This window comes from Bacteroidota bacterium (assembly GCA_030706745.1).
Taxonomy (GTDB): domain Bacteria; phylum Bacteroidota; class Ignavibacteria; order Palsa-1295; family Palsa-1295; genus PALSA-1295.
Genome location: JAUZNX010000012.1, coordinates 57,672 through 102,713, shown reverse-complemented (window position 1 = coordinate 102,713; position 45,042 = coordinate 57,672). Strand labels below are relative to the sequence as shown.

The 45,042-nt window shown below is 55.0% G+C and carries 31 protein-coding genes; 18 read left to right on the top strand and 13 right to left on the bottom strand.

What is annotated here, in order from left to right; translation table 11 throughout:
• From Q8902_12835 to Q8902_12825, 3 genes are all read right to left on the bottom strand, one after another.
• Positions 1-387: hypothetical protein (locus tag Q8902_12835; protein ID MDP4200442.1), on the bottom strand; the 387-nt coding region annotated here is incomplete at its 3' end.
• Positions 388-786: 399 nt separating this feature from the next.
• Positions 787-1,329 (bottom strand): hypothetical protein, encoded by a 543-nt coding sequence (locus Q8902_12830; GenBank protein MDP4200441.1) that lies wholly within the window; start codon positions 1,327-1,329, stop codon positions 787-789.
• A 121-nt stretch (positions 1,330-1,450) separates the two neighbouring features.
• Positions 1,451-2,248, bottom strand: a complete 798-nt coding sequence (locus Q8902_12825) for an enoyl-CoA hydratase-related protein (protein ID MDP4200440.1) — start codon at positions 2,246-2,248, stop codon at positions 1,451-1,453.
• Positions 2,249-2,433: 185 nt separating this feature from the next.
• Between Q8902_12825 and Q8902_12820 the strand changes: the two genes are divergently transcribed.
• Positions 2,434-3,162, top strand: coding sequence for an outer membrane beta-barrel protein (locus tag Q8902_12820; protein ID MDP4200439.1), 729 nt, complete (start codon positions 2,434-2,436; stop codon positions 3,160-3,162).
• Positions 3,163-3,262: 100 nt separating this feature from the next.
• On the opposite strand, the gene Q8902_12815 is transcribed toward Q8902_12820, so the two are convergent.
• The 3 genes from Q8902_12815 to Q8902_12805 form a co-directional block, all read right to left on the bottom strand.
• Positions 3,263-5,005, bottom strand: coding sequence for a M3 family oligoendopeptidase (locus Q8902_12815; GenBank protein MDP4200438.1), 1,743 nt, complete (start codon positions 5,003-5,005; stop codon positions 3,263-3,265).
• Positions 5,006-5,096: 91 nt separating this feature from the next.
• Entirely contained in the window at positions 5,097-5,609 is a 513-nt protein-coding gene (msrB, locus tag Q8902_12810; protein MDP4200437.1) for a peptide-methionine (R)-S-oxide reductase MsrB, read from the bottom strand.
• 47 nt (positions 5,610-5,656) lie between these two features.
• Positions 5,657-10,435 (bottom strand): choice-of-anchor D domain-containing protein, encoded by a 4,779-nt coding sequence (locus Q8902_12805; GenBank protein MDP4200436.1) that lies wholly within the window; start codon positions 10,433-10,435, stop codon positions 5,657-5,659.
• Between the two features lie 596 nt (positions 10,436-11,031).
• Between Q8902_12805 and recA the strand changes: the two genes are divergently transcribed.
• From recA to Q8902_12750, 11 genes are all read left to right on the top strand, one after another.
• The gene (recA, locus tag Q8902_12800; GenBank protein MDP4200435.1) at positions 11,032-12,108 is read left to right on the top strand and encodes a recombinase RecA; all 1,077 of its coding nucleotides are present in this window, start codon (positions 11,032-11,034) and stop codon (positions 12,106-12,108) included.
• A 206-nt stretch (positions 12,109-12,314) separates the two neighbouring features.
• Positions 12,315-12,560 (top strand): hypothetical protein, encoded by a 246-nt coding sequence (locus tag Q8902_12795; GenBank protein MDP4200434.1) that lies wholly within the window; start codon positions 12,315-12,317, stop codon positions 12,558-12,560.
• An 86-nt stretch (positions 12,561-12,646) separates the two neighbouring features.
• Positions 12,647-13,084, top strand: a complete 438-nt coding sequence (locus Q8902_12790) for a hypothetical protein (protein ID MDP4200433.1) — start codon at positions 12,647-12,649, stop codon at positions 13,082-13,084.
• A gap of 93 nt (positions 13,085-13,177) precedes the next feature.
• Positions 13,178-13,444, top strand: a complete 267-nt coding sequence (locus Q8902_12785; protein MDP4200432.1) for a DUF6364 family protein — start codon at positions 13,178-13,180, stop codon at positions 13,442-13,444.
• The gene (locus Q8902_12780; protein MDP4200431.1) at positions 13,441-13,827 is read left to right on the top strand and encodes a type II toxin-antitoxin system VapC family toxin; all 387 of its coding nucleotides are present in this window, start codon (positions 13,441-13,443) and stop codon (positions 13,825-13,827) included. The genes Q8902_12785 and Q8902_12780 overlap by 4 nt, the downstream gene beginning before the upstream one ends.
• A gap of 11 nt (positions 13,828-13,838) precedes the next feature.
• Positions 13,839-14,507: a RecX family transcriptional regulator gene (locus Q8902_12775; GenBank protein MDP4200430.1), complete on the top strand. Its 669-nt coding sequence runs from the start codon at positions 13,839-13,841 to the stop codon at positions 14,505-14,507.
• A gap of 39 nt (positions 14,508-14,546) precedes the next feature.
• Positions 14,547-15,548, top strand: a complete 1,002-nt coding sequence (locus Q8902_12770; protein ID MDP4200429.1) for a hypothetical protein — start codon at positions 14,547-14,549, stop codon at positions 15,546-15,548.
• The gene (locus Q8902_12765; protein MDP4200428.1) at positions 15,535-17,328 is read left to right on the top strand and encodes a DEDD exonuclease domain-containing protein; all 1,794 of its coding nucleotides are present in this window, start codon (positions 15,535-15,537) and stop codon (positions 17,326-17,328) included. The genes Q8902_12770 and Q8902_12765 overlap by 14 nt, the downstream gene beginning before the upstream one ends.
• Positions 17,329-17,503: 175 nt before the next feature.
• Positions 17,504-18,202: an alpha/beta fold hydrolase gene (locus Q8902_12760; protein ID MDP4200427.1), complete on the top strand. Its 699-nt coding sequence runs from the start codon at positions 17,504-17,506 to the stop codon at positions 18,200-18,202.
• Between the two features lie 111 nt (positions 18,203-18,313).
• The gene (locus tag Q8902_12755) at positions 18,314-18,931 is read left to right on the top strand and encodes a sigma-70 family RNA polymerase sigma factor (protein ID MDP4200426.1); all 618 of its coding nucleotides are present in this window, start codon (positions 18,314-18,316) and stop codon (positions 18,929-18,931) included.
• The gene (locus tag Q8902_12750) at positions 18,928-21,237 is read left to right on the top strand and encodes a T9SS type A sorting domain-containing protein (protein ID MDP4200425.1); all 2,310 of its coding nucleotides are present in this window, start codon (positions 18,928-18,930) and stop codon (positions 21,235-21,237) included. The genes Q8902_12755 and Q8902_12750 overlap by 4 nt, the downstream gene beginning before the upstream one ends.
• 53 nt (positions 21,238-21,290) lie before the next feature.
• Here Q8902_12750 and Q8902_12745 read toward each other — a convergent pair whose 3' ends face one another.
• Positions 21,291-21,665 carry a hypothetical protein gene (locus Q8902_12745; protein MDP4200424.1) on the bottom strand — a complete coding sequence of 125 codons (375 nt, stop codon included), beginning with the start codon at positions 21,663-21,665 and terminating at the stop codon, positions 21,291-21,293.
• 231 nt (positions 21,666-21,896) lie between these two features.
• Between Q8902_12745 and Q8902_12740 the strand changes: the two genes are divergently transcribed.
• The gene (locus Q8902_12740; protein MDP4200423.1) at positions 21,897-23,084 is read left to right on the top strand and encodes an amidohydrolase; all 1,188 of its coding nucleotides are present in this window, start codon (positions 21,897-21,899) and stop codon (positions 23,082-23,084) included.
• A gap of 33 nt (positions 23,085-23,117) precedes the next feature.
• Here the strand turns inward: Q8902_12740 and Q8902_12735 are convergent, their stop codons facing one another.
• Positions 23,118-26,492 carry a glycosyltransferase gene (locus Q8902_12735; protein ID MDP4200422.1) on the bottom strand — a complete coding sequence of 1,125 codons (3,375 nt, stop codon included), beginning with the start codon at positions 26,490-26,492 and terminating at the stop codon, positions 23,118-23,120.
• A gap of 132 nt (positions 26,493-26,624) precedes the next feature.
• Between Q8902_12735 and Q8902_12730 the strand changes: the two genes are divergently transcribed.
• Positions 26,625-27,326 carry a porin family protein gene (locus Q8902_12730; protein MDP4200421.1) on the top strand — a complete coding sequence of 234 codons (702 nt, stop codon included), beginning with the start codon at positions 26,625-26,627 and terminating at the stop codon, positions 27,324-27,326.
• A gap of 7 nt (positions 27,327-27,333) precedes the next feature.
• A complete protein-coding gene (locus tag Q8902_12725) occupies positions 27,334-28,041 on the top strand; it encodes a porin family protein (protein ID MDP4200420.1) in 708 nt (235 codons plus the stop codon).
• Between the two features lie 44 nt (positions 28,042-28,085).
• Here Q8902_12725 and Q8902_12720 read toward each other — a convergent pair whose 3' ends face one another.
• Complete coding sequence (locus Q8902_12720) at positions 28,086-31,709, bottom strand: hypothetical protein (GenBank protein ID MDP4200419.1); 3,624 nt, start codon at positions 31,707-31,709, stop codon at positions 28,086-28,088.
• Between the two features lie 274 nt (positions 31,710-31,983).
• Between Q8902_12720 and Q8902_12715 the strand changes: the two genes are divergently transcribed.
• A complete protein-coding gene (locus Q8902_12715) occupies positions 31,984-33,324 on the top strand; it encodes a glycosyltransferase family 4 protein (GenBank protein MDP4200418.1) in 1,341 nt (446 codons plus the stop codon).
• 12 nt (positions 33,325-33,336) lie between these two features.
• On the opposite strand, the gene Q8902_12710 is transcribed toward Q8902_12715, so the two are convergent.
• The 4 genes from Q8902_12710 to Q8902_12695 form a co-directional block, all read right to left on the bottom strand.
• Positions 33,337-34,521, bottom strand: coding sequence for an acetylornithine transaminase (locus Q8902_12710; GenBank protein ID MDP4200417.1), 1,185 nt, complete (start codon positions 34,519-34,521; stop codon positions 33,337-33,339).
• Positions 34,522-34,625: 104 nt separating this feature from the next.
• On the bottom strand, positions 34,626-36,224 hold the full coding sequence (lysS, locus tag Q8902_12705; GenBank protein MDP4200416.1) for a lysine--tRNA ligase: 1,599 nt from the start codon (positions 36,222-36,224) through the stop codon (positions 34,626-34,628).
• A 51-nt stretch (positions 36,225-36,275) separates the two neighbouring features.
• Positions 36,276-37,211, bottom strand: a complete 936-nt coding sequence (locus tag Q8902_12700) for a vWA domain-containing protein (protein ID MDP4200415.1) — start codon at positions 37,209-37,211, stop codon at positions 36,276-36,278.
• Positions 37,212-37,229: 18 nt separating this feature from the next.
• Positions 37,230-38,504 (bottom strand): peptidoglycan DD-metalloendopeptidase family protein, encoded by a 1,275-nt coding sequence (locus Q8902_12695; protein MDP4200414.1) that lies wholly within the window; start codon positions 38,502-38,504, stop codon positions 37,230-37,232.
• Positions 38,505-38,623: 119 nt separating this feature from the next.
• Here Q8902_12695 and Q8902_12690 point away from each other — a divergent pair, with 119 nt between their 5' ends.
• Together Q8902_12690 and Q8902_12685 are read left to right on the top strand one after the other, a co-directional pair.
• On the top strand, positions 38,624-42,082 hold the full coding sequence (locus Q8902_12690) for a hypothetical protein (GenBank protein MDP4200413.1): 3,459 nt from the start codon (positions 38,624-38,626) through the stop codon (positions 42,080-42,082).
• Positions 42,083-43,204: 1,122 nt separating this feature from the next.
• A complete protein-coding gene (locus Q8902_12685) occupies positions 43,205-44,917 on the top strand; it encodes a T9SS type A sorting domain-containing protein (protein ID MDP4200412.1) in 1,713 nt (570 codons plus the stop codon).
• The last annotated feature ends 125 nt before the right edge of the window (positions 44,918-45,042 follow it).

Sequence of the window (45,042 nt, the reverse complement as noted above, 5' to 3'; positions counted from 1 at the left end):
TCCATCAATAATCCAGAAGTCATTATCGTTGAACCCGAAGATTGAAGCTCCACTCAATGCTCCGGGCGCATGGCCGTTGAGCGTTTCCCGGTTCCACGAAGTCCCATTGAACCGATGGAGGTCGCCATTCAAAGCGAGAATGTCATTCGGCCCAAAGACCCAGCACCCGGTCATATTGCTCTCGCCGTTCACGTTTGTGAACTCAGTCCACGTGAAGTTGTGTGAGGTGGTATCGTTAGAATGTGAGGTTGAATCGTGGTGGCACGTGTCGCAGCATGTATCACACTTCGGCGGGTTCGGCGGATTCGTAGCCTGATGGGTGCAGGAGCTTATCGCTCCAAGCAACAACAACGACACAGCCATGAATGGGAGGATTCGATTGAGCATACGCTACCTGCGCGTCTGAACGTTGACCGGCCCACTGTTAAATCCGGGTGGCGTCGATCAGCCGTAGGGACGTGCCGCGCACGTCCTGACCGCGGGTGTTACCTGAATCTTACCGTTATTCCGACGACAGGACGTGCGCGGCACGTCCCTACGGTTGGCCTGCGTCTTTCCAGTATTCCGAAGACAGGACGTGCGCGGCACGTCCCTACGGTTGGCCTGCGTCTTTCCGGTATTCCGAGACAGGACGTGCGCGGCACGTCCCTACGGTTGGCCTGCGTCTTTCCGGTATTCCGAAGACAGGACGTGCGCGGCACGTCCCTACGGTTGGCCTGCGTCTTTCCGGTATTCCGAGACAGGACGTGCGCGGCACGTCCCTACAGGCAGGACTTCTCGGCTGCCCTAAATCTTATACCGGAATCCAATGGCGCCGTCGTAATCGAGATCGAAGATATGACTCGCGGCAACGACCGGGCCGCCTTCGACAAAGAACTGGAACGGGGAAAGTGCGCGAGCGTAATTCAATCCAAAGATCGCGCGACCGCCAAAGCCGAATTTATTGTCTTCGAGATTTGCAAAGCTCTCGAGCTTCGGCTCTTTGCTATAGAATATTCTGATTCCCTTCGCGAATGCGACGGCCAATCCGGGACCCGCATACGTATTCAGGACACTCGAGTGGAAAGTGTTGAACTTCCAGACATAATCGACCTGTAGCCGCGGCGAGCCGAAGTAATCAGGTCCAAACCCAACATCGAGTGCTGTCACGGGCGTGGTGCGGTATTGCATCGTGGCTCCGAGCGGATCGCCGAACACCATACCGAGGCTCATGTTCTTCACATTGGCTTCCTGCGCCAGTGTGCGGCCACCAATACCCAACGAACAACACACCATCACAGCGACAAATACAACGCACTTGCAATGACTGAACGAGTCTGATTTCATCATGTAAAATAAGAACCCCATGGATGATTCTAAATCACATCCGGAAGCGGAATATTCAATTACGAATATGTCATGAGAACATAGGAAGAACTCTCCTCTCGCTTGCGGGAGGGGAGGCAGTGTCTTATCTCCCCGTATATTCCGGCTTGCGTTTATCAGCAAACGCTTTGACCGCGTTCGCGTAGTCCTCGGTGCGGCCGGCAGCTTCCTGCATAAAGACCTCATAGTCGAGCGCGTCATCCAGCGAGACGGCAGCGGCGCGGTCCATCATGTGCTTGATATAGCCGTAGGCTTTGGTCGGGCCGGTCGCGAATCGCTCAGCGATCTTCAGCGTCTCGCGCTCCAAATCGGCGGCCGGTACAACTTGATTCGCCAGACTCAACTCGAGCGCTTTTTGCGCCGGCACATCATCGCCAAGTGCGGCGAGTTCGAATGCTTTGGCCACGCCCAGCATCTTGACAAGAAACCAGCTCGACCCGGAATCGGGCACAAGCCCGATGCGGACGAACACCTCGATCAACTTGGCGTTATCGGCCATGATCCGATAATCGCAGGCCAGCGCCAGCGATGCCCCGGCGCCCGCCGCGACACCATTGATCGACGCAATGATTGGCTTCGGCAGCTTGCGCATTGCGCGGATAAGCGGATTATACCGTCGTTCGAGCGAATCGCGAAGCGATCGCTTGCCAGTACCATTGGCACTGTTCCCTGTCGGTGCATCCTTCAGGTCCTGCCCCGAACAAAAGGCTTTACCGGCACCGGTCAGAATAACGACGCGGACGGCATCATTCTTCGCCGCTTCTTTGAATGCGTCCTGCAAATCGGTTGTCAACTGCTCATTGAAGGCATTATAGACTTCCGGGCGGTTCAGCGTGATCGTGAAAATGCCCGAATCGAGCTTAGTGAGGATTGTCTCGGCCATAAAAATGCAGAAGGATCGGAAATGTGATAGAGCTGCTACGGTAGTGTTATAAACAGGTGAACACGAATTCAGATCGGCTGGTTGTCCGGGAACGAACTGTTGTCCCGGCACACAAGTTGGTCTTCATGGGGTCGGGTGTGGTCGGTCAAGAAAGTTTAGGATTGTTTGCCGGGAAGGAGATAGCAATGAAAGCGAATAGGAAAATAGCAGGTAGGGTTTTGGGTCTTGTAATGATGGCAGCCATGCTGGCAATTATGCTGGCCGGCCCACTGGCGGCCCCATTGCGCGCGCAGACGCCCATGGGCAGCACACCCGCGAGTCCAAAAGCGGATACGGCCATTATTTTTCAGCCATCGCAGCCGCTCATCCGGAGCGCGATGCAGCAGGCACGCGACCTCCCAAACAACTGGGGCTTTAATGCTTCGTTCAGCGATTATGGATTCGGCGGGGGACTCTTCCTCGGCCATACGTTTGGCCCGAACGTAAGCGCAGAGCTTTCCGCGGAAATCAGCACTGCTTCCGGCACCCGCGAGTTCGATCTCATCAGTCTCAACAAGGTCAATCGCATCTTTGTTATTCCCATCATGGCAAGTATGCAGTACCGGCTCTTCCGCGATGGACTCAGCGATAATCTCCGGCCATACGTCACGGCCGGCGCGGGACCCGTCGTCGCGATGACTACTCCGTATGCCGAAGATTTTTTCATGGCGTTTGCCGATCAGACCTCGAAGATCGTACCGGGAGGATTTGTCGGAATCGGCGCGAAATTCGGCACCGACCCCAAGAGCACGCTGGGTGCGAGCTTACGTTACTTCATCATACCATATCCTGGTGGCATCGAGAGTACGACCACGGAATCGCTCCCGAATCTTAGTGGGCTGTTCCTCTCGGTCAGCTACGGAATGAATTTCTGATCGAGTATCGGCTCGATCGCTAGTGAACGAAAGCCACCTAAAAGGAGAAGCCCGCTACAAAGCGGGCTTCCGTGCATAAACGAAGTTTCAGCGGTGTTACTCAGGCTGCGACTCCGGCCTTGGATTGCGGCGACATATCCAATGTCTTCGCGGCAAACGCCATCAGATCGCGCATCGTATTCGGATCGAACGGTGAGCGGAGACCCGCTTCCTTGAAGGTCGTCAGCACACTCTTCGTCCCGCCCTTCACACAGATCTTGATGTAGGTATCGAGCGCCTTGTCGTGGTTCTCGGCATTCATCATGCCCAGTTGCATCGCTCCAGTCTGCGCGATGGCATAATCAATGTAGTAGAACGGCGTCTGGAAGATATGTGCCTGTGCATACCAGCGGGCATACTTCATCGCTTCGATGCCGGTGTAATCCATGCCCTGCGTGTACTTGTCCGAAATTTCACTCCAGGCCGCGTCGCGCTCGGCCAAGGTCACATTCGGATGCTCGTAGACCCAGTGCTGGAATTCATCGACGACGCAGATATAACACATCAGCGAAACGACATCGTAGAGATGCTTCCGCTCGAATTTCCGCGCGTTATCGGGACTGAAGAACTGTGTCATCTCCGGCATGCTGAGAAACTCCATGCCCATCGAGTGTACCTCTGCCATATCGCTGGTCGGCCATTGCAGGTCGACCGCTTCGATCGGTTGGCTCTCCCACGCCTGGAATGCATGGCCCATCTCGTGCATGAGCGTCGAGACATCATCTTCATCGCCCGTCGAGTTACAGAAGATCGCTACGCGGCCTTCATCCGGGAACGAGGTGCAGAATGCACCCGCGCGCTTCTCGCGGCGATTTTCAAGATCGATCAGCCCTTCCTTGCGCATCCGCGTGAAGTGCTTGGCCAGACGTGGCGAGATCGCCTCGAAGACGTTCTGTGCCTTGTCAAGCTGCGAATCGACCGGCGCGATGCCAGTCGGGAGTGTCAACTCCGGATGGTAGCCGGCATCCCACGGCTTGAGTTGTGCCGGTTTGCCATTGGCATGCTCACCAAGAATGGCAGCGTGCTGCTCGCGCAGACGCTTTGCCAGCGGGACGGCATAAGCCAGAACCGAATCGCGAAAGGCTTTGGCCTCTGCCGGACCGTAATCCGTGCGGCGCATCAACTCGTAGCCTAACGGAATGTAATTCTTGTGACCCAGATTGCGACCTTCCTGATCGCGCGCATGGACTAATTGATCGAAGATCGTGCCGAGCGCATCATGATGGTCCAAAAACCATTGGCGATACGCGAAGAATGCTGCCTTGCGTGTGGCCGGATCGGATTCGCTCTGCATGTTGCGCGCAACCGGCAGCGTGACTTTCTTGCCGAGCACTTCGACTTCACCGGCAGCAACGATCTTGTCGTACTGATCGGCCAAGTCGCGCTCGCGAATGCGCAAGTCGGAATTGATCGGTGCCATCGGCTCGACCTGCGTCATGAGCGCCTCGATGAGGTACGGTCCGAAGTGTTTGCCGATCGCATCGCGGTGCCGGCTCTTCAGTGTAAAATCGAGCATGATCGAGCCGCCCTTTTCGTAGGCAGGCATCAGGTGCTCGCGGACATACTTATCGGCCTCGTCCCACTTCGGATCATTCATGTGGGCCGCATGCTGATAACTGGTCCGGCTGGCCTCGCCACTGACGTAGGCGCTCAGGGCATTCCAATCTCCGTAGAGCTCGATCCATGCCTTGGGATCGCTCGATGCTTCCGCAGCATCAACGCGAGCGAGTAATTTTGCATACTCGGCATCGACAAATTCTTTGGTCAGACGCTCCGGGCGGTTCGGGTAGTATTTGTAGGTCATAACGAGTTAGGAATAGTATCTACGAGCCGGCCGCTCATAGAAGAGCACAAGAATTAGAATCGGCCTGAAACAAAGCCCGCGCACGGAAAAGTTACCGCGCCTCGAACCGGAGCGCGACCGAATTCATGCAATACCTCAGGCCGGTCGGTTTCGGGCCGTCATCGAAGACGTGACCCAGGTGTCCGCCGCACCTCGAGCAGAGCACGTCCGTCCGCACCATTCCGAAGGAGTTGTCGCTCTTCTCGAGGACTCTGTTCGGCTCGATCGGTGCCCAGAAGCTCGGCCAGCCTGTGCCGGACTCGAACTTCGTTGCCGAGCTGAACAGCGGATTGCCACACGCCGCGCAGACAAAAATCCCGGATCGGTGCTCGTCGAGCAGAGGACCGGTGAACGCCTGCTCGGTGCCCTCGTGGCGCAGGACATCATACGAGGCGGGCGATAACACAGTCTTCCACTGTGCATCGCTTTTTGTCACACGCTCCGTGGCTGGTGGATACGACGACAAATCGAAGTGTGTCGGGTTTCCATTGGCCGCGCTCGTGTGCTGCTGCGCGCACGAGGGCATCGCCAAAATCAGAACAAGCAGTATGAAGATGGATCTCATATTGACTCCGTAACCTCGCCATTGATGAGGCGCGACGAACAAAAAAACTATTTCACAACAAGCATCATCTTTTCATCTCGCAGGACGCGCTGGCCATCGGACCAGGTCGTCACGCAGCGGTAGGCTCCGCTTGGCAGCGAGGATGCATCGATCGGAACGGTCGTCTCGCCAACGGCGACGTCGGCATCGAATGGCAACAAGACCGGTGCACCGATCGAATTATAGATACGCAAGGTCACGTGACCTGTTACGCCGACGTTCAGCCGCACCGTCGCACGGTCCGCAACGGGGTTCGGAGCATTCTGAATGACAGTGAGAGGGACGGCCCCGAGACTGATCCGTTCCGTCGTGTCGCATTGCTGAATTACAATCGCACCGTCCTGTTTCGAAGCAAGCGTTGCGGCCGACGTTCCAAACGTCGCGCTTTGAATCCGCACGGGCGCGACATTCGCCGTCGGCATTAGAATTTCAAACGGCAACTCCGCGACAACCGCCTTACCCGTGAGTGGTGTCGGGAAGGTGGCCGTGATTTGATGATCGCCAAGCGAATAGGCGCTGTCCCTGTATAGGACACTCGAAAGCGGGCTGGGCGGGGTTGTGTGCACAGGTGTCACCTGCGATTTCAGGTCGAGCTGTATCGGATCGAACGTCACGCGGAAGGTCAGGCCAGTGATCGCGGCCTTGGTCACATCGTTGAGCGTCCGCACCGGAACGTTGACGATCTGTCCCGGCCGTCCAAAAATCGTATCGATCGCCAGCACGACAGGGACAAACGTTGCGCGTCCAATGCCGATCAGCGGGATCCGCATTTTTGTCGAGATCCAGGAGACGGAGCCATTCACAAGATGATCGATCAGCAATTCCGCGGTGTCGGGGCCAACACGCGTTGGCTTGAATGTCACACAAATTGTATCGATCGCGCCATTGGAAATCGAGTAACCTTGACGGTTGCGGACTGCCGTTCCGGGCGTCAGCGAAAAGACTGAATCTGGCGCTGGAGTCAGATCGACGGCCGCGACGACACTATCGATCGGAATACACGAATTGTTCGTCACCCGAAAGCACATCTCGAGGCTATCACCGATAGAGACGGTGTCGAAATTCAAGGCGGGGTCCAGCGCGAGAAATGCCGGAGGTTCGGTCGTATGGACGACATACCGGACCGTGGCCACATGGCCGTCATTGGTCGAGATCATGATCGTACCCGAGGACGGACCGGTTTGCGAGGACGTAAATGAAATAATGATCGAGTTGGTCGAGCCAACTTCGAGCGAATCCGGAACGCGCAAGAATGTGAGCGAGCCCGCCGGGCTATCGACGGCAGTAATCCCATGAACGGTGGCCGACCCATGATTGAACAAATTCAACGACCGCGTCACCGTCTGTCCGAACGCCAGACAGCCGAAATCGATCACGGTCGTATCCAGATAGAGATTGCCTTCGATACCGTGGCCGGTGAGGACAAATGTCGCTCGTGCCCCCGGACCGATGGTATCGAGATAGTCGATTTGCGTGAGCACACCGGTATCCTGCGGGCAAAATCGAAGCGTGATCGTAGCGCTCTGCCCGGGTGCAAGCAGCACCGGCTCGGGACCCAGATAGAAGAATGGAGGTTGAAAATTTGTCTTGCCCGTGAGGCGAAGGGTGTCGGTCCCGATGTTCCGGACTGCAACGGCCGTGTCCCGGCACGCACCGACGAGGACCTTGCCAAAGTCGATTGCATTTGGCATCTGCAAATAGCCGAGTCCGGTGAATGCTTTCAGCAGCACGAAGCCATTCGAAGCACTCGAATGGATCGTGTCCGCGCTCAGCAGCGACCCGGAATCCGTGGCACAATATCGAATGATTAGACGTGCGCTATCGCCGGCATGCAGGACAAATGGGATTGCCAGCGATACAAACGTGAAGTGCGGATCGCCAAATGTTTCGTTTGTGATCGTCAGATCGCCATTGCCGGTATTATGGATCAAAAAGCTCGTGTCCTTGCAAGCGTCTTTCTCCACAGTGCCAAAATCGACGAGCGGCGGCAGCGAGAGAATGCCAAGCTTCGGTGGGACCTTCACAATGATACCACTGGTGTGCGACATCACAGCGGGCGGCCGATCCAGATATGCGCCGCTCGCTGGTGTCTCGCCTTGCACGGCCACGGCATACAATTCGGAGTCTCCGGGAACAGTGGAGATCGGCAGCGGCGCGGTCGTCCACTTCGCGGTGTGACTTGCCGGATCATTGGCGAGCACAGCGGGTATCGTTTGCCAGCTTGTGCTGCTGGACCACGCATAATAGACCGTCACCGGCTTCGGACTTGCGGGCACGCCATCGAATTGTGAGGAATAGCCCGTGACCGTGAACGAGTCGGCGGTCATCGTCACTCGCTGGATCGTCGGGCCAACATAGTCCTTCGCCGGATTAAAGTATCCGATGTTGCCGGTTGCCGTAGAAGTTGCAAGATAACCGTTGATACGGAGACGGCCAAGTCCACCAGAACCACCACTCAAGGAGCCGGAGCCACCCTGCGCGCCACTGACATTGATTGTCGAAGCTCCATTGGAATAAATCAGGATCGAGTCTCTGCTCGAGAGCATAACAGCACCACCAGATCCGCCTCCGCCGCCAGCAGCGGACTGAAAGGGGCCGGTCACGCCATCGGAGCCCTTTCCACCAGAGGCTTGAACGCCGCTCCCACTATTGTCGATCGTAAACTCTCCGAATGTCGTAAGGTCAACCGCGCCACCGCCACCTCCACCGCAGCCACCCTGGACAGCGATGCCCACCCTATTTCCAGAGCCGCCACCAGAGCCGCCGGCAAAAGGAACGAGCATACTATTACCAACAGATTGGCCGCTGTTGTCGCCTGTCCCTTGTCCGGCTGTGCCGGCTGTAGCGAACCCGCCACCACCACCGCCATAACTGGGCTTGCTGATTCCGGTCCCGGCATCTCCACCACCGCTGCCGCCGCCATAGCCGCCCAATGGACTCTGCGCGGAACCCACGCCTTTGGCGCCGCTCACGCCGAATGGATGTCCGGTACCGCCGCCACCGCCCTCATCCGAATTACTAATACCGGGATCGCCCGTGCCACCGGGCACTCCATTGAGACCCGCGCCGCCATCCGAGTTCGTGGCAACCGCGCCAGTACTTGTTCCACCCAACGCTGGCCCTTCACCACCGCCGCCTGTGAAGCCATCGCCACCCTCTCCAGGCGCACCGCTTCCGCCGCCGCCGCCTCCGGGACCACCAGCACCTCCGCCAGTTCCAGTCACACCGCCATGTCCGCTCACATCGAGCGTGGCGCTCTCCAGGCGGATCGGACCCATCGAAAGAATGTGCGTCGGTAAGTATGACGGATTACCACCGGTATTGATGTTCCGTGTTGAGACCGTATACGTCCCATTTTGAAGGATCATCGAATCCACAATAAACGTGTGCGTTTCCGTGCGGTTGCCAAGTCCACCCTCACCCAAAACACCACCGCCTGTGACAGCTCCGAAATGCTGCGGTGGAATGATTGAAAAACCGAATTGCGAACTGAGATTGCCGGGGTCACCATTCTGCGCGACCTGAAGCTGGACCGCACTGTTACCAGGGCCTGGCTCGATCAGGATCATCTGCTGAATACACCGGCCGTCCCAACTGAGGATCGCGGGACCGAGCCGGACTTGCTTACGATCATTCGGATTAACCAACCGCACGAGGCTATCCGGCGGAAAAATCGTACCGTCGGTCCCAAAGTAATTCGCGGGCGAGTTGTATGGCGCCAAAATCTCGACCGCGACACACATGCCCGGCGCGCCGGCATCAGGGGTGATGTAGGAGACGGTTGGGGGTGGAGGAGGCGGAGGAGCAATCTGAATTCGCCAGACTGTGTCATCTATTGGCCCTGCAAAAAGGTATCCATCTTTGGCAGCGAGGGCGAAAGCCTGCATATACCCAGAGACAGGCAAACCTGAGCTGAAATTTGTCCAGTGTGCACCATTATCGCTTGATCGAAATACACCCGAACTGGACATGGGGAAATTGGCTACGAAAAGGTCGGTGTCGTTTGCAGCAAGCCCTGCGGCGTAGAGGGAGGCACCTGCCGGTAGGCCCGAGTTGATAGAAAACCAACTATATCCGTTATCGGATGTACGGAATACACCCATCGAACCCTCGGATGCGAAGAGGTTGCTACCAATAGATGCAAAGGAAACAACCAGCCCACCAGGCAAGCCGGCATTTATCCAGCTTGTACCATTGTCGCTCGATCGGAATAAAGAACCGCTTGGATTTCCTGTCGCATTTGTTGCGGCGAACAAGTACGAATCTTTGACATAGAGCGTTATGCATCGAGAACCGTTTCCCGGCCCGACAGCAGTCCAGCTTTTGCCATTATCACTCGAGCGAATGACCAGACCGTCAGTTGAATCGGCACCAGCGAAAATACTTCCACCCACCACAACGAGTCCGGCCGAGCAGTAGCACCTGCTTGTATGCGCTCGCGTCCAGACGAGACTCCAGCTTGTTCCATTGTCGGTCGAACGGTAGACGCCTGTGTCCGTCGCCGCAAAAAGCGAAGTTCCGTTGAGAGCAAGTGCGACAACTCCCATCCCCTTAGGGATACCGACATCCGCACATGACCAACTCGCACCGTTGTCGGTTGTTAAACCGACTGAGCACGCACCATAGCCGCTAATTCTTTCCCCACCGAGGAGATTCGTGCCATTTACCACAAAGCAATTCGCGGCAACATTGCCATTCGTTGGCACCCACTGTTGCGCACGCGCATTCCCCGCGCCCGAAAGCGCGAGTGCGACAAGCAATGCAAAACGGAAGAGATTGCGCGTCATAGCAGGTGCCTGAAGAACAGGCCAAACGCGGGAGGTGGTTCGGCGATATTGGTGGGGGTTAATGGCATTAACCCGTCCGGACACACGGGCAATTGTAAGCGTTAACGGCGTTAATCCCGTCAGAGATGCAGGCGATCGTATGGGTTAACGGCGTTAACCCGATTGGATATGGCAGGCACACACATCGTTATAAAATAATATCCTTCCGGCGAATAATCGTGACCCTTCAATCGTGGATTTCGCCGTGTTGGATAGTTCTCGGACATACCTCATGTGCGATAGGTGATCGAAAACGGGTTAATGCCATTAACCCCTACAAAAATAGATTATTAATACAGCAGCGTAGGGGCTAATGGCATTAGCCCATTTTGATTTGCCGATGTGTTCTCGGTTGATGCAATTAACCCCTGCAAAAATAGACAAAAACAATTTTCAAACCTGGTTTTAGGGTAGGGGCTAATGGCATTAGCCCATTTTGACAACCTTCGGTGCCGTTAGCGGCACTGAACGGCCTCCGATTCTTTTCGTATATTGTATCAAAGTTGATGGGCACCTATGCCCGCTCCATTCGCTTCTAAAAAAGAAAATTTACGACGATGCAAGATACCGCAACCAGAGACTCCCGCAGAAAAGCACTTTCCATCGCGATGGAAGCGATTGAGAAAAATCACGGTAAGGGATCGGTCATGCGCTTAGGCGATCAGCCCCACGTGAAGGTCGATGTGATCCCGACCGGCTCGCTCTCGATCGATGCCGCCATCGGCATCGGCGGCGTGCCCCGTGGCCGCGTCATCGAGATTTTTGGCCCGGAATCCTCCGGCAAGACAACGCTTTGCCTGCACATCATTGCCGAGGCGCAAAAGCGCGGCGGCAACGCGGCGTTCATCGATGCCGAGCACGCGCTCGACGTTGGTTACTCGAAGCGCCTCGGTGTGAACACCGAGGAGTTGATCCTCTCGCAGCCCGAGTTCGGCGAGCAGGCGCTGGATATTCTGGAGCAACTCGTCCGCAGCGCGGCGCTCGATGTCATAGTGGTGGATTCTGTTGCGGCTCTGACGCCGCGCGCCGAGATCGAAGGCGAAATGGGCGATGCACAGATGGGTTCGCACGCGCGGTTGATGTCGCAGGCGATGCGCAAGATCACGGCCGTCATCGGCAAGTCCGGCACGACGGTTATTTTCACGAACCAGCTTCGGTCCAAGATCGGCGTGCTCTATGGCAATCCCGAAACAACGACCGGCGGCAACGCACTCAAGTTTTACGCATCGGTGCGTTTGGACATCCGCCGCCGCGATGTCATCAAGGACGGCACGGAGATTATCGGCAACCGCGTGCGCGTCAAAGTCGTGAAGAACAAACTTGCGCCGCCCTTCCGCGAAGTCGAGTTCGACGTGCTTTACAACGAAGGGATTTCGAAGATGGGCGACATGATCGATGTCGGCATCGAGAACGACATCATCCAGAAGTCCGGCTCGTGGTTCTCGTTCGGTGGCGAGCGCATCGGTCAGGGCCGCGAGTCGGTCAAGACCTTCCTGAAAGAGAATCCCGATTCATTCGCTTTGGTCGAGACTGCGGTGCGCAAAAAGCTTGGCATCGAGATCGAAGTCGCCGGTCCAATCACGAACGGCGCTGTCGCGGCAGGCGGGGTGATCGAGGAGAAGAAGAGGAAGTAGGAACTGAGATTTATGGGATGAAGGGGATTTTTGGGATAGGTCTGAAATCGGTTCGAGTCATTATCCTTCTGTGCAGCGCACTGGCAATGTCTTCCTGCGCTGGCACCACGCCGAAGTATGGCCCTAACCGAAGCTATCCTGTTGGAATCGAGGGGTACTCGTATACCTATGGTTACTTTGATGTTCCTCTTGATTCCAACAGTTACGTGATAACTTTTTCAGATCCTTTTTCCACGGATGAAGCGAATCGCTTGGCCGAGTATCGTGCCGCGGAGCTTACTAATCAGCATGGCTTCGATTACTTCATCTTGAACAAATCGAGAGTCGACGAAAGTACAGCTACCAAGATCATTCGCATGTATAAGGGTGCTGCACCCAGCGGTAACCCATTGGCATACAATGCAAAGGCGATACTGAAAGTGATGCCCCAAACGATCGAGCGGAGCAATTAGGTGTGGCTAATTGGACGGAACCCGAGTTCTGGATCAAACTATTCTTGTCATAGCCAATCCACATTCATCAATCGTCGCAATCATCCATGACCCACAAGCGCCTATTCTTCCGCAGTCAAACGCTGGCGCCGATTCTTGCCGCGATGTTCCTCGCCGCTTGCTCGGCACGCACGCTCTACGTCCCCGATCCGGAGCCAGGGCTGGGACACTACGGCTACAGCGAACTGCCGATCGACTCGACCCGCTACGAGGTCACCTTTACCGGCAATTACGATACGCCCACGCAAACCGTCGATCAATATGCGCTGTACCGTTCGGCCGAGTTGACGGTCGGCCACGGATACGATTATTTTATCGTCGAACATACTCGGCATTGGTCGATGCATTATCACCACAAAGTCGAACTGGTGACGACATACAAAATGCGGATGTATCACGGCAGCAGGCCGGACAAGAATTCAAACGCGTACGACGCCCGATCCATGCTGTCCGCCATGGGTCCGACAATCCAGCGCGGAAGTTAAGCGGTAGCTTAAGCGATAGCTGCGTGGAAGCGAAATCACCTAGATCCGGCGCCAAAAGAACGATGAATTTCCGGTCTGCGTTAAACTTTTCATATGAAGACCCTGCAAATTCCATTCGTTGACGATTCGCTGATTGAAAAGCTGAAGCGAATCGCTGATCGCGAGCGTAGTTCGGTCAGCGACGTAATCCGGCGCTATCTCGAACAGATGGTGGCAAGCCATGAACCTCCTGCGAATGGGGCGACAAACAAAAATGCCATCCTTGCATCGACGAGGGGAACTTGGAGCGCCAGTCAATACTCAGAATTCGACCAAAACACAGCGCCCTTCCGAGAGATTGATCCTTCACTCTGGCAATGAGCGCATTGCTCATCGACACGAACGCATACGCTGCCCACTTCAGAGGTGATGCACGCATTACAGCGTTGTTCGAGCAGGCAGAATTACTGGTGTTTCCATTCGTTGTTGTTGCCGAACTGCTATCGGGCTTCAAGCTTGGCTCTCGCGAAGCGGAGAATCGCAAGAGTCTGTTCGCTCTTCTCGATTCAAGCGATACGAGTATTCTCTATCCCGATGACGAGACGAGCGAATACTATGCAAGCATTTTTGCGGAATTGAGATCAAAGGGTTTGCCAATACCTACGAACGATCTCTGGATTGCGGCCCTGGCCCTGCAGCGCAACTTGCCACTATGCACGTTGGATAAGCATTTTTCGATGATCGGCGATCTTTTGATCGTTTAGGTTACCCCACGATGGAAGGCAAGATCACATCGATCCAACGTCAGAAAAACGACTCGGCTCGCGCGTCGATCTTTCTGGACGAGGCATTTGCCTTCGGTGTGTGCGATCAGACCGTCGAGGAGTTTCGCCTCCGCAAAGGCGATTACATCGACCGTGAGCTCTTCGAGAAGATCTCGGAATTCGATTATTTCATCAGTGCCAAGCGGATTGCGATCGCGTATCTGAATTACCGCGCTCGTAGCGAGAAGGAAATCCGCGACCGGCTCAGTAAAGAGGATATACCGACAGCCATCACGGATCGTGTTCTCGATTTTTTGCGAGAGCAGCATTTGGTGAACGATGAGCACTGGTCGCGGGCATTCGTAAATGATAAATTGGTCCGCAAGCCGGTCTCCTCGCGGCAGCTTGCGTTTGGGCTGGCCCAAAAAGGTGTTGGCAAGGAGGTCATCGCGGAGACGCTTGCTGAACTCAATGCACGCGAGAGCGATGAAGACCGCGCTCAGCAGGCCGCGGAGAAGCGCTGGCCACGCATCCTGAAGGCCGAAGCCGATCCGCGGAAGAGAAAGCAGAAGTTGTACACGTTTTTGGCTGGCCGGGGGTTCTCCTTCGAGACAATCGAAACAGTTTATGCTAAGATCAGAGGGGACGAAGTGGATAGGACAGGTGAAGGGGATGATTGATCCATTCATCATTCATCATTCGACATTCATCATTGCCTTGTGACCCTCGCCCGATCCATCATCGTCTTTTTCGTCGCGCTGGTCTTCTCCGCGCTGCTCTGGGCATACGTGCGGCTCTCGGCGGCGTATGAATCGGATGTCGATCTGCCGGTCAAGCTCATACCACCGAAAGGCTACGCGCTTGCCAGTGGTCTGCCGCAGACTTTGCACACTCGGCTTCGCGGTGCGGGATGGCAGATTATGACGATGAACTTCACAAAGAACTCCGATTTCACATTCGATCTCTCAGAGCGAGTAGTCGGCGGAAGTGGCGGCTCTCTCTTGCTCAAAGGCGATGAGATTGCCAATGCCGCCGTCCTGCCAAGCGAATTGCGCGTTCTCAAAGTCGAGCCGGATTCTCTTCGGCTCGACTTTGACCGGCTGGTTGCCAAGCGGCTGCCTGTAGAAGCTCGAATCGACGTGCGTCCCAGTCGAGGATATGTAGTCGGGAAGACCACCATCACTCCTTCCTATGTTCTCGTAAATGGCGCGCCATCGGTGCTGGATTCCCTTCGCTGGCTTTCAACGCAGTCCGTTGAAGTCCTCGGTGCGAAAGAACCGGTCGATCGCGTCGTGCAACTTTCGGATAGCCTTGCAAATTTCATATCGGTCGTGAATGCTCCAAAGATTTCGATCCACGTTGAGGTCGAAGCGGTTGCCGAACGAACGCTCGCAGGCGTAGCGGTCACCGTAGAAGCATTACCTCCGGATTACGAGCTGGTCCTCATCCCGAACATGATGAGCGTCACCGTTCGGGGCGGGGTCAATGAGTTGGCCAAATTGCAGACGTCTTCGATCCGCGCCCGCGTCGTGTATGATCCTCGGATGGTCGATACGGCACACACGCTGGTACCACTCGTCGAAACGCCGAACGGCATCACCTATCTGGCCTCGGATCCACAATCGCTCCGGTTCATCGTCCGCAAGAAGAATTTACAACTCTCGAAGGCGGCAGGCATGGATCATCAATCGAGCATGGGAGGTACGCATGCTGCTCCATGAGGCATCATTCGTGGTCGTCGATGTGGAGACGACCGGTCTTTCCGCCGAGCGCGACCGGATCACCGAGATTGCGATGGTGCGCTTCGAAGCCGGTGCGATCACGGAGACATTCTCCACGTTGCTGAATCCCGAGCGATTCATCCCGTCCGAGATCACCCGAATCACGGGGATCACTAACGCGATGGTCTTCGGGAAGCCGCGCTTCGAGGATGCGTTGCCAGAGATCAGGCAATTCCTCTCGCGTGGAACGGCGAACTTTGTTTTTACGGGCCATAACGTGAAGTTCGATCACGGATTCGTCTCTCAATCGTTTTTGCGGGCGGGAGATCGGCTCGAACTTTCAGCGACTGACGAAATCGAGCATATCCTTTGTACATGCCGGCTTGCGAGGCGGCTCTTGCCAAAGCTCAAAAGCAAATCGCTGTCGAGTGTCCAAGGCTACTTCGGCATTAAGAATTCGCGGCAGCATCGCGCGGGCGGGGATGCAGAAGCGACGGCGAAAGTGCTGGGACACTTCATTGCAATGGCCGAAGAGCTGGAGATCGAGTCGCTCGAAGACTTGATCCGCCTGCAATATGCGCGGCCAAACTATGGACGCCGCAAGACAAAGCGGGAGTTGTCACTCCGCGACAAAGTGCGCGCGTTTCCGGAACGGCCAGGCGTATACATCATGACCGGAAGTGTGGGCGAAGTGCTGTACGTTGGCAAGGCGAAGAACTTGCACGATCGCGTCTCAAACTATTTTTCGACCGCAAACACGCAGGGGACAAAGCTCGCGCAACTCATGCGAGTGGTCAAAGACATCAATTACGAAGAGACAGGCAGCGAGCTTTCGGCACTCCTGCTCGAAAGCCGCCGCATCAAGGAACACAATCCGCGATTTAACTCGGTCGATCGGTTTTATAAAGGACAGGCATTTGTCCGGCTCGATGTGCAGAATCCATTTCCCACACTAGCGATGGTACGCGAACCGGCGGGCGATGGAGCGGAGTATTACGGTCCGTTCAAATGGCCATCCGGTGCCGAAGCACTTATCGATGTCTTGAACCGTGCATTTCAGTTGCGCGAATGCGGCGATCAGTTTCGAGTGGGCGCGGAGCAGCGACCGTGCTTGTATTATGAAATCGGACGATGCACAGCGCCCTGCGCCTTGTTTGCGACGGAGCAGCAGTATCACTTGGAAGTCGATCGCCTGCGCGCATTTCTTGCAGCCGGGGACGATGGTATTCTTGCGCACGTCGAGGCCATGATGAAATTGGCCGCAGACCGGCTGGACTTCGAAGAGGCGCAATACTATAAGATTCGATCATCCGAACTCCGCCGCATTCTTGGACGTGGAGATCGTCCAGATGCCAGTCTCAGCGGAAATGATTGCGTGATTCTGAATCCCACGGTTCCTGGCACCTGCGAAATTCTGCTCATTCGCTTTGGACGGCTCGTGAAGCAAATGACATTCACCGCTTCCCAAATCGACATCGCCGAATCGTGGTTCACGCGCCAGATACGGATGTATTACGGAGCCACATCCGCCATTCCGCCCACTGCGGGCAAGCCTGAGATCGACGAAATGCGTATCCTCAGTCGATGGGTCGAGCAAAAGCGCGAGAAAGGCACGCGCATTATCTATGTTGAACCGAATTGGGAAGCCTCTGTCGAAAAGTTGGTTGCCAACCTTCGCGGACTGCTCGCGCCAGCAGAGACTCATTCGAAGCCTTCGCCAGCGCGTACCCGCAAGCTTTCGCTGAAACCAATGACCGAACCGAAAACCAAGATCGCATAGTTACAAAGTATGCATCCGTCGACAAAGACCATCCTGTTTTGTGTTATGCTCCTGCTACTGACGCTCGGTATCCGATTGTTGGTCTCCGATCGCGTTTGGTTCTGGATGCCCCTTGGAATCGGCACCGTTGTGTTCTGCATTATCCGCCTTTGGCAAATTCGCAAAATAGTTTAATATGGAAATACTCGAGCAGTTCGTCAACAATAATGGCGTGCAGATTCACACGCTCGAGTTCAACCCAACGGCCGCCGGCCTTCCACTCATCATGGTCCCTGGCATGGCCAATGCCGCGGAAGAGATAGCCGAGACGGTCGGACCGCTCTTGACGCGGCGGACGGTTGCACTCAGCATTCGCGGGCGTGGCAAGAGCGATTCACCTGCGACCGGCTGGCGTCTTGAAGATCAGGCATCCGACATCGCCGCAGTCGTGAAGCATTTCGGATTTCCGAAGATCGCGCTCTTCGGCCACTCGACTGGCGGCTCGATCGCCGCCCGCGCATTGCCAATGTTGAATGCCGAAGTTGCAGCGTTCTTCATCGGCGATTTTGCGCCATTCTATCCGCCCTACGATGAAGGCTGGCGGCAGCACGTCAAGCAATTTCCGGATCTGGCGATTTCGGATGTCGCGCTCGCAGGGATTGTAGCCGAGCCCGAATATATCGATGTTTCGGAGTATCTCAAACCTGTTGCATCACTCTTTGCAATGACAGGGGATCTGGATAAGTCACTGCTACAAGCCGAAGAGCTTGCGGGACTCCAAAAGCTATTTCCACGCATCACAATTGAACGACTGGAAGGCTGCAGTCACGAGTTCCTAGCCGACGATCCCACACATTCCGTTCTGGCGATCGAGCGGTGTCTCGCCAACATGTAGAATGTGCCACGCGCGGACCCTAAATCTATTCTGCGACTTTGTGGTGCGTTGTGTCTCTTCTCATTAAGTCCGATAAAGAGTGACCGGTCATCCTGGACGGAATAATGCAGCATGATACAAACCGAAAGCGAAAAGCAAGAGCGGTTCATGGCGTGCCTCACGCCGTGTCTTGCGCGGCTATCGCGATTTTGCCATGCGTTGACAAAGGATGGCGTGGATGATCGATCATCCACGGAGAATGGCCGCGATCTCTTAAGCGATGCAATTCTGCTCGCGTACGAGAACTTCGATACCCTTCGCGCGCCCGAAGCCTTCACCAGCTATATCTTCATCACGGCGCGCCGGCTGTACTATCGCCGGGAACGCCGCAAGAAAATCTGGGGAGTCTTCGGAAGCGATGCGGAGCAGATCATCGATGACCGCACGACCGCGCCGGACGTGCGGCTCGATCTCGAAGCACTCGACCGGGCACTCGCGCAATTACCTGAGAAGCAGCGCGAAGCCGTGATCTTGTTCGAAATCTCCGAGCTATCGCTCAAGGAGATATGCAAGATTCAGGGTGGATCGCTCTCCGGAGTGAAATCGCGCATCGTCCGGGGCCGCGAGAAACTCGCCGAGTTGCTCGGCGAGCGCGAATCGCGGCTACCAGATGGTGGGGCCACCCGCCGCGCGGACATCACATCCTTCCAACGCAGTGGAGCGATCGCATTTATGAGGGAGAAAGTATGAAGATCGAAGAAGAACTTCAACACTCGCAAGAGTTAGCCGAGCACTTCGCGAAGCGTCGCGAGGAAGCGCCGCTACTATCTACCTCGGAAGTCGAGAAACTTCTCGGATCTCGTGCCATGCTGCCAACCCGATCACGCAACATCATCAGGAGAAGCATCATGACACTCGCAGGAATCAGCGGAATAGGAGCAATCGCATACTTTGCATTCAGTGGGCCGCCGCAGCAGCACCCCGTTCATGAGAATCATGTTCGAAAGGACATAACGGCATCTGTATCAGGACAGCAGGAGCCCATACCGATACCCATGATTACACAAACGGCAAAAGTAGCTTCCGCGCGAAAAGCTGCTTGCCGGCATGCGCCGATGGGCAGCCTCACTCCCAAAGGATGGAGCTCGGGTGACAATAATTATTTTATACAGCTATCGCCCGAAGAGCGTGCACGGATTGGACTGGTGGTTTCAGGAGACACGGTCTACAACTATATGCTCAACGAACGCGATACTGCCGAGTGCGGATCGTTTGGAGCCAGCTTCATTTCAACGGGTTCTCTGGTGCAACACCTTCCAGCCGGGGTACACGCACCTCGATTCTATCCTCTACTGATGACTCTCGGAAATGGACGAGGCGCGGCGTGGAGGAATAAGGATGCTGTTGGTTGGATGGGAACGCAGGGTTTTGAAGAGGAATTTCGAAACTGGTTGCTCAAGCCGGCCGAACCAGGCTACTATGCGCTCGGGTACATGAAAATGCTGGGATATTCGGATTCAACCGGCCAGCACTACAAAGTGACTCTTACCATTGGAAAGAATTTTCCGAAGCCGAGCTTGATCCCCTTCTCGAGGCCAAAACTTCAAGGCTATTCTGACACAGTCATCAACGATCTCGTGCAACTTGCTCACTATTATGAGGGCTCGATCCCTCGGCCCGATGTCGTGCTGCCAAAGTCGGTGATCGTCAAGGTCGATACTACGACGCCGGTCCTCTTACTGCATCAGTTGGACAGTCTGCACAACACCGCAAGTATGCAGAACTTGCGTTCAACGATGTCGCATCTCGATGAGCTTATTGGAGTACCAATCCATCGCTCTGGCCATGCTCCTGATAGCGATTATGTATTGTGGTATAAGCCGACGGAGGAGTTCTTAAGTCTACTACCATCGGTGAAAGCAGAAACTATTCGATCGCGAACCGGGCCGCCCAGTTGCCTCTCCATGCCACATACTGCGACTGGCTCTGTGAATATTACTTATTGTGTCGAACACGAGGGCGATGCATCCATTATGGTCATGGACCTTTGGGGCCGTTCCATGTTGAGCTCTGTCGAGCGCGCGCATCCCGGTGATAACGTTGCAGCAATCAATACCGAGACGCTCGCATCAGGAATGTACCTGGTTGTCATCTCAACGGTCGAGGGCGCCCGAAGCCAGCGCATTTGGATCGAAAACACGCATCCCAAGATGGTTGGAACGACGGAGAATCCGCTTCCGCGGGGGACTATGCCTTCGGCCGCGGAGAGGAACGCTGTGCTGCTCGCTATCCCGCACGTCGAGCTCGATTCTTCAGGGCTGGCACGCATCGGCATCGAAAGTAATCAATACATGGCGGCCTATCACTATGCGAAGAAGGGCCCGTCCATCGTCGAGCGCACAGCCGTGATGCGTTCCTGGGGTACCATGGAAGCGACGCTCGATCGCAACGACGTGAAGCACGTCACGCCACAGGACTTCCGACCGACGTTCGTGACAGACGGGGCGGGGAGGAAGCGGGTGTATCTCTCGATGGTGGATACCTCTATTAAGGACCCAAAGGCACAGTATGATGCACTAATGGTCGAAGAGACGCAGAAATTCGCAAGCATCAGCGAGCTTGTACCAATCTTGATTCGCGAATTGAACACACCCGATTCTGTCGGCGCGCGTGATCTCATCTTCTGGTACCAGCCGACGCCGGAATTCCTCGCTGCACTTCCTGACTCCGCGAGAGCCATTGCGAAGATCATGATCGGACAGAGCAGCAACGCTTCGGTACAATCTGGTCAAGGAGTTATCGAGAAGGTATCGGCCTATCCAAATCCTTCGAAGGGTAACTTCACGGCTCGGTTCACGCTCACGACGCTGCGGACACTGACACTCACGATGCGCAACCTGCTCGGCCAGCAAGTCGCGCCGCCAGTGGTTGTGCATGCGGAAGGCACAAGCGAGCAGAAGTTGGACTTCGATTCGCTTGGTGAGGGAGTATACATTCTCGATGTTACATCAGACGCAGGCGAGGAATATCTTCAGCGGGTGGTGATCGTCCGATAAGAGATTAGGAGCACAAGCACCCGCCCTATCTGGCGGGTGCTTTCATCTTTGTTCTATCGCTCACGTCCCCCGTGGGCTTCGTGTCCTTCCTGCTTTTCCCAGCCTTTGTGTTTTCCGTTGTCGTGCCAGGTGCCTTCGTAGTAATCGTAATGATCGCCGCGGCGGACGTATCGCGGCGCAACCCAGACATGATAGGGTGTTGGGGGTACTTGCCATCGGCCAGGCACCCAGACGTATCGGGCAAGCCGAACGTCAAACGCGTAGTTACCGGGCACCCACACCGCTGATGGCGTCGGCGCCGGAACGACGACCTCGTATCGTGGCGGTGGGGGCGCGCCGAAGTGAACGTCCACATGGATTTGCGCGAAGGCTGGTGTTGCAAGCGCCAAGAGCCCGCATAGACTTAATACTTTGATCAGATTTCTCATGATGTTGAATAACCTCGTTTCTATCGGTTAGTAGCTCTGCATCTAAGCAGTACAAATTGCCTGCCCAATCGTAGTGTGCTGATCGTTAGACTCTGCTGTTAACATGGGAGTTTAAGGGCTTTCGTGATGAGAGGATAATAGTAGGATTAATAGATCGTAAGGCCACGAAGATCCCATCGAAATTGAACTTCCGGGAAACCGCGTTGCTCCGGACGCCTGTTCAAGTTTGCCATGAGTAAAACTGTCGCCGCTCGCATCAACCAACTCGCCGAGAAATATTATGATGAGATGGTCCGCTTACGCCGGACCATTCACACATGTCCCGAACTTGCATTCGAGGAATTCGAAACGAGCAGGCTTGTCGCCGAAACACTTGAGCATCTCGGTCTGACAGTAAGGCGTGGCGTTGCGAAGACGGGAGTGGTTGCATCATTGCGTGGCACGCTTCCCGGTAAAGCCGTGGCACTCCGTAGCGATATGGACGCGCTTCCGATCACCGAAGCAACAGGACTTCCTTTCGCATCGAAGAATGCCGGCAAGATGCATGCGTGTGGGCACGATTCGCACACGGCAATTGGGCTGGGCGCGGCAATGATCCTGTCCGAACTCAAAGATGAGATCGCAGGCGAAGTCCGATTTCTATTTCAGCCAAGTGAAGAACGCAATCCAGGGGGCGCTCCATTCATGATCGAAGAAGGTGCGCTCGATGGGGTCTCGAGAGTCTATGGCCTGCATGTGCTCGCGCAGGCGGATGCTGGTACAGTCGGGTTTTGTCCCGGCGAGATGATGGCGAGTGCCGACGAGCTCTACATTACGATTCGCGGCCGGTCCGGGCACGGCGCGCGCCCGCATCACACGATCGATCCTGTCGTCGTTTCCGCTCAGGTAATCCTTGCACTTCAGACTCTTGTCTCACGCAATCTCGATCCATTCGCGCAAGGCGTGATCTCGATATGCAGTATCCATGGCGGGTTTGCGCCGAATATCGTGCCCAACGAAGTCAAGCTCGTTGGGACGCTACGGGCGATGTCCGTCGAGTGGCGCGAGTATGCGCACAAGCGCGTTCACGAGATTGTCAATGGCATCTGCTTTTCCGCGCGCGCGGAAGCGGATATTAAGATTGATTTAGGCTATCCCGTGCTGGTCAACGATGAGCGCGAGACGGCCTTCGCCGAAGCATGTGCAACCGAGTTGTTTGGACAGGACCGCGTCTTCCGCGCCGAGCGGCTGATGGGTGCCGAAGATTTCGCCTACTATCTGCAAAAGGTCCCCGGTACGTTCTACCGCCTGGGCATTCGCAATGAAGCTCAGGGCATCACCGCTGATATCCATAACGATCACTTCACGATTGACGAATCCTCCATGAAGGCTGGCGCGGCCATGCAGGCGTACCTGGCGATTCAGGCGCTTCTTCAATGACAAATGATGATGACAAGTGGGGGCTCCGATTTGTCAATTGTCATTTGTCATTGCCACGCTTCCCGTCCGCTGCAGCTTGCCCCAGCCCTGCAACTGCCCGCGTAAGGCTGCGAAGACAGACTTGAAGAGCACATAGTACATCAATTGCCGATAGAGGAATCGTTGGAGCGGAAGCCAAACAAGGATTGTCAGTCGCTCGCCTTCGAGTGAGAACGCGATGATGCTTCCGAGCAGGTCGATCGCGAGGAAGAGCAGGTAGGACTCCAGTGTCACGTCCGTGTGTCCACTGAACAGGCTGATAATGAAGATGAGATCGACGACAGGGGCGAGCAACGGTAGCAGAATTTGGAAGATCAGAATGTTCGGCATGGCAACGAGACCGAGCCCACCGGCACGGGCATTGAAGAGCGCATCGCGGTGCTTCCAGAATGACTGCATGGTGCCGAACGTCCAACGGAATCGCTGCTTGACGAATGGACGGATTTTCTCCGGCGCCTCTGTCCAGGCTTTGGCGCGCTCAGCATAGCGCACTCGCCAACCCGCACGGACCAGGCGCATGGTGAGGTCGGTATCCTCGGCAAGTGTATCGCTCGTGTAGGACCCCACTTCGAGGAGCGCTGTCCGGCGGAATGCCCCGATGGCTCCTGGCACGACGGTGATCGCTCCGAGCAATTCAAATGCGCGACGATCGAAGTTCTGACTCGATGTATATTCAATCGCTTGCCATCGCGTGAGCAGGTTCATGACGTTGCCGACCTTCACATTGCCGGCCACGCCGCCGACGCGCGCGTCTTTTTCGAAATAATACGCGAGTTCGTTGAGTGCTTCGGAATCGAAAATCGTATCGGCGTCGATCACAACAATGATTTCGCCTTCCGAGCGGGCAATTCCATAATTCAGCGCGCTCGCTTTGCCGCCGTTGGGCTTGGTAAACACTTGGACACCTGGGTGATCCTTGTATTTATCCGCCACAATAGCAAAGGTATCATCGGTCGAGCCATCATCGACAACTGTTACGTTAAACGACGGATACCGGGATGCCAGCACAGTCTCGATCGTCCGGATGACGACAATGTTCTCGTTGTATGCGGGAATAATCACGTTGATCTTTGGAGGCGCATGATCGAGGACCAACGGCACGGAGCGTTCTTCGCGCTCGCGCCTCCATTGTGTGATCGCGAGCGCTGCGATCGCGAGCATACGCGCAATTGCAGCGATGATGGCGGCAAAAAAGATCGCATAGAGCGTTCGTTGGACATAGAAGAGCAGCAGCAAGAGGGTATTGTCGATTTGCGCGTCGCGCAATTTACTTCCCGTAAGCGGTTGCATGAATTGCGAACGTTGTACGCCTGCAAACGCCGAGAGCGATGATAGTTCGAGTCCGCGCGCACGGAGTGAATCAATTAGAATGGGGAGTGCCTCGATCGTAGCCGATCGATCGCCGCCAGCATCATGCAGCAAGATGATCGAACCAAGCGAGAGCTGGGCCAGACACGAATCGACGATCTGCTTCGCCGTCACTGGCAGACTCCAATCGCGCGGATCGATCGTCTCGCCGGCCATTGTATACCCCAGCCGTGCCGCGCGCGCCACTGGCTCCAACTCCTCGATTGTCGTAGGCTCGGCGTCTGCGTTGTACGGCGGACGAAACAAAATTGTATTTACGAGACATGCCGCCCGTATGATATTCTCAGTCAGCGTGAGTTCGCTCACCGTTCGCGCTTCACTGATGAGCGCGATATTCGGGTGGGTGAAGGTATGATTGCCGATTTCATGGCCTTCCGCGTAGATGCGTTTCAACAGCCGGAAATTGCGTTCGGCGTTTACTCCGACGACAAAAAAAGCCGCCGGTGCATGTTTGGCCGACAAAATATCGAGTACTTTCGGCGTCCAACTCGGATCGGGCCCATCATCAAAGGTCAGGACGACTTTATGCGCATCCTTACCGTATCGCTGGAGTACATAGCCAGACGGCAGTGTGGTGTACTGTTCGTTCTGGATAAATTGATCTGCCGAATCATACTCCAGATGGCGAAGTCCCTGCGCCGGTTCGGCAATCAGATTCAAGAGCTCACCATCACCTTGATACTCGGGTTGCGTCGTTCCTCGGATTGTATCGAACTCGTCTAACGTCTTGCTCGTGAAGGGAGAGACATCATCGCCATAGATTGTCCAGAGCGAAGGGTCTTCTGCGCCAAGCCGCCACACCGCGGTTCCGGCGATGTCATATTGGTCCAGAAACGAAAGCTGATTGAACGTGGTGACAGCATCGTTAAGCCAAATATCATGATGGGTGCTATCATCCTCATCGAAGCCATAGTGGATCGAACCAGTCGCACTATCGAACGTGAGTGTCGTGTCCGATTCGCGCGCTTGTACGACAGCCTGCTCGAACGTAATCTCATCGGCAACGTGGGTTTGCCCACTTGGCTCGGTCGTCCAGTCGTATCCATACGCGGCAAGCCCGACGATCAACTTATGGCTCGGAACGTAGCGGGTCGCGCGCTCGACTTGCGCAATGAACCAGTCGTTGGCGCTAATGGGGCCGGGCGCCTGATCGGCGCTATGCTGATCGTAATCCATCAGCACAACATAATCGGTTAGCTGACTGTAGGTACGAAGATCGAAATTATCATCATCCGCCGGGACATCGACCGAGAGTGCTGCGCCTTCTCGGTGCAACGCTCCCTGGAGCTCGCGAAGAAATTGATGAACGTACGGATGTAATGGGGAGGGAATATCTTCAAAGTCTATATTAATGCCGAAGAAGTGATTGGTCTGAGCCAAATCGGCAATTGTTTTGACGAGTTGTGCTCGCGCATGCTCCGGGCGAAGCATCGACTCCAAAATATCCCCACGCCAGGATTGGGTGTTCTCGTCGTAATTCGAGACCATGCAATGCACATTGATCTCCGGATGCTTTGCGAGCAGTTTGACGGCATTCGAATCGGCATCGAATATGAGCGAATCGGTGCGCCCGGCAATGAGTCGCGACCACTCGACAAAGACGGCATTCAAATTATTGATGTGCCGTGCGAGCGAGGAATAACTCGCTGCGTCCCAGTTGACCAGAAAGGCCGCGCGCATGGCATTCGTATCCGAGCCATGGTAAAACGGATTCCGGGCACGGCGGGCAAGAAAAGTCTCCACCGTTCGACGGCTCTGACGAAACTGTTCGACTTCGCGGCGCTGGTTTTTCAGATAGCGTGATGCTTCAGCGCTATTGAGGGCCCGCGCTGTCCGCACCTTGGAGAGCTCCGATTGCGAAAGCATTGTTGCCGCAAGGATGACGACGGCAGCCAATAGGCCAAATCCCGCAACAGCAAGCGCCGAGCGCGTCCCGAGCCAGCGTCGATTGGTGACGCTCTGGAATACATGTCGTGGTTCCTTGGCAGGATCGGGTAGCATATCAGGCAACTACAAATATCTAAAAATCAAGGTTCGGCGACGCTCCGCGAGGTTCGTCCAAGAAATTTGCAGACAGCAAAAAAAAACGAAATTTGTGGGCCCGGGGAATTTGCATGTTATATTGCATGATCTATGCAAAAGTACTTCGCTTCTTTTCTACTAATCGTCATCTTCGCGAGCACCTGCTCATCACCCGTCGCGGCTCAATATTCGTCGAATTGGTTCGGTGTTCGCGCCGGTATCAACATCGCGAATGAGTCCGTTGATATTTTGCCCGGCGGGGCATCGACCGGCTTCCGGATCGGACCATCGTTCGGAGCCCAATATGATTACTCCCTCAGCGATTCCTGGGCGCTTAGTGTGGGATTGCTCTTCAATCAAAAGGGCACGCATCAGCAATATGATTCGGCCTCGCTGAGTCAGACGCCACCGACTACGCCCATTGCGTATGGTGGCAAGGATGATTTCACCTTGAGTTATATCGAAATCCCGATCGTTGCGAAGGCAACATTTGGCTACGGTGATTTCAAGCCCTATCTCTTCGCTGGCCCCTCGATCGGCATTCTGATGTCGGCCTCGGAGGCGGTCGATGGCACGGTGCCACCAATCACGGATGTGAAAACCTTCGCTTCCTCAACCGACATTTCGCTTTATTTGGGGGGTGGTCTCCAGGAGCAGATGGGATCGAAGATGGTCTATTTTGATGCCGGTTATGCGGCCGGATTGACAAAAGTCTTCAAGTCGAACCCACGCACCGCAAGCAATTTCATCGATCTCTCGACTGCAAAATCGGGTGATATACGCCTCGCGATTGGGATGCTGTGGCAAATCTGATCGTCTTATGACTTTTTCTATCCGTTCGCTCTCCTTCGTTCTTGTGCTCCTGGGTTTCAGCCGCATGGCTCAAGCACAGTCCGACAACATGCGGACGCTCCGCCATGCCGCCACACCGCATACGTGGATTGGCGTGCGAGGCGGTCTTAATCTTGCCGGTGAATCTGTCGATGATTCGATTGATGCTTCCTCCACCGGGATGCGCGCGGGATTCATCGGCGGCGTGCAAGTCGATGAGTGGCTCGACAACATGTGGGCGATTTCTACCGGCGCCATGATCGATCAGAAGGGCGTCCATGAGGAGTATGCCTCGCATGCAAAGAGCCACCCAAATCTCTCGGGCAACGACGATTTCACATTTACCTATCTGGAAGTCCCGATCCTGCTGCGCGCCGCATTCGGAAATGGGGATGCTCGGCCGTACCTTTTCGCCGGGCCCTCGATCGGCTTTTTGATGTCGGCGAGCGAAACAGTCAGCGATTCAGTCAAACCAACGACCGGTCTTAAGGACCATCTGTCATCGACGGACCTTTCGATCTTCTTTGGAGCCGGCTTTATGGAAAAACTCTCGGACCGCACCATGCTTAGCATCGATGCCGGCTACGCGCTTGGACTTTCGAAGGTCTATAAAACACCTCCGGAGTCTCTGATCAATAATGGCGATGCGAAGTCCAGCGACATTCGGGTGGCTGTGGCGTTCCTATATGGGCTGTAAGATATAAGAACGGCGTATCGGGATTCACCTGTTGCACGCGCTCGCTATTTCTTCTCCAACTCCTCGAAATACTTTCGAATGAGCGCGTTGTAGTCCGGCGTAAAACCATTCTCGCGCGTTCGAAGCATCTCTTCCTGCAGCGCCTTCTGTCCCTCCGGTGAATTAATTTCGAGTTGGCGTGGGGACTCCCGAACGACATTCTGGCCGGGCTTCGATTCGCGCTCCTGGTCCTTATCGCGTTCATGGACCGAGTGCTGCGCCTGCAACAACCGCGAGAGAATCCGCTCTTGACGCTGGATTGTCTCTGGACGAATACCGTTCGAGCGCATATCACCAATGGACTCCTGCATCTCGTCGGCAATCTTGCGGAGATCTTCGGCAGCCTGACTGACTCCAGTTCTCGATTGCCGTTGCTCATCGGCCATTTGCTCGAGCGATTTCTTGACCGCTTGCTGCTGGGCTTGTAGTCGGGACATGGCAGCCTGCTGCCGCATTAATTCCTTTTGCGCGGACTGGCTACCGCCGGCACCTTGCGCCATTGCCTGCATCTGATTGTTCAGCGCCTGCTGCTGTTGCGCGAGCTTATTAATCTGACTGATGAATTGCTGAAGTGCACTGCCGCCCTGGCCATTCTGTCCAGGCATCTGGCCGCTTTCTCCAGATTGGCCTTCGCCTTCCTGGCCGTCTTCACCTTCACCGCCGGAGCCGCCCTGACCGCTCTGTCCTTTTTGCGCCATCATTTGCTGCATCGCCTTCTGCATCGCTTGCGAGGCTTTATTCAGCGAGCTCATGGCCGACTGCGAATTTTGCTCGGAGCCAGACTGATTGCGCTCGGTCATTGCGTCTTCCGCATGTTGCATGTCGGCAAAAGCCTTGCCCATTTCTTTGCCCATTTCGGGTGTGACCGAAGTCGATTTCTGTGCAAGTTGCATCGCCTTCGAAGCGGTTTGACCGAGTTGGTCTTTCGTCTGCGATTGTTGCTCGGCCATGTCCCGGAAGACATTAGAGTTCGGCTGGGCCTGATGCGCCTGATTCTTGATCTGCTCTTCTTTCTGCGAAAGCCGGTTTAGCTCATCGCGGATTTGCTTCATCTCGCGCATGGTCCGCTGCCGCTCATTCTCGGACATCTTCCGCTTGAGATCTGCAAGCTTTCGTTGCGCCTGCTTCATTTGCTTTGAAGCATTCTCGGAGTGTTGCGCTGACTGTGGCATGTTGCCTTGTTGCGCGTCCTGCTGGGCCTGCTCCATCTCGTGGTCGGTCGAGGGATCCGCAAGAGCCTGGGCCGCGGCCTTGGTCTCCTCGGGAGCCTGCATGTTTTCTGGCAACTTCTTCATTTGCTCGGCGATCTGCTTCATCTCCTCGCGCATGCGGTCGAGTTCTTTCTGCGCGTCGGCTTGCTTACGGGCTTCGGCCGCCTTCTCCTCGGGCGTCATCTTCTTGCCCTGGTCCAGCTTCGAACGTGTCGAGTCTGCCGCTTTCTGCTCTTGTTTGGCCAGTTCGCTCGCACTCTTCATCAGCGCATCAACTTTCTGTTCAGCCTGAATCTTCTTGAGGATGTTCGCCGTCCGCTCGATCGATTTGCGAAATTGCTCCTCATTCGTCTTCATGTTCTGCATCGCCTCGGCGAGCTTCTTTGGATCGGCATTCTGCGCCATCGCCTTCTGAAGGTCCTCCATTGCCTTCTTCAACTCCGGCGAATCGATCTGCTTGAACAGCTCCTGCAATTCCTGATACTTTTGCATCGTCTCCGGCGTGAGCACTTGCTGCTGTTCCATCGACTTCGTCATTTGCTGCAAGTCCTTGGCGACTTGATCGATGCGATCGTTCAAGTTCTTTTGTCGCTCGAGCATTTGCTGCACGTCTTTTTGCTTGGAGAAGTCTTGCATCGACCGCGCGAGATCGGTCGTTTTCATCTGCTTCATCTCATCGAGTGTCTCATTCACCTTTCTTTGCAGGTCCTCGGCATCTCGTTTGACTTCCGCCATATCCTTCTGAGCCTTATTAGCCTCTTCGTCGGCGCGCTTAAAAATTTCTTCGACCGAGGGCACGCGCACCGTGTACTCTGGCGTCCGTGCCCGCTTCGGACCCGAGATCGCATCGTTATCGGCCACCTCCATGACATAGGAGACTTCGTCTTCCGGCCCAATACCGAGCGGCGTCAGATTCCAAATGTATGGCACGTCCAAATCTTGCGCGGCGTAATTTGAAAGCGGTACGGTCAACCACTTGTAGGTTGTTTCCGGCGCGACGTATTTGGATTTTGACAACCGGTATCCCAGGCGCATGCCACTGAAGCCGTAATCATCGTGGATGCGGGCCATCATGTCCAACCGCATGTCACTCGGCAAATCGACGCGGCCTTCGCCAGCACCCACGCTAGGTTCAATCAGCGCGATTTGCGGTGGCGCATCCGCCGTGATCGTGACTGCATACTCGATCGGGTGCTCGCTGGCAACGGAGTCCCGATCGAGCAACTCGATATGATAGCTCCCGGATCGGGTAAAGCTAAGCACTCCGGTGGCAATTGAGTCCAGAATAGAAAGAATATGGGACTCATGGATCTCATGAGAGGTATTGGTCCCATCTTTTACCGAATCCACCGACGTAAAAAGGACTTCGGCTCTGACGAGCGGAGCCGACGCGACCACGCGGAAGACTCCACGTGTTCCGGTCACTCCAGAAATATCGCCAATGTTCTCGGCAAGTGTAATCGGTTTCTGCCGAGTGTACGCCGGAGGTTGTACTTCGACGTTCAGCGACCGGACGATCGGATGATCGAGCACGCTGACCTTGAAGCGATCCGACTCGATCTCACCGGATGCAGCGTAGTACTCTACTGGATGCTGCGCGTGAAGTGAATAGACAAAGCCGCTTTTGGCCGCAACTCCTTGGATGCTGCTTGCTTTAATCCGCGCCGAGTCTAATGGCATCGCTTGAAGGGTAATGGGATCGAAATCCTTTTGCCCTTCTTCTCGTGTGCGAAGCTCGATTGATTTAAGTTGCTCGCCGCGAGTAATGACAATGATCCGAACGGAATCGCCGCGCATAACGCGAGCATTACCTGGAGAGACAACAAACGTAAATGGCGCCGGCTTTTGGTAGAAGGTTCGAAAATGAGTCAGCCGCGTGCTCGCAGCAAGCATGTCGTGCCCGGCACCCAGGAATGCGGCAAAACCTAGCACGATCGTCACACAAAAGAGTAGGGCAGCACGTTTCACGGGACGATCATCGACAATTGCGTTGAAATCGAGTGGCCGCACCGATTCGTAGGTATGGGAAAATGCCGCCAGCGCAAGGCTTGGGGATCCGAGGAGATTGGCAGACTTCGAGAAAAGTGGACGCGCAAGTTGCAGCGTGTTGACAAGGCGGTCGCGAACCGTCGGATAATACCGGCCGATCGTCTGAGCAAGTTCGTCGTCGGTTGCATGTGGACGAAGCCCAACGCGGGTTAGTATCGGGTCGAGTGAAAACCCCAGGATTGCCGCAATGGCACCTGGGAGTCCGGTCCCGAACAGCCACGTCCTGCCAGCAATTGAAAAATGTCCGAGCAGCTCTGCAATAATGGCAGCGAGTGCGATCAGAAGAGCCGCGGCAAGGCCATTGAATATTCCACTCCAAAGTGCGACGGACTCTCGGCGCTGGCGCAGGCGCGAGAGGCGTGATAACAATTCGTGATAGAGTTCTTGCGGCAAGTTTGTTCGGGAGGCCGTGACCTGTTGACCTCACAGAAGTTAACTCACCAGTTGGTGCGGGCGTTCCGACACGGCATGCGATCGTGCGATGCGATTTGTGAATCCGGTTTCACTTGGTTACTTGATCCATTTGAGGTATGCTTCCGGAGGATGAAGATTTGAGATCGGTGCGGGTAGTCAGTCCAACATCTTCCATCCCAAAATCCCGATAATCCCGGAAATCTCGGTTCAGACGGTTATCTTTGTACGAATGAATATCGATCTTCTCGAACCCGGCGCACCGCCGGGGCTCAATGTACTCGTCATTGCGTACTACTTTCCGCCGATGGGACTCAGCGGGGTCCAGCGGACGCTGAAATTCGTCAAGTATTTGACGCAATTCGGCTGGCGGCCTATTGTCCTGACTGCCGGCGATGCTCCATATTACGCTCACGATCTTTCGCTGATGGCGGAAATCCAGCCGCTGATCGATAAAGGCCATATCCGCATCGTTCGGACCGCAGAGACCGGAGCACCGGCTCCGAGATTGGCGAAAAAGGACGGTAAGCAGCTCAAGCTTCCAAGCGCGCGATGGCAGCGGATCCGATCGAAGCTGTTGCAGACGATCTATCAGCCCGATAGCCGCATCAAATGGAAGAAACCTGCACTGGTGGCCGCCGAAGAAATATTCAAGACGGAGCGGATTGACGCAATGTTTACGACCGCACCGCCCTTCACCGATTTTCTGATTGCCCATGAGTTGCGACGACGGCACCATGTTCCATTTCTCATGGATTATCGCGATCCGTGGGTCTCGAATCCCGTTCTCAACTTCTACGCGACACCATTTCACAAAGCGTATGCGCGCAAGCTCGAAGATGCGTGCCTGCGTTCTTCGAATGCGATCACTGTCGCAAGCCGCCGCATGAAGGAAGTGCTCCTTCGGGATTACAATTTTCTAAGTCACGAAGACGTGGCGATCGTGCCGCATGGTTACGATCCCGAAGACCTTCGCGCTGCCTCCGCATTAGTCGATAAGTACCGCTCGCCGGAGAAGTTTCGATTGACCTATGGGGGCGCATTCTACGTGGGCCGTTCGCCGATTCCGATGTTCGAAGCGGCCAAGCTTGCGATCAAACGCGAGCCAGCGATGGGAGATGATCTGGAATTGGTCTTCGCCGGTATCCTGCAACGCGAGTACCTGCGGGTGGCGGAAAAATTAGGCCTGACCGGCAACGTCCGCGCGACAGGCTATTTGCCGCATACCGAGGACCTTGCACTTCTGCTATCGAGTGATGTACTCTGGATGACCATGTCTGATGATCTCAGCGCTCCGGGGAAATTATATGAGTATCTCGGCACCGGCAAACCCATCCTCGGACTTGTACCCGAACGCAGTGAGGCGGAGAAAGTCATCCACGATTACGGCGCCGGGATCGCAGTGAAACCGAAAGATATCAAAGCGATCAGCGATACTCTGATCGAACTGCATCGCGCCTGGCGAAAGAGCACCCTGCCGCACAATGTCAATCAGCCGTTCGTGCAATCATTCGACCGTCAGTCTCTGACGAAGGAAATGGCAAGACAATTAGGGCTGATGCTTCGAGCGTAAAGTAAATGTGGCTCAGTGTAATTCGGGCGATGACAGCGCGCCCTCAATGGCAGCAAGTAGCTCATCCGAATGTTTGCGCTCGAAGATAAGCGGGGGCAGCATCCGCAGGACTTCCCCAGCAGTGACGTTGGTGATGATATGTTGATCGAACAAATGTTTCTGAACGTGACGTGCACCGGATGCGAATTCGATGCCGAGCATGAGCCCTCGGCCACGGACATCACGAATCAGTTTTGGATGCTGGTGCATCAACGCTTCAAAATGGGTTTTTAGATGCTCGCCTTCATGCGCCGCATTGTCCATGTAGTTCTTCTCTACGAGATCAAGAACGACTGAACCCGCGACACAGGCGAGAGGATTTCCCCCAAACGTGGTCCCATGGACTCCGGCCTTCATGACATCCGCAATCTCGCGTCGCGCCAGGATTGCGCCAAGCGGCAGACCTCCACCGATTGCCTTCGCACATACGACGATGTCCGGCTTCAGATGATAATGCTCGTAAGCGAAGAAGCGGCCCGTGCGTCCGATGCCGGATTGAATTTCATCCGCAATCAGCAAAAAGTTGTGCTGTGCGCGAAGCTGTACGAGAATATCGGCGAACTCCTGATCGATTTCGACAATGCCGCCTTCGCCCTGGATCGGCTCGATAATAACAGCCGCCGTGCGAGCGGAGACTGCCTCCTCAAGTGCCGCGGCATCGTATGCAATGCAAGTGGAATCAGCAACGAATGGCCCGAAGCTGTCGCGATACTTCGCTTTATCCATGACCGAAAGCGGTCCATAAGTCCGGCCATGAAAGCCGTTTGCCACTCCAATGACTTCGGTTTTGGTGGGACTGGAGAAGAAGCGACGGACTACTTTGATCGCACCTTCGACCGCCTCCGTACCGGAGTTGGTAAAGAAGACGCGTTCGAATCCGGAGGCGCGAGCAAGCTTCTCGGCCAGCACGACCTGCGGCTCCTGAAGGTAAAGATTCGAAAGATGTAAATACTTGCCCGCTTGCTCGCGAATGGCGGCGACGAGTGCCGGATGCGAATGTCCAAGCGCGTTCACCCCAAGCCCGGCAATGGCATCGAGATATGCCGTGCCATCTTCGGTATGGATGTGGACACCTTCCGCATGGGTAACGGCTCCGATCGGAAGCCGATCGTAGGTTGGAAATAGCGCTGCTTTTTCGCGCTCGACAAGATTCATCATATTAACGGATCGTCAGAGAAAATGAAGAGCGGTAAACACCGGTCCCACTCAAAATCTATCCATGAATGAAAACCGCCTAACTCATGCATATCGCTGGAGATACGTCAGGAAGTACGTTCCGGGCGCATTGCGGGGAATAGTACCACATCCCGAATTGACTCTTCGCCGGTCATCATCATCACTAACCGGTCAACGCCGAAGCCAAGACCGCCCATGGGCGGCATGCCATATTCGAGCGAACGCAGAAAGTCTTCATCGAGTACCATCGCCTCTTCATCGCCCTTTGAACGCAGGCGCGCCTGCTCCACAAATCGAGCGCGCTGATCGAGTGGATCATTCAGTTCGCTGAACGAATTCGCGAGCTCCTGGCCGTTAATGTACAGTTCAAACCGTTCGACTAGGCCGGCCTTCGTTGGATGTTTCTTCGCCAGCGGCGACATCGAAAGTGGATAATCGGTAATGAATGTTGGCTCGATGAGTGTGTGCTCGACCTTTGCGGAGAAGATTTCGTCGATGATCTTGCCAGCGCCGGAACTAGGTTCGAGCGCGATCCCAAGCTTCTTCGCGGTAATGGTCAACTCGTCCTCATTCATATCGCCGACGTTGACTCCCGTCGCGCCTTCGATCGCATCGACCATCGAAAGGCGGCGAAATGGCGGTGTGAAATTTAAGATAGAGCCATCGGGCTGTGCAACCTGTGTCGAACCTCCGGTTACCTCACGCGCAACTTCCGCGAGCATCTCGTCGGTAAAGGCCATCATCCACTCGTAATCTTTGTATGCGATGTAGATTTCAGCCATCGTGAATTCGGGGCTGTGATTCTTGTCCATGCCCTCGTTACGGAAATCTTTCGCAATCTCATAGACGCCCTCGGCCAGACCGCCAACAATTAATCGCTTGAGATACAATTCATCAGCAATGCGAAGGAAGAGATCGAAATCGAGCGCGTTGTGGTGTGTGATGAATGGCCGCGCATAGGCGCCACCATAAATCGGCTGCAACACCGGTGTTTCGACCTCGAGGTAACCACGCGAATCGAAATAGCGGCGGATGGTGCTGATGATCTTTGCCCGTGTGCGAAACGTCTTGCGGATATCGGCATTGACGATGAGATCAACATAGCGCTGCCGATACCGTAGTTCCTTGTCGGAGAAGGCATCGTGCCGGATCGTCTCGCCAGTTACGGGATCGGTTTCTTCTTTCACAACCGGCAACGGCCGAATGGCTTTGGCGAGAATTTCGAACGATGCGACGTGCAGCGTGACTTCACCCGTCCGCGTACGGAAGACATAGCCGTTCGCGCCGATAATGTCCCCGAAATCAAGATAATGTAGAAGTCCGTAGCGGTCGGGCAGGTCGTTCGTCTTGAAATAGAGCTGAATCTTGCCATATTCATCCTGAATATGGATGAAGCTGGCCTTGCCCATACGGCGAATTCCCATAATCCGTCCCGCAACGGAGGCCGTAGGATGGGCGTCCGGAGCGTTCTCATCAAAGAGTGCGGCGGCCTCGAATGAGAACCGCGTCCGCTCAAATGAAGTCGCAGCGAACGGATCGACGCCGAGTTTGCGGAGCGCTTCGAGCGAACTGCGGCGCTCGCGCTCCTGATCGGTGAGTGCATCCGGTCGTTCGGCCTCCTCGATATGGCGAAGGGCGTCTTTGATCTCTTCCGCGTGCTCCGTGGGCGGGGTGTGAATTGTCATAGTTCTGCAAAATACGTCTGAGACGGCGTGTGCGTTCCGCGTGGAATGCAATCAATGGGCTCCGCTACTTGGGGTAAGCGATGGGAATCGGTACCGAACGTGATATTGCCGCGTGAGCGATCCGCCTATTTTGTGAAGCAGAGTCCTGAGCGATGCCAGATTCTCCGCAACGAAGAAGGCACCGTTCGAATGGCGCGCGAGCCACAAAAGGCGTGTGGAGGGATCGGTTCGGTAATTGATCACGAAAAGACGAAGGTGTTCTTCCGCGAGCAAATCGTGCAGGTCCTCGATGGAAACGCGACTGGCGTTATCATCACCATCCGTGACTACGAGAAGCACGTCTGTTCGTCCCGTGTCGCCGCTGGTGAACCGGCGGTCTTGTATATTGGTCGTGGCAAGCGCAATCGCATCGTAGAGCGGCGTATACCCCGTGCGGATCGTATCGAAAAAATGCCAGAAGGCACGGATCGGTGCAATGCTATCTTGAAAGCCTGTTTGCGCGATGAAGACGGAGGAGTGGCGTGTATATAAATGCGATTCCGTTCGCGCGACATTATCGAATGTCACCGCTTGCGCGATTGCGCCAGGCTGTGCGTCCAAGAGAATCGAATCGCAATACTTTGTGAGTGAGTCATAAGCATGGAACATCGAGCCGGAGTTATCGAGCACGAAGCTCAGAGCAAGGTGCGTCTCGTATCGCGCTCCGATGGAATCGATGGAGAGTACTTCGGCGGCCCGGTCGTGTCCTCGAACAATAAGGTCCTCCAGTGCCAATGGTCTGGCACCCGGCACTGTGCCATCTATCTCGATCCATGCCTCACTCCAATTTGCGGAATCTGTGCGGAGCAAACCGTTTGACGAATCGCGCAGGGTAATCGAGATCGGCTGCCCGGAGGCGGAAATGATGAATGTGGAATGATGAAGAATGAAGATCGCAATGGTAAGCCCTCTGCGAAATACTAATCTCCGTTGTTCATCCTTCATCATTCCACATTCATCATTTTTCTATCGGAGCCACCCCAGCGGATTCTGCTTGGCGCGGCCCTTCCAGACTTCAAAATGCAGAACCGGTCCATTCTCCTCGTTCGATCCGCTACGTCCGATAGATTGTCCCGCATGCACACGCTCGCCGGCATGCACATTCGCTGCCGCGAGATCGGCGTAGACCGTGTGCAGTCCGCCGGTGTGCTTGACGACCACGATTGTTCCATAACTTGGCAGAGATGAAACGATGGAGATTACCCCCTCGGCGGCCGCCAGTACGGAAGAACCCCGCGTTGCGGAAATGTCGATTCCGAGGTTCATCGTCACCGTATTCAACTCCGCATTGCGGTGCTCGCCAAAACCTTGAACGATGTGGTGCGACGAAGTCGGCCAATTGAGAGAGTGCGGTCCATGCGCGGGGCCTGCCACGATTTCCTCCTCGGGCGCGGGACTGCGCGATCTACGGTTCTTGCGCGTGGCTCGCTCGCGTGTTGCCCGTTCTTCCCGAGAAACGAGTCCGGCGATGATACCTTCCAGCTTTTTCGCACTCGCGCGGCGCTCGGCGAGCAGCTGCTTCAGGCGCTCTTTGCGCGCCTGGATCTGAGCCAGTTGCTTCGCTTCTTCCGCCTTGTGCTGTTCGATAGTCTGCGCTTCCGAAGCGCGTTGCCCGATGGCCTGCTGCTCGGCTGCTATTGAACCGGCAAGCTCGTGACTTGAAAGGCCAAGCGCGGCCTTCATGGAATCGAGTTGGGTGCCGGTCGCTCGATGTGCCCGACCGATCGCCTGGGCGTAATAGCGCATCCGAATCGAAGAATCTGCCCGGTCCGGATTCAGCAAATAGTGGCTCTCATCATGTTGTCGAAGTACTCCGGACTCATAAAGATACCGCACCCCTCGAGCATATTCCGATCTCATTCGGTCAAGCTTCGAAGCCGTGTGGGTGAGTTCGGTATCGACCTCAGATTTTTCTGATGCAAGCTCTTCGGCCTCGGCCTTCAGCCGGGCGATTGTTTGCTGCAGTTGACGCGACCGTGCATCGAATGCCTTCAGATGCTTCTTCGATTTCGCTTCCTGCGCTTCATGATCGCGCAATTCCTTCTCATATTTGGCGATTTCGGCGTTGATCCGCGAAAGCTCCTTATTGGCCTGCGCCGCTCGATGCGATGAACGAGAGTTGGCTTTCGGAACATGTTTATGAGATGGGCGTCTGCGCCCTTCCGTTGGCCGAATCATTAGTCCGAACGCCAACAGAACGCCACCGAGGGCAGCGAGTGTTATCTTCGTGACTTTCTTCAACCTTCTACGTTCTGCTATTCTGTTATGAGTCATCCGTGTGCTGCACGGTAATCCAAGGACAATCCATTGCACCTGCGTGCCGGATTCCCTAACGCACACAACGAACAAGTTGTGTCATCATGACGACCTGCTGCCATAGATTCGTTTTTGTTGTACTTCTCGCCGCCGCGCTTGCCGTGGCGGGTATTACCCATGCCCAGCAGCGAAATACATGGAAGCGGCTTGACTTGAATGTCGGCAAGACCATTGGGTGCGGGTTCTTTTGGGATAAGGACCACGGACTGGTCGGCTCCGGGGTCCGATGGGGACATGACGTCTCCGGTCCGCATTGTGACATTTATAAGACGACCGATGGCGGTGCGACCTGGAGCGCCGCAGTTGTGCCCGCGCTCATCAATGGCGCAGTCACATCGATTTGGATGCAAGATTCCCTCGTCGGCTATGCCAGTATTTTTCCATCCGTGGACTATGGCTACGGACTCACATTCGGAGGCTCATCACTCTGGAAAACGACAGATGCCGGTAGCACGTGGTTCGATCCGTATAAGCTCGATCACGTAATCACCAGTGTCTACGGCCAGAATGGCTTCATGGTCTTTACACTCTGGGATCTCTATGAGTCCACTGGGTTCGTAACCCCGGACTCGCTCGGTGGCGAGTTCTCGTTTGATAGCGGCCGGACCTGGACGAGTGCCTTTCGGCGCTGCAATGGAATCGCATTTTCCGATAGCCTCAATGGGGTTATCACCGAGATGAACCCAAATTTCGGAGGCGGCAATTTTTGGTGTACCTTCGATGCCGGTCATACGTGGCAGAAGACATCCGCACAGTACGAATCATGGTCCATTTACTCGCCGCCCGGCACGCGAATGTACTTCTGCGCAAATGAGTCGCAATTCAACGTGCCCCATCAATCGGTAAACTGGTCCACAGATGGTGGTCTTACCTGGCGCGAGCGCTATCAGTTCGGAGCGATGCGGTTTACCGGGACCATTACGGGGAAGGGTAATACACTTTACATCCAAACGGATACCTCGCGCTACGCCGCGCCAAGTGATAGCCTGCCGACATACTTGCCAAACTATGGTCTGTTCCGTTCGGATGATCTTGGTGCGTCGTGGCATCCTGTCAATGGTCCATCGAATAGTCGTGATACCAGATTTTGTGTTACTGGTTGCGCGGGCGAGGTCGTTTATGCTTTCGATGCCTATGGCGGCGTTTGGAAGACTGTTGATGGCGGCGATAGCACTCTTGTTGGTGGTAACCCTCGCGATGCGCAGTTTTTGCTCAGCAGTGACACGATTTTCTGGACGCCGAGCCCGTGCGGCGATTCAATTTCGATCACGGCCACGTCATCTTCATGTGTCCCTATGATGCTCGATTCCGCGTCATCCCTACACGGCGATCTGTTGTGGCAAGTCGATAGCGCATTCCCGGTCGGGCTCGTGCAGAATGACAGCGCACGCATGACATTGCGATATGATCCCATACGCATGGCCAATGACACGTCCGTTGTCCGCGTATACGGACATTCCGGTAAGCATCCCGTCACGCGCGATCTTCACGTCTTCACCAGTAATAACCTCGCCGAAGGTCTTACCCTATCCCGAGATACCAGCGTCATGCGCATTCCTGGCTGTACATACGCGGATGATACCATTGTGTTTGGCGCGTTTGGGTGTGGGAGTATGGTGATCGATTCTGTCGTCATCCCATCGACGGAAGTTACCGTCACCAATCATTTTCCCGATACCGTTGAAGGCAAAAGTGCTCGCTTACTCTATTTGCTCTTCGTACCGGATAGCGTCGGCCTTCACGAATTCCCAGCGCGTATCTATGCCCATGCGGGACGCCGGTCGTATGACACGACGATTGCCATTACCGCAGAAGCGATCGCAACGCAACCTCGTTATGTCCTGGATAGCACTGCGATAGATTTTGCAACCAAGTACTGCGTTCCGCGATCCGGCTCGCTTAACGTTGCAACGCAGGGCTGTGATACAATTATTGTTGATTCGCTCGTCACGTCGGATGGTGCCTTCTCGGTCACGCATGCACCCGGTTCGATTCTCAACACCACACGGGACTCGCTCGTCGTCTCATTCGGGCCGGATTCGCTTGGAGCCGCCAACGCGACGCTTCATGTGTTCGGACACACGCGGCATCAGGATGTTGACACCGTCATCACATTGAGCGGTGCGAATGCGGGACACTCCGAGGCGCTGACCCTCACGAGCAACACGCTTGCCCTGCCGAGCATCGCCTGCCATCCTAAGATTGACAGCCTCGTATTGAGCAACCAGTGCTGCGAGTTGCTGTATCTCGATTCGATCGTTGCGCCAATTCCTTTGCAGGTTGCATTCGATACCGCGCGCTTCCCGATGGCGAGCAACGATTCGCTAACGCTGTTGGTCCAGTTCACGCCGCAAGACAGCATGGACGAAACGCTGCCGGTTCGGATCGTCATGCACACCTCCAAGCGAAAAGTCGATACGACAGTCTTTGTGTCGGTTTCCAATCATGTGCCGGCCAATCCCCTTGCGCTCTCGGCTGATTCCTTGAATCTTTTCACGAAGTATTGTCAGCCGATTGCCAAGCCGTTCACAGTTTCGAACATGGGGTGCAATGCAATGACGATTGACTCGCTCGTGCTTGTGGGCGATGCACGTCATGAGTTCAGCACGACGATGACGGAGCAAAGCATCGGCTCTCTCGCGCAGTCAAACGCCACCCTTCAGTTTACACCAGACACGTCGGGCCAGCGCATAGTGCAATTGCATCTCTATGCGCACGAGGGAGCCCATGCGAGAGACACGATTCTTACCGTAAGCGGTGAGAATCATACTGCGCCCGAACCATACATCCCGGATTTGCCAAGCCTGCCCGCCGGGGCGGTCCTGAGAGTCCCGATCATGCTACGGCCCACGCTGGATACATTCACACTCGGTAGCTTCGCATTCCATCTGCATCAGAATACGGATTTGTTGACGCCGTTTGCATTGGATTTTACCGGCACGTCCTCGCAATTCCGGATGGACGATGTTTTGATTGCGGAGGAGGGTTCGGGCGCATCCGTGCGCGTGCATCTATCGAACACGCTCTCGAACCTCTCGCAACTTGCATTGCCGATCGTTTACGTCCTGGACAGCGTGCGCGTTGCGATGGATACGCTCACAACCATTTCGATCGATAGCTTTGCGACCGACCGCGAGCCGCAAGTGATTGCATGCAGTGTGCCTGGAAGCGAATTTGCACTTGCACCGGCGTGTGGTAACGCGATCCTGCTCGATCTGCTCCGCTCGCAACCGATCGCGTTCGGCATCACGGCGATCAGTCCGAATCCATCGGGCAGCGCGCGCGCATGGAAGCTCGACTACACCACTCGTGAGGCGCCGCTCGAGCTATCGGTGATCCTGTACGACGCGCGCGGGGTAGCAGTCTATCGCTCGGCGCTTGCACCGGGTGGTATCGGCGATCAGTCGGTCACCGTGCCGGTGCCAAACGCCGAAGGCGATTACTTCCTCGTGCTCGCCAGCCCGCGAGAACGCATGGCACGAAACGTGACCGCGAGGAATTGATTAGACGATGCGCCACACCCGATGAAGGCAACTGGTTGAGCCATCATTAAAGGAATTCGTGAATATTTCGCTCGGACTTGACTCAGTAAAGTACATCGCTATATTTGGAAAGCATCTCGTCCAGTTCGGAATGCACTAAGTCAAATCAAGGACTAATTGCTGCGAGATGTGCTAAAACTGCGATAACGTCTGAATCGAGTGCTTCCATGAATTCTTCTGCCGCGCAAAGATTTTTCTTGCATCCTCGGTTTCGGCGACGTATATTGGTTCTGGGTTCAGGGGCACCAATTGCTCATTTGAAAAAATGACAATTGCACGGTCTCGCATGGGCGACCCTCGAAATTGAGTCAAAGACGAGGCATTGTCCGATGCGGCACCAAACGGTGTCATGCTGATTCAGAAGCGTCCCTTGGTGCGGCTGTACCGCCAGGCCCGCTCAGCTTTACAATCATTGTGGCTTCATGTGCTGCCGGTGATCCCACGTTTAGTAAGGTTGTACCATGAAAAGCTCAATCAGTTTGCTTCGCAGGCCTTTCGTCCTTGCCATCTTCTGCCTAATCGCATCTGGCTTTTACGTCAGATCGGCCTTTGCTCAAGCGCCGTGCTTTACGGTTACCTTGTTGCCGGCAACTCAGAGTTGCGCAAACGGATCGTGTTCCGATCCACAACCGTGCTCGCAATGCATTAAGGTTAGGATTTGCAACGATCAGTGCCCTAACCTAACGATTAGCTCTATTCAAATTGCATGCACTGACGATAATCGGGCCAATTGCCGCAGCTATTGCCCGGATTCAAATTGCGTGAACCATGGCTGTCCGACGTGCCCTGGAGATGTCGGGAATTATTGCAGTTGGCAGGGGCCACGATCGATGGACGCCTTTGACCCTAACGATCCGGGTTTTCCTGGCAGCCATACCCTTCAGTTTGGAGACTGCATGTACTTCACGATCTGCGAAGCCATGCCTGGAGAGATGTACACGTTATCATGCAATTGTAGTTGTAACGGTATTCCTTGCCTTACATACAGCTTTACATTCTAAAAAAGAACTTTACTTTCCTTTTTCCGCAATGAGCCATGGCTTCAGCAACGGCTCATTGCGGTGTTTATACTAGTAACTTAGCATGACGCTCCTAAAATCGTTCTGCGTGTCTGCAGCCATTGTTGTCTCGGGCTCCGTGACCGCTCAACCTGTTCCGAAGCTCGAGTGGGAGCACTGTTATGGCGGATCAAGCTTTGAAGACGTCGAAGTTTATGATCATCTCGATGATTGTTTTTCTGACCACAAGCTCGTTCGCACTCGAGATGGAGGATATGCCTTTGTTGCAGTGACGGTATCGAACGATGGCGATGTCAGTGGTAATCATTCGGCCGGTCTGAACAGCCCGTCGGAAGACTTTTGGTTAGTCAAGACCGATCTCTCGGGAAAGATTCAGTGGCAGAAATGTTTTGGAGGTTCACAATCTGATGCTCCGACATGTTTAATTCAAACTTCCGATGGAGGGTTTGCTCTCTGCGGTTGGACGTTATCGCATGACGGCGACGTAACCGATCCGTATCCTGAAACGATCTCCCCGAATCCTATAACTGGAGCGAAATTCCCTAAATTCGAAGGCTGGGTTGTCAAGACCGATTCGATGGGAGTGAAGGAGTGGGCGCGCAACATCGGATCGCAGACAGGCTTAGAGGTCTTCAATTCTGTGATTGAAGTTTCGGATGGTTTCCTTGCTGTTGGAACGTCCAGCTTGGCTAGAGAAGAAGGATGGATGGGACATGCCTATACCGATGCATTGGTCGTGAAGTTAGACTCGAAGGGTGGTCAACAGTGGCATAGGCTCATAGGAGGAAACTATGGAGATCAGGCAAACTCTGTGATCTCTGTACCAGGCGGCGGATATGTCTTTGCAGGATGGAGCCAGTCGACAGATGGCGACCTGACCGGTCTACAACAGCATGGGAGTGAAGATGCATGGGTAGTCCGCCTCGATACGGACGGTCTTATCATGTGGCAAAAATGTTATGGTGGCTCGTCGTCCGATCGAGCTAACTGTGTTTTCAATACCGGTGACGGTTATGTTGTCGCAGGCTGGACGAGTTCAAACGATGGGGATGTCATCGGGCAACATGGATATCAGGACGGCTGGATACTTAGGATCGATACAAATGGAACCCTACTGAAACAGATCTGTCTGGGTGGCTCCGATTCCGATATTATTCATTCCGTGATTCGGACCGCAGACGGCAATTTCGTTTTTGCGGGCAACACGATTTCCACGGATGGCGACGTCTCCGGTCTCCATCATGGTTCAGTGGACTCCGCGGACGGGTGGGTCGGCGAGTTGTCACCCGATCTGACACTGCTCTGGCAGAATTGCTTAGGTGGCACTGGTAGTGATGGCTTCAGTACTGTCATTGAAACGGCGGACCACGGTCTTTTGCTGAACGGCTCGACAGAAACGGCAAATAATGGCGATGTCAGTGGTAATCATCCCGGCAAAGGGTCGTCAGGCGAGCCGAATCGCGTCTCCGATGTTTGGAATGTAAAATTGCGGAACCCCGCAGCGAAAGTTGAGGGCGAAATTGCTCTCGCTGCCAGGCACGATCTGTATCCAAATCCGGCGCAAACCGAAGTGTATTTGGATATAGAAGGCGCGAGTCCACTCCGCAAGATTCAGTTTTACTCATCGCTGGGAGTGGAAGTGTTTCCGGAGTACCATACCCAGGGCGCCAGAGCCGTCATTACGGTAACGGACCTCCCCGCCGGTGTATACGCTGTCATAGTCAGATACGATGGCGCACCGCCGCAAGTTCGTAGATTCATCCATGCCGGTAAGTAGGTCAAGGCAGAAGGACTTATTTTTCGATATTTGCCCAGAATTCATCAAAAAACTGCGATGCCCGAGGTATCGAACCTCGTTATATTAGGTGGAGGGGGTCCTCTTCGTCAATTACGAATTACGAA

Bases quoted from the DNA above. Each gene is read 5' to 3' on its own strand.
- msrB (MDP4200437.1), bottom strand. From the start codon at position 5,609: ATGAGATCCATCTTCATACTGCTTGTTCTGATTTTGGCGATGCCCTCG.
- recA (MDP4200435.1), top strand. From the start codon at position 11,032: ATGCAAGATACCGCAACCAGAGACTCCCGCAGAAAAGCACTTTCCATC.
- Q8902_12745 (MDP4200424.1), bottom strand. From the start codon at position 21,665: ATGAGAAATCTGATCAAAGTATTAAGTCTATGCGGGCTCTTGGCGCTT.
- Q8902_12710 (MDP4200417.1), bottom strand. From the start codon at position 34,521: ATGATGAATCTTGTCGAGCGCGAAAAAGCAGCGCTATTTCCAACCTAC.
- Q8902_12750 (MDP4200425.1), top strand. From the start codon at position 18,928: ATGAAGATCGAAGAAGAACTTCAACACTCGCAAGAGTTAGCCGAGCAC.
- Q8902_12775 (MDP4200430.1), top strand. From the start codon at position 13,839: ATGGAAGGCAAGATCACATCGATCCAACGTCAGAAAAACGACTCGGCT.
- Q8902_12740 (MDP4200423.1), top strand. From the start codon at position 21,897: ATGAGTAAAACTGTCGCCGCTCGCATCAACCAACTCGCCGAGAAATAT.
- Q8902_12715 (MDP4200418.1), top strand. From the start codon at position 31,984: ATGAATATCGATCTTCTCGAACCCGGCGCACCGCCGGGGCTCAATGTA.
- Q8902_12700 (MDP4200415.1), bottom strand. From the start codon at position 37,211: ATGATGAAGGATGAACAACGGAGATTAGTATTTCGCAGAGGGCTTACC.
- Q8902_12735 (MDP4200422.1), bottom strand. From the start codon at position 26,492: ATGCTACCCGATCCTGCCAAGGAACCACGACATGTATTCCAGAGCGTC.
- Q8902_12765 (MDP4200428.1), top strand. From the start codon at position 15,535: ATGCTGCTCCATGAGGCATCATTCGTGGTCGTCGATGTGGAGACGACC.
- Q8902_12690 (MDP4200413.1), top strand. From the start codon at position 38,624: ATGACGACCTGCTGCCATAGATTCGTTTTTGTTGTACTTCTCGCCGCC.
- Q8902_12815 (MDP4200438.1), bottom strand. From the start codon at position 5,005: ATGACCTACAAATACTACCCGAACCGCCCGGAGCGTCTGACCAAAGAA.
- Q8902_12790 (MDP4200433.1), top strand. From the start codon at position 12,647: ATGACCCACAAGCGCCTATTCTTCCGCAGTCAAACGCTGGCGCCGATT.
- Q8902_12780 (MDP4200431.1), top strand. From the start codon at position 13,441: ATGAGCGCATTGCTCATCGACACGAACGCATACGCTGCCCACTTCAGA.
- Q8902_12830 (MDP4200441.1), bottom strand. From the start codon at position 1,329: ATGATGAAATCAGACTCGTTCAGTCATTGCAAGTGCGTTGTATTTGTC.
- Q8902_12760 (MDP4200427.1), top strand. From the start codon at position 17,504: ATGGAAATACTCGAGCAGTTCGTCAACAATAATGGCGTGCAGATTCAC.
- Q8902_12755 (MDP4200426.1), top strand. From the start codon at position 18,314: ATGATACAAACCGAAAGCGAAAAGCAAGAGCGGTTCATGGCGTGCCTC.
- Q8902_12785 (MDP4200432.1), top strand. From the start codon at position 13,178: ATGAAGACCCTGCAAATTCCATTCGTTGACGATTCGCTGATTGAAAAG.
- Q8902_12730 (MDP4200421.1), top strand. From the start codon at position 26,625: ATGCAAAAGTACTTCGCTTCTTTTCTACTAATCGTCATCTTCGCGAGC.
- Q8902_12825 (MDP4200440.1), bottom strand. From the start codon at position 2,248: ATGGCCGAGACAATCCTCACTAAGCTCGATTCGGGCATTTTCACGATC.
- Q8902_12820 (MDP4200439.1), top strand. From the start codon at position 2,434: ATGAAAGCGAATAGGAAAATAGCAGGTAGGGTTTTGGGTCTTGTAATG.
- Q8902_12805 (MDP4200436.1), bottom strand. From the start codon at position 10,435: ATGACGCGCAATCTCTTCCGTTTTGCATTGCTTGTCGCACTCGCGCTT.
- lysS (MDP4200416.1), bottom strand. From the start codon at position 36,224: ATGACAATTCACACCCCGCCCACGGAGCACGCGGAAGAGATCAAAGAC.
- Q8902_12685 (MDP4200412.1), top strand. From the start codon at position 43,205: ATGACGCTCCTAAAATCGTTCTGCGTGTCTGCAGCCATTGTTGTCTCG.
- Q8902_12725 (MDP4200420.1), top strand. From the start codon at position 27,334: ATGACTTTTTCTATCCGTTCGCTCTCCTTCGTTCTTGTGCTCCTGGGT.